Source organism: Streptomyces sp. NPDC044704 (genome assembly GCF_056433525.1).
In genome coordinates, this window is record NZ_JBWKGY010000001.1 from 859,477 (window position 1) to 915,812 (window position 56,336).

52 protein-coding genes and 4 pseudogenes (1 of these 56 running past the window's edge) are annotated in these 56,336 nt (G+C 70.5%); 36 read left to right on the plus strand and 20 right to left on the minus strand.

Translation table 11 applies throughout. The features are described from left to right. Positions 1-654, minus strand: partial view of a sensor histidine kinase gene (locus AC07B0_RS04010; RefSeq protein ID WP_478896714.1) — the 5' end (the start) only. It extends 837 nt beyond the left edge of the window; only the first 654 of its 1,491 coding nucleotides appear in the window; the start codon lies at positions 652-654; the stop codon falls past the left edge of the window. A 162-nt stretch (positions 655-816) separates the two neighbouring features. Here AC07B0_RS04010 and AC07B0_RS04015 point away from each other — a divergent pair, with 162 nt between their 5' ends. Further along, entirely contained in the window at positions 817-2,010 is a 1,194-nt protein-coding gene (locus AC07B0_RS04015) for a HEAT repeat domain-containing protein (RefSeq protein ID WP_478896600.1), read from the plus strand. Positions 2,011-2,208: 198 nt separating this feature from the next. Further along, entirely contained in the window at positions 2,209-3,867 is a 1,659-nt protein-coding gene (locus AC07B0_RS04020; protein WP_478896602.1) for an eCIS core domain-containing protein, read from the plus strand. Between the two features lie 301 nt (positions 3,868-4,168). Here AC07B0_RS04020 and AC07B0_RS04025 read toward each other — a convergent pair whose 3' ends face one another. The 5 genes from AC07B0_RS04025 to AC07B0_RS04045 form a co-directional block, all read right to left on the minus strand. Next, positions 4,169-4,318 carry a hypothetical protein gene (locus tag AC07B0_RS04025; RefSeq protein WP_478896603.1) on the minus strand — a complete coding sequence of 50 codons (150 nt, stop codon included), beginning with the start codon at positions 4,316-4,318 and terminating at the stop codon, positions 4,169-4,171. Between the two features lie 68 nt (positions 4,319-4,386). Further along, positions 4,387-5,259, minus strand: a complete 873-nt coding sequence (locus AC07B0_RS04030; RefSeq protein WP_478896605.1) for a hypothetical protein — start codon at positions 5,257-5,259, stop codon at positions 4,387-4,389. Then, positions 5,256-5,627: a PadR family transcriptional regulator gene (locus AC07B0_RS04035; protein ID WP_467298800.1), complete on the minus strand. Its 372-nt coding sequence runs from the start codon at positions 5,625-5,627 to the stop codon at positions 5,256-5,258. The genes AC07B0_RS04030 and AC07B0_RS04035 overlap by 4 nt, the downstream gene beginning before the upstream one ends. A gap of 67 nt (positions 5,628-5,694) precedes the next feature. Further along, on the minus strand, positions 5,695-6,156 hold the full coding sequence (locus tag AC07B0_RS04040) for a hypothetical protein (protein WP_478896607.1): 462 nt from the start codon (positions 6,154-6,156) through the stop codon (positions 5,695-5,697). A gap of 378 nt (positions 6,157-6,534) precedes the next feature. Next, entirely contained in the window at positions 6,535-7,530 is a 996-nt protein-coding gene (locus tag AC07B0_RS04045) for an NADP-dependent oxidoreductase (RefSeq protein WP_478896715.1), read from the minus strand. A 121-nt stretch (positions 7,531-7,651) separates the two neighbouring features. Here AC07B0_RS04045 and AC07B0_RS04050 point away from each other — a divergent pair, with 121 nt between their 5' ends. The 9 genes from AC07B0_RS04050 (at position 7,652) to AC07B0_RS04090 (ending at position 18,049) form a co-directional block, all read left to right on the plus strand. Further along, the gene (locus AC07B0_RS04050; protein WP_478896609.1) at positions 7,652-8,248 is read left to right on the plus strand and encodes a TetR/AcrR family transcriptional regulator; all 597 of its coding nucleotides are present in this window, start codon (positions 7,652-7,654) and stop codon (positions 8,246-8,248) included. A 395-nt stretch (positions 8,249-8,643) separates the two neighbouring features. After that, on the plus strand, positions 8,644-9,906 hold the full coding sequence (locus AC07B0_RS04055) for an ATP-grasp domain-containing protein (RefSeq protein ID WP_478896611.1): 1,263 nt from the start codon (positions 8,644-8,646) through the stop codon (positions 9,904-9,906). Positions 9,907-9,922: 16 nt separating this feature from the next. Further along, positions 9,923-11,152, plus strand: a complete 1,230-nt coding sequence (locus tag AC07B0_RS04060) for a lysine N(6)-hydroxylase/L-ornithine N(5)-oxygenase family protein (protein WP_478896612.1) — start codon at positions 9,923-9,925, stop codon at positions 11,150-11,152. After that, positions 11,149-11,526, plus strand: coding sequence for a cupin domain-containing protein (locus AC07B0_RS04065; protein WP_478896614.1), 378 nt, complete (start codon positions 11,149-11,151; stop codon positions 11,524-11,526). Before AC07B0_RS04060 ends, AC07B0_RS04065 begins: the two co-directional genes overlap by 4 nt. Then, complete coding sequence (locus AC07B0_RS04070; RefSeq protein ID WP_478896616.1) at positions 11,519-12,616, plus strand: NAD(P)/FAD-dependent oxidoreductase; 1,098 nt, start codon at positions 11,519-11,521, stop codon at positions 12,614-12,616. The genes AC07B0_RS04065 and AC07B0_RS04070 overlap by 8 nt, the downstream gene beginning before the upstream one ends. Further along, on the plus strand, positions 12,613-14,244 hold the full coding sequence (locus tag AC07B0_RS04075; protein WP_478896618.1) for a class I tRNA ligase family protein: 1,632 nt from the start codon (positions 12,613-12,615) through the stop codon (positions 14,242-14,244). Before AC07B0_RS04070 ends, AC07B0_RS04075 begins: the two co-directional genes overlap by 4 nt. Next, entirely contained in the window at positions 14,241-15,506 is a 1,266-nt protein-coding gene (locus tag AC07B0_RS04080; RefSeq protein WP_478896620.1) for an ATP-grasp domain-containing protein, read from the plus strand. The genes AC07B0_RS04075 and AC07B0_RS04080 overlap by 4 nt, the downstream gene beginning before the upstream one ends. Then, entirely contained in the window at positions 15,499-16,779 is a 1,281-nt protein-coding gene (locus AC07B0_RS04085; protein WP_478896622.1) for an MFS transporter, read from the plus strand. Before AC07B0_RS04080 ends, AC07B0_RS04085 begins: the two co-directional genes overlap by 8 nt. A 70-nt stretch (positions 16,780-16,849) precedes the next feature. Beyond that, positions 16,850-18,049: a threonine aldolase family protein gene (locus AC07B0_RS04090; protein ID WP_478896624.1), complete on the plus strand. Its 1,200-nt coding sequence runs from the start codon at positions 16,850-16,852 to the stop codon at positions 18,047-18,049. A 106-nt stretch (positions 18,050-18,155) separates the two neighbouring features. Here the strand turns inward: AC07B0_RS04090 and AC07B0_RS04095 are convergent, their stop codons facing one another. Continuing rightward, positions 18,156-20,417 carry a catalase gene (locus tag AC07B0_RS04095; protein ID WP_478896626.1) on the minus strand — a complete coding sequence of 754 codons (2,262 nt, stop codon included), beginning with the start codon at positions 20,415-20,417 and terminating at the stop codon, positions 18,156-18,158. A 679-nt stretch (positions 20,418-21,096) separates the two neighbouring features. On the opposite strand from AC07B0_RS04095, the gene AC07B0_RS04100 reads away from it, so the two are divergent. The 5 genes from AC07B0_RS04100 (at position 21,097) to AC07B0_RS04120 (ending at position 24,211) form a co-directional block, all read left to right on the plus strand. After that, positions 21,097-21,681 (plus strand): DinB family protein, encoded by a 585-nt coding sequence (locus AC07B0_RS04100; RefSeq protein ID WP_478896628.1) that lies wholly within the window; start codon positions 21,097-21,099, stop codon positions 21,679-21,681. A 176-nt stretch (positions 21,682-21,857) separates the two neighbouring features. Then, positions 21,858-22,019, plus strand: coding sequence for a hydrophobic protein (locus AC07B0_RS04105; protein ID WP_356877514.1), 162 nt, complete (start codon positions 21,858-21,860; stop codon positions 22,017-22,019). Between the two features lie 379 nt (positions 22,020-22,398). Beyond that, complete coding sequence (locus AC07B0_RS04110; RefSeq protein ID WP_478896630.1) at positions 22,399-22,767, plus strand: PRC-barrel domain-containing protein; 369 nt, start codon at positions 22,399-22,401, stop codon at positions 22,765-22,767. Positions 22,768-22,943: 176 nt separating this feature from the next. Continuing rightward, entirely contained in the window at positions 22,944-23,519 is a 576-nt protein-coding gene (locus tag AC07B0_RS04115) for a hypothetical protein (protein ID WP_478896632.1), read from the plus strand. 281 nt (positions 23,520-23,800) lie between these two features. Continuing rightward, positions 23,801-24,211 (plus strand): RidA family protein, encoded by a 411-nt coding sequence (locus tag AC07B0_RS04120; protein WP_356877511.1) that lies wholly within the window; start codon positions 23,801-23,803, stop codon positions 24,209-24,211. 72 nt (positions 24,212-24,283) lie between these two features. Here AC07B0_RS04120 and AC07B0_RS04125 read toward each other — a convergent pair. Further along, positions 24,284-24,661 (minus strand): annotated as a pseudogene (locus AC07B0_RS04125) (transposase); the annotation flags it as partial. Between AC07B0_RS04125 and AC07B0_RS04130 the strand changes: the two are divergent. From AC07B0_RS04130 to AC07B0_RS04150, 5 genes are all read left to right on the plus strand, one after another. Continuing rightward, positions 24,582-25,448 (plus strand): MerR family transcriptional regulator, encoded by an 867-nt coding sequence (locus AC07B0_RS04130; protein ID WP_478896634.1) that lies wholly within the window; start codon positions 24,582-24,584, stop codon positions 25,446-25,448. The pseudogene AC07B0_RS04125 and the gene AC07B0_RS04130 sit on opposite strands and share 80 nt — an antisense overlap. Positions 25,449-25,829: 381 nt before the next feature. Beyond that, positions 25,830-27,284 (plus strand): lipase family protein, encoded by a 1,455-nt coding sequence (locus tag AC07B0_RS04135; RefSeq protein ID WP_469382361.1) that lies wholly within the window; start codon positions 25,830-25,832, stop codon positions 27,282-27,284. Positions 27,285-27,311: 27 nt separating this feature from the next. Beyond that, positions 27,312-28,745: a cytochrome P450 family protein gene (locus AC07B0_RS04140; RefSeq protein WP_478896636.1), complete on the plus strand. Its 1,434-nt coding sequence runs from the start codon at positions 27,312-27,314 to the stop codon at positions 28,743-28,745. Between the two features lie 164 nt (positions 28,746-28,909). Beyond that, positions 28,910-29,692: a lysophospholipid acyltransferase family protein gene (locus AC07B0_RS04145; RefSeq protein ID WP_356877507.1), complete on the plus strand. Its 783-nt coding sequence runs from the start codon at positions 28,910-28,912 to the stop codon at positions 29,690-29,692. A gap of 166 nt (positions 29,693-29,858) precedes the next feature. Further along, positions 29,859-30,047 (plus strand): DUF4236 domain-containing protein, encoded by a 189-nt coding sequence (locus tag AC07B0_RS04150; RefSeq protein ID WP_356877506.1) that lies wholly within the window; start codon positions 29,859-29,861, stop codon positions 30,045-30,047. Between the two features lie 133 nt (positions 30,048-30,180). On the opposite strand, the gene AC07B0_RS04155 is transcribed toward AC07B0_RS04150, so the two are convergent. Beyond that, positions 30,181-30,972 carry a PIG-L deacetylase family protein gene (locus AC07B0_RS04155; protein WP_478866449.1) on the minus strand — a complete coding sequence of 264 codons (792 nt, stop codon included), beginning with the start codon at positions 30,970-30,972 and terminating at the stop codon, positions 30,181-30,183. Positions 30,973-31,300: 328 nt separating this feature from the next. Here AC07B0_RS04155 and AC07B0_RS04160 point away from each other — a divergent pair, with 328 nt between their 5' ends. Next, the gene (locus AC07B0_RS04160; protein ID WP_469382364.1) at positions 31,301-31,882 is read left to right on the plus strand and encodes a GNAT family N-acetyltransferase; all 582 of its coding nucleotides are present in this window, start codon (positions 31,301-31,303) and stop codon (positions 31,880-31,882) included. Here the strand turns inward: AC07B0_RS04160 and AC07B0_RS04165 are convergent. Continuing rightward, positions 31,876-32,577, minus strand: coding sequence for an NAD(P)-dependent oxidoreductase (locus AC07B0_RS04165; RefSeq protein ID WP_478896639.1), 702 nt, complete (start codon positions 32,575-32,577; stop codon positions 31,876-31,878). The two genes, AC07B0_RS04160 and AC07B0_RS04165, sit on opposite strands and share 7 nt — an antisense overlap. Before the next feature lie 92 nt (positions 32,578-32,669). On the opposite strand from AC07B0_RS04165, the gene AC07B0_RS04170 reads away from it, so the two are divergent. Further along, the gene (locus AC07B0_RS04170; RefSeq protein WP_478896641.1) at positions 32,670-33,383 is read left to right on the plus strand and encodes a TetR/AcrR family transcriptional regulator; all 714 of its coding nucleotides are present in this window, start codon (positions 32,670-32,672) and stop codon (positions 33,381-33,383) included. 40 nt (positions 33,384-33,423) lie between these two features. Next, positions 33,424-33,918, plus strand: a complete 495-nt coding sequence (locus tag AC07B0_RS04175) for a hypothetical protein (protein WP_478896643.1) — start codon at positions 33,424-33,426, stop codon at positions 33,916-33,918. Between the two features lie 36 nt (positions 33,919-33,954). On the opposite strand, the gene AC07B0_RS04180 is transcribed toward AC07B0_RS04175, so the two are convergent. Then, positions 33,955-34,617 (minus strand): hypothetical protein, encoded by a 663-nt coding sequence (locus AC07B0_RS04180; protein WP_478896645.1) that lies wholly within the window; start codon positions 34,615-34,617, stop codon positions 33,955-33,957. A 262-nt stretch (positions 34,618-34,879) separates the two neighbouring features. Continuing rightward, positions 34,880-36,427, minus strand: coding sequence for a hypothetical protein (locus AC07B0_RS04185; protein ID WP_469382369.1), 1,548 nt, complete (start codon positions 36,425-36,427; stop codon positions 34,880-34,882). A gap of 111 nt (positions 36,428-36,538) precedes the next feature. Between AC07B0_RS04185 and AC07B0_RS04190 the strand changes: the two genes are divergently transcribed. From AC07B0_RS04190 to AC07B0_RS04210, 5 genes are all read left to right on the plus strand, one after another. Continuing rightward, positions 36,539-37,729, plus strand: a complete 1,191-nt coding sequence (locus AC07B0_RS04190; RefSeq protein WP_478896647.1) for a sensor histidine kinase — start codon at positions 36,539-36,541, stop codon at positions 37,727-37,729. Next, a complete protein-coding gene (locus AC07B0_RS04195; RefSeq protein WP_467295486.1) occupies positions 37,726-38,406 on the plus strand; it encodes a response regulator transcription factor in 681 nt (226 codons plus the stop codon). The genes AC07B0_RS04190 and AC07B0_RS04195 overlap by 4 nt, the downstream gene beginning before the upstream one ends. A gap of 380 nt (positions 38,407-38,786) precedes the next feature. Then, positions 38,787-40,070: an extracellular solute-binding protein gene (locus AC07B0_RS04200; RefSeq protein WP_478896650.1), complete on the plus strand. Its 1,284-nt coding sequence runs from the start codon at positions 38,787-38,789 to the stop codon at positions 40,068-40,070. Between the two features lie 436 nt (positions 40,071-40,506). Next, on the plus strand, positions 40,507-41,121 hold the full coding sequence (locus tag AC07B0_RS04205) for a hypothetical protein (protein WP_356878391.1): 615 nt from the start codon (positions 40,507-40,509) through the stop codon (positions 41,119-41,121). A 187-nt stretch (positions 41,122-41,308) separates the two neighbouring features. Beyond that, positions 41,309-44,083 carry an ATP-binding protein gene (locus AC07B0_RS04210; protein WP_478896652.1) on the plus strand — a complete coding sequence of 925 codons (2,775 nt, stop codon included), beginning with the start codon at positions 41,309-41,311 and terminating at the stop codon, positions 44,081-44,083. 293 nt (positions 44,084-44,376) lie between these two features. Here AC07B0_RS04210 and AC07B0_RS04215 read toward each other — a convergent pair whose 3' ends face one another. The 3 genes from AC07B0_RS04215 to AC07B0_RS04225 all read right to left on the minus strand — a co-directional run bounded on the left by AC07B0_RS04215 (position 44,377) and on the right by AC07B0_RS04225 (position 47,306). Beyond that, on the minus strand, positions 44,377-45,522 hold the full coding sequence (locus AC07B0_RS04215; protein ID WP_478896654.1) for a methyltransferase domain-containing protein: 1,146 nt from the start codon (positions 45,520-45,522) through the stop codon (positions 44,377-44,379). Positions 45,523-45,525: 3 nt separating this feature from the next. Beyond that, positions 45,526-45,663: a hypothetical protein gene (locus AC07B0_RS04220; RefSeq protein ID WP_478896656.1), complete on the minus strand. Its 138-nt coding sequence runs from the start codon at positions 45,661-45,663 to the stop codon at positions 45,526-45,528. Between the two features lie 116 nt (positions 45,664-45,779). Then, positions 45,780-47,306 carry a serine hydrolase gene (locus AC07B0_RS04225; RefSeq protein WP_478896657.1) on the minus strand — a complete coding sequence of 509 codons (1,527 nt, stop codon included), beginning with the start codon at positions 47,304-47,306 and terminating at the stop codon, positions 45,780-45,782. Between the two features lie 266 nt (positions 47,307-47,572). Between AC07B0_RS04225 and AC07B0_RS04230 the strand changes: the two genes are divergently transcribed. The 4 genes from AC07B0_RS04230 to AC07B0_RS04245 all read left to right on the plus strand — a co-directional run bounded on the left by AC07B0_RS04230 (position 47,573) and on the right by AC07B0_RS04245 (position 50,546). After that, positions 47,573-48,565, plus strand: a complete 993-nt coding sequence (locus AC07B0_RS04230) for a DUF4344 domain-containing metallopeptidase (RefSeq protein WP_478896659.1) — start codon at positions 47,573-47,575, stop codon at positions 48,563-48,565. A gap of 130 nt (positions 48,566-48,695) precedes the next feature. Further along, positions 48,696-48,845 carry a hypothetical protein gene (locus AC07B0_RS04235; RefSeq protein ID WP_478896661.1) on the plus strand — a complete coding sequence of 50 codons (150 nt, stop codon included), beginning with the start codon at positions 48,696-48,698 and terminating at the stop codon, positions 48,843-48,845. 94 nt (positions 48,846-48,939) lie between these two features. After that, positions 48,940-49,653 carry an NADPH-dependent F420 reductase gene (locus tag AC07B0_RS04240; RefSeq protein ID WP_478896663.1) on the plus strand — a complete coding sequence of 238 codons (714 nt, stop codon included), beginning with the start codon at positions 48,940-48,942 and terminating at the stop codon, positions 49,651-49,653. A gap of 251 nt (positions 49,654-49,904) precedes the next feature. Beyond that, positions 49,905-50,546 carry a response regulator gene (locus tag AC07B0_RS04245; RefSeq protein WP_478896665.1) on the plus strand — a complete coding sequence of 214 codons (642 nt, stop codon included), beginning with the start codon at positions 49,905-49,907 and terminating at the stop codon, positions 50,544-50,546. Between the two features lie 156 nt (positions 50,547-50,702). Here AC07B0_RS04245 and AC07B0_RS04250 read toward each other — a convergent pair whose 3' ends face one another. Continuing rightward, positions 50,703-51,440 (minus strand): formylglycine-generating enzyme family protein, encoded by a 738-nt coding sequence (locus tag AC07B0_RS04250; protein ID WP_478896667.1) that lies wholly within the window; start codon positions 51,438-51,440, stop codon positions 50,703-50,705. Between the two features lie 289 nt (positions 51,441-51,729). On the opposite strand from AC07B0_RS04250, the pseudogene AC07B0_RS04255 reads away from it, so the two are divergent. After that, positions 51,730-51,914, plus strand: a pseudogene (locus AC07B0_RS04255) (hypothetical protein); the annotation flags it as partial. Between the two features lie 6 nt (positions 51,915-51,920). On the opposite strand, the pseudogene AC07B0_RS04260 reads toward AC07B0_RS04255, so the two are convergent. The 3 genes and pseudogenes from AC07B0_RS04260 to AC07B0_RS04270 all read right to left on the minus strand — a co-directional run. After that, positions 51,921-52,301: pseudogene (locus tag AC07B0_RS04260) on the minus strand (transposase); the annotation flags it as partial. Positions 52,302-52,445: 144 nt separating this feature from the next. Next, positions 52,446-53,246 (minus strand): maleylpyruvate isomerase family mycothiol-dependent enzyme, encoded by an 801-nt coding sequence (locus AC07B0_RS04265; protein WP_478896669.1) that lies wholly within the window; start codon positions 53,244-53,246, stop codon positions 52,446-52,448. 133 nt (positions 53,247-53,379) lie between these two features. Continuing rightward, entirely contained in the window at positions 53,380-53,736 is a 357-nt protein-coding gene (locus AC07B0_RS04270) for a DUF6221 family protein (RefSeq protein ID WP_478896671.1), read from the minus strand. Positions 53,737-53,839: 103 nt separating this feature from the next. On the opposite strand from AC07B0_RS04270, the pseudogene AC07B0_RS04275 reads away from it, so the two are divergent. Then, positions 53,840-54,234: pseudogene (locus AC07B0_RS04275) on the plus strand (transposase); the annotation flags it as partial. A gap of 71 nt (positions 54,235-54,305) precedes the next feature. Here AC07B0_RS04275 and AC07B0_RS04280 read toward each other — a convergent pair. Beyond that, positions 54,306-54,737, minus strand: coding sequence for a VOC family protein (locus tag AC07B0_RS04280; RefSeq protein WP_469382382.1), 432 nt, complete (start codon positions 54,735-54,737; stop codon positions 54,306-54,308). A gap of 628 nt (positions 54,738-55,365) precedes the next feature. Here AC07B0_RS04280 and AC07B0_RS04285 point away from each other — a divergent pair. Next, positions 55,366-55,869: a GNAT family N-acetyltransferase gene (locus AC07B0_RS04285; protein WP_469382383.1), complete on the plus strand. Its 504-nt coding sequence runs from the start codon at positions 55,366-55,368 to the stop codon at positions 55,867-55,869. The last annotated feature ends 467 nt before the right edge of the window (positions 55,870-56,336 follow it).

The following is a 56,336-nucleotide window of genomic DNA, read 5'->3' on the forward strand; positions in this document are numbered from 1 at the left end:
GCGGTCCACCAGGCCACCGAGTTCGGTGAACCCGGCGCCGGGCTCGGACCCCGGAGCCGGATCCGACGGCTCGCGCAGGACACCGATCACCTCGCCGAGCCGGTCCACGGCGGCTCCCGCCCGGGCGCGGATGTCCCCGGCGGTGGCCCGGTGGTCCTCAGACAGACCAGGGGCCAGCTTCAGTGCCCCCGCGGACAGGGCGATGAGGCTCAGGTCGTGGCCGATGAGGTCGTGCATGTCCTGCGCGATCCGGGTCCGCTCGCGCAACCGGGCCTGTTCGGCGACCAGATGCTGCTCCCGCTCCAGCCGTGCGGCCCGCTCCCACCCGGCCCGCACCAGTTCGCGGGACTGGCGCAGGAACCGGCCCGCGAACCACGGCAGCATCCCCGCCACGAGCGACAGCCCCACGAACTGGCTCGCCCAGCCCAGCCACGCCGGCACCAGGAGCACAGCCACCACCGCGGCCGCGAGCACCCCGGCCAAGGCCGCCCCCGTGCTCCGGTTCCGCCCCGGCCGCCAGCCCGCGAGGAAGGCGCAGACCGCCGCCGGCAGGCCCCACCACAAGGTGGCGACACCGCTGCCAACGGCCGCCACCGCCCCGATGAAGAAACCTGCGGACAGTACCGGCGCCGGCACCCGGACCTTGAAGATCATCGCTCTCACGAACGCGACCCTACGGAACTCCGCCGTCCCGCGGCACTGCCGAAAGTCCACTACCGCGGGACACGGTGCCCGCGTGGGCTGAGCTGCGGTGTTCGCCGTTCGTCCCCCTTCCGGGAAAGGGGCGTTGTCGGTGGGCGCTGGCAAGGTGGGTGCATGACGGATGACGAGAGTGCCCGCGTCACGCGGATCCTGAACGGGTTGCCGGCGGCAGCCCGACAACTGCTGGAGGGGACGGACTGGGAGTCGCTCCAGCACGCCTACGGCTCCGGCGAGGACATACCGGTCTCCCTGTGCTCCCTCGTGGACGAAGACCCCGAGGTCCGGTCCGAGGCGTTGGCCGCGTTGGACATGGGAGTGCTGCACCAGGGCTCTCTGTACACCGTTACCGCGCCCGCGGCGCTGTTCGTCGCGGCGATCCTCGACCACCCCATGGGCCTCGCCGAGCACGAGGGGCACTTCCCGTGGGACGACGGGCCGCCGCGCAGCTTGCGGGCCGCCCTGCTCGTCTGGCTGGGGCAGGTTGCCGAGTCGGCCGCCTATGGTGAGGATCCGGTGCGCGCCCGAACCGACTGGCAGTGGACGCCATGGCACGACGAGATGCGACGCGAGCGCGACCCGGCCGAGTTCGCCGCACTGCGCGCGTGCCGGGACATACGTCCCACCTTGTACGACGCCGTCGAGCCGTTCCTCTCCTCGCCGGATCCCCACGTCCGTGAGGCCGCGCTCGGCGCCGCGCTACCCCTGCTCCTCGCCCCAGGGCTCGCCGACCGGGTGCCGGGGGCCGCCACGCGGCTGCGGGCCCGGCTGGGCCCCGGGGACGGGCGACGGGAGCGAGCGGGTGTGGCGCGGGCGCTCAGCCTGTGGGGAACGGACACCTCCGACCTGCTCGCCGACTCCGACCCAGCTGTGCGGGTCTGCGCCGCGCTCGGTCCCGCCCCTGTCGATCGGCCACGCGCTCTCGCCGTCCTCCTCGAGGCGTTGCGGGACCCGCGAACGACGGACGGATGGTTTCCCGAGCCGCTGTCCGGGCTCGACGGGTGGTTCCGGTTCACCGTGCTGTGTTCGGCGCTCGCCCTGGCCGACACCTTCGAGGAGGTGGCACCGGCGGTGGTCGCCATCGTGGCCGCCGGCGGCACGTCGGTCACCGACCACGAACGCGGGCCGATCCTGCTCAGAGCCTTTGCCGGCGGCTACGACCCGACCCGCCCGCTCACCCCCGCTCAACGCGACCTGTTGCGGGCCTTCGCGGACAGCGACGAGGCGACGGGCGGCATCGGCGGGAACGTGCTGTGGTTCCGCGCGGCCGGGCTGCCCGAGAACCGGGAGGGGATCGCCGCTCTGCTGTGACGTGCCCGCCTCGCCCCCGGCCCCCTGCCAGCCCGTCGGGAAGGACCGAACGCCGCCTGCCAGTGCCCTCGGCAGTGCCCTCGCGGACCTGTCCGCCACGTGCGCACTGAGATAGGCATGGTGGATTCAGGTGACCTTGTGCAGCGGAGAGGACAACGCGTGCGGACCTCAGAACGCGGTTACAGTCGGCCGAGCGGCGTGGATGCGACGAAGTCCGCCGGCAGGCCGGCGGCCTCACCGCTGAGCAGCGCCTGGATCCGGCACATTCAGCGCGCGGCCGCACCGTCGGTCCGAGGAGGTGCCGTCGGGCAAGAAGCCGACCATGCCCAGGTACAGCGCTCCGCTCTCGAGCTGGGCGTCACCTCACCGGCCGAGCCGATGGAGCACGGCCTGCGGGCGGAGATGGAGCAGCGTTTCGCGGGAGCCGACTTCAGCGGGGTCCTCGTGCACAAGGGGCCGCAAGCCCGTGAATCCGCTGCCCTTCTGGACGCCAAGGCTTATGCCAGCGGCCCCCACATCGTCGCGGGCGGCGAGATGACCAAAAAGGAATGGGCACATGAGCTGACCCACTATCTGGATCAGCAGTCGGGTGAGGTTCCGGGCACGAACAACGGAGCAGGAGTGAGCATGTCCAGCCCCGGCGACTCGGGGGAGCGGCACGCCGAGCAGAGGGCCAACGAGGTCATGAGCGCGCCGACGAGCGTGCAGCGCGTGACGGGCACGCCTCACCAAGGAAATCCTGCACGCAAGAGCCCCTCCGGACACCCGGGGGGAGGTGGTTGTGCCGCAGGAGACGGCTGCGCCGGCGACGGCCAGGCCGTCCAGCGGCTCCATGTCATCAAGGCGGGCTCTGCGGAATACCCCACGAAGAAACCTGATTCCAAGGACTTCTTCGTCGGTCAGGACACGAACGAACAGGGAAGCTGGTTCGACGCGTACTCACCCGATGAGCCGCCCAAGCCCCACCTCGTGTACCACGGGCAGGTGGATCTCGCGGTGTCGGACGCGTGCGACCTCGCCGTGGAACACGCGGGCCGGGGGCAGGAACCGAAGAACTTCTTCGCCACCGACGAGCAGTTCCGAGCCTCCGCCAAGCAACTTCCCGGCGCGAACAAGGGCGTGGGCATCTCCCTCTCCAAGACCGGCCGGACCCTGACCGTCGACGGAGCCGGCAAAAAGATCACGCTTTACGAGATCGAGCCCAAATTCCGCGAACGCAAGGGCGAAAAGAAGACCAAGGGCCTCGATGTGCGGGTGCCGCAGCGCTGCAACGAGATGATCTGGTTCGTCACCAGAAAGCCCGGCATCGCCAGCGGTGCCGACAAGATCTACTGGGGCGTCGTGGAGCAATTCCTTGTGCGCCTGGACCCGGAGGGCGGCTGGAAGGGCAAGTACCAGGAGGCCGTCAACTTCGGCGTGCGCGGTAGCGAGGGCCAGAAGACCTACGTCGAGATCACGCACGGCATGAGCGGCCGCTTCCAGCAACTGGTCCAGCGAGACGCACAGAGGGCTGAAGCGCTACTCAGGGAACTGGGAGTCAACGAGCACGCCCCCACACCGAATGTGGGCGAGGGAATGACGGTCATCGCGCAGCCCGACGCCAGTCAGGCCGACCGCGCGAAGGGCCACACCCCGTACCACTTCGGGGCTGCCGTCGCCAGGAGCGGAAACGACTACATCACGATGGAAAACTACTACCGCGAACAGCCCGAAGGCGGCATGGACACCACGAGCAACGATGATCCACTGTGGTACTTCCGCATGTACGGCCAGGAGTCGGGCCGTACCTGGCACGAAGGCTGGACGGGCACGGGCGCGTTCCTGGGCGCGACGATCACCATGAGGCTGCGTGGCTGATCACATGGATTCCGCGACCGGATCTCGGACGGCCGTGAACCCACCGGATCCACAGATCGTCGCCCGCCTGCGCCTTCTCCAGCGGACCGCCGGGAACGCAGCCGTCGTACGCATGCTGGAAGGACCGGCCGTGCGCGACGCGGCAGCGGGAGACGAGCCGCAAGCGCGTCGGCGCGCCCGGCCGGGGGCAGTTGGCTGATCTGGGAGAGGCGATCGGGGTCCCGGTGGGCAGGTGTGAGGAGTCGGCGGCCTCCGCACGCCTGACCCCGTACGACGGCGTTCCCGGAGCGGAGGCGAGCCCTCATTCCCGCGGAGTTCTCGGGCGTTCCTTGACGGCGACCGTGAAGGCCACGGTGATGATGATCAGGACTCCGCAGAGCAGCATGGCGCCGGTTCCGTAGGCGAACATCCGGACTGCCGACCAGACCAGCTCTTCCTTCGTGACCGTCACGGAACTCCCATCTGGGCGGCGTGTCGTCCCGCGTCTCAGCGTGCTGTGTGTCCGTCGTCGGGGACGCGTCAGGCCTTGGTGACCGGGTGTCGGCCTCTGCGGCGGCGGATGCTCACCGCGGCCGCTGTGGCGAGGAGGAGGCCGAGCAGGAGGGGCCAGGTGAAGATGGCGTAGCTCGCGTGGGTCATGTCGAGCAGGACGAAGGGCAGGGCTGCGAGGAGGACGGCGGGTGCCGTATCGATCCGCGTGAACACCTGCCGTCCCGCCAGGGCGAGTCCGGCTGCTGCCGGGAGCGCGAACCGGAGCCAGCCGGCTCCGTAGGGCAGGGGGCCCAGCGTGAGAACGCCGGTCAGGAGCGTCGTCCACAGCAGGACGGCACCCAGCCCCGTCGCGGTACGGACGCGCGGCTCGGGTCGCAGGTCCGCCGGGCAGAGCAGGGCCAGGAGTACGACGAGGAACAGGGGAAACCGGAAGAAGAAGGTGAACGCGACGCCGCCGCCCAGCCGGAACACGTCGACCGCGACCGTGGCCGCGAAGCCCGCCACGATGGTCCAGGTGCCCGGGGCCCATCGGCCGCTCAGTGCGATGGCGGCACCCAGCACCATGACGAAGTGGGTGACCGTCAGCAGCATGTAGGGGACGGCCACGACCGGAGGCAGGGTGGGTGCTTCGGCGGCCGGGACCATCACCTTGATCCACCAGAGCGCGTTCGCGCCGACCGCGGCGACGGCGAACGGGGCCAGCGCCGCCAGGAGCCGCCCGGGACGCCGCGCCGAGCCGAGCCCCAGGCGCATGCGCAGCGCGTGCCCGCTGATGTCCAGGGCCTCCCGTACCCGGGCCGCCCGGCCCGCTCCGTGGGTGGCCTCGCGGTACGCCTCGGCGATCTCATCGCCGAACTCCCGCCGGAAGGCAGCCGGGTAGAGCCTCAGGAGCGCCCTCACGCCGTCACCGCCCCGTCGGAGAAACCGAGCAGGCCGGGCACGGCCGCCGCGCCGAGCCCAAGACGCCGGGTGGCCTCCCGGGCGGTGCGGGCGATCCGGTCCGCTTCCGCGGCCAGGACCTCACGCCCGCGCGGCGCCAGCGCGTAGCTGCGCCGCATCCGGCCGTCGACCACCTCCTCCTCGTGGATGGCGATGAGCTGCTGTTCGAGGAGCCGCTCCAGGGCCCCGTACAGCGTTCCGGTACGCATCTTCGTCCGGCCTTCCGAGATCTTCTCGACCTCTTGCGCGATGGCGTATCCGTGCCGTGGGGCGTCGGCAATGGCGGTGAGGATGAGGAGAGTTGGCTCACGCAGAGCTTGATCATTCACGAACGTGAGGATAGCTCGGCTACTTGCATATGTCGATGGCCGAGCTATGTCGCGGGGCCGTATGCCGTCAGGTCCGGCGACGCACGGCCGAAGCGAGCAGACGCGGGGCGACGGGCGCGAGCAGCAGGCCGAGGAGGGCGGTACCGGAGCCGGCCGCGATCGTGGGGTTGACCCAGGCGGCCACCATCTCGGTGACGTGCGCACCCCCAGGAGAGTCCGCGCAGACCACAGACACCGGGAGCACGGACACGGTCGTCAGAACTCGGGCCCGTGCCTGTCCAGGGTCCCCGAAGTCGCTCGGCGGGCTGCACACATCGACCGGGTCCAGCATGTTGCCGAAGCCGGTCAGATGACCCGAGACGAAGGCGGCGAGCGCGAGGCAGAAGCCCATCGCGGCGGCCAGGAGGCACACAACACCCGCCCACTCCCGGCCCTTGTCCCGGCGAAGGTCCTGGAGGAGCGGGCGCAAAACGGCGCACGCCCCGGCGATGGCGAGCAGCAGGACAGCCAGGAGGAGGAAGAAGATCACGCATGGAGTGACAACTGAGAGGCGGCGGCGGTTGCCCGATGTGGCGTACGCCCCTGCCCCCGGGCGGCTCGTGCCGGGCCGTCAGCAGGGAGGGCGGCGGCCGCCCCGCGCCGGCACTGGTCGTCCGGACGAGATGATCGCCGCCTCCGGGCGGGGGACCGGGCTGCCGTGCGGCTGGAGCAGGACCGGCGGTGCCACGACGACCCCCACCTCGGCGGCGGCCATGCCGACGTCGCGCTGCGAAGCGCGGGATGCCGTCGTTCTCGGGATCGGCGGGCTGCCGGCCCGCCCACAGCGCCCAGTCGGCGACGAGGTCGCCCATCGTGCCTTCGCCGGCGGTGTTCCGGGTCCTGGTACCCGCCCGGGGCGGAACGGCTTCTAGGCGACCGTCAGCACGATCTTGCCCTGGATGTGTCCTTGAGATGCGCGTTCGTGCGCGGCCCGGGCGTCGGCGAGGGAGAACGTGCTGTCGATGGCCACGCGGACGGTGCCCGCGTCGAGCAGGCGTCCCAGTTCGGCGAGCTGCGCGGCATTCGAGCGGACCTGGGTGCCCGTGACCGTGACGCCGAGCTTCGCGTTCTCCTCCTCGTCGAATTCGCCGAAGAAGACGGGGAACTGCGAGCCGCCGCGCTTGAGCGTGCGCAGGAACCGCTTGCTGTGGGGGCCGCCGACGGCGTCGACCACGAGGTCGACATCGTGTACGAGTTCCTCGGGGCGGCTCTTGGTGTAGTCGATGAACTCGTCGGCGCCGAGATCGCGCAGGAACGATTCGTGCTTCCCCGAGGCCACGGCGATGACGCGTGCGCCCTTCCACTTCGCCAGCTGGAGCGCGAAGTGCCCCACGCCGCCGGCGGCCCCGTTGATGAGCACCGTCTTGTCGGCGTCGAGCGGCACGGGACGGTGCCGGGCCGCCTGGAAGGGGGAGGGGTGGTCGTGTCCGAGCTCGATCAGGAACTGCCAGGCGGTGAGCCCGGCCATGGGTGCCCCGGCGGCGCGCGCGTGATCGATGCCGGCCGGCTTGAGCGCCAGGTCCGAAGCGGGCGCGGCCACGTACTCGGCATATGTGCTGCCTTCGAAGCCGGGGAAGCGCAGGAGTCCGAAGACTTCATCACCGACGGCGAAAGCGTCCACATCCGGGGCGACCGCCTCGACGACACCCGACAGGTCCGTCCCCGGGATCACGGGCAGGCTGAACTTCGGTCGCACCTCGGGAGGCAGGTTGGGCATTCCGTCCCGCAGGTACCAGTCCGGGGGGTTGAGCCCGACCGCGCGCACGCGAACGAGCACCTCGCCCGGTCCTACCGCGGGGAAGGGTACTTCCTCGTAGTGCAGAACCTCCGGGCCGCCGTGCTCGTGGAGCCGGATCGCCCTCATCGTGTGCGTCATCGTTTCGTCCTGCTCGCGCTGGGGGATAGGCTTAACGGATCAGTGATCCATATAAACGGACCACTGATCCGAATATATGGACCACTGAACCGTTTAGTCAAGGGGACCGATGCGTGCCGACGCCAGGAAGAACCGCGATCACCTGCTGGCCGTAGCGGGAGCCGCCATCACCGAGGAGGGCGTCGACGTCTCCCTGCGTGACATCGCGCGTAGGGCGGACGTCGGGCTCGCCACGCTGCTGCGCCACTTCCCGACGCGCGAGGCACTGCTCGACGCGCTGCTCCGCACGAGCTTCGACGAGCTGACCGCCAAGGCGGGCGCTTTGGAGGCCTCCGACTCGCCCGACGACGCTCTCGTCTCGTGGGTGCGCGACTGCGTCGCGTGGACAACGGAATATCGAGGCGCTGTCGCGCTCATGGCGGCAGCCATGGAGGACACGGAGTCCGCGCTTCACGCCTCGTGCGTCACTCTGCGCGCCGCTGGCGCGCGGCTCCTCACCCGCGCCCAGGACGCGGGCGCGGTGCGGACCGACATCGATGGCGCCGACCTGTTCGCGCTGGTGGCGGCGCTCGCCTGGCTCGGCGATCAGCCTTCGCTCGCGCCCCGCGCCGATCGTCTCTTCGACGTCGTCGCGAGCGCGATCCTGGTCGGCGCGGCCAGTGGTGGTGTCGTGGAGGCCGAAGGCCGCCCTCGCGTCCGTGGTTGAAGGCGGGGCTCGACCAGCACAAGCCGGCGGGCCTGTCGTCACTGGGTGGTCCGGAGCTCCGCCTGGTGGATGGCCCAGGCCGCGTTGACGAGGCCGATGTGGCTGAAGGTCTGGGGAAAGTTGCCCACCCCGGCCGGTTCTGTTCCTGGCGCGCGCCGGAGCCGGCCGAGGGGACCTCTCGCCAGAGAGCCCTCACCACGGCATTCGGTCACTTCCGGGACCCGAACATGCGCTGACTGAGCCCTCGTTCCGGAAAATGTGTGGCTCGGGTTCGCTCCCGCGGATATTTTTGCGGTGATCCATTGACCGGGGCCAAGACGCCCGGATAGAAAGATCACGATCAGGGCCGGGAGCACAAGTCCGGTCCGTACAGCGCTGCTTCGGGGGATTTCGCTTTGCCGCACACAGATGCACTTCGTCCTGCCCGCGTCCTCGTGGTCGAACCCGCCTCCTCCGGGGGCGCCACCCTGATCGGCGTCGCGGCCGAGATGGGACTGCGGGTCGTCGTCGCCACCGCCGACTCCGGTGACCGCCGGCTCTCCGACGCTGTCCGCGCGGCGGCCGACTCGGTGCTGACGGTGGAGACCAACGACCAGGCCGCCCTCGAAGCGGCCGTGCTCGAACTGCACCGCGCAGAACCGTTCGAGGCGGTGCTGCCGGGCTCCGACATCTATGTGACGGCGACCGCGCGCGTCGCCGCGGCACTGCACCTGCCCGGCCTGCCCGTCGCGACCGTCGACCGGGTCCGGGACAAGAGCGTCATGCGGGCCGCGGTCGCGGAGGCCGGGCTGCGCACCCCGCGCTTCGCCCAGGCGACCACCGACACCGAACTGCGCGCCGCGGCCGAACGGGTCGGCTTCCCCTGCGTACTGAAGCCGGTCGCCTGCTCCGGCAGCATCCACGTCAGCCGCGCCGACGACCTCGACCAGCTCACCGCCGCGTTCCAGCGGCTCGTGACCGACCCGGAGCCCGACATGGGCAAGCTGCACGAGCACCGGGTACTCGTCGAAGAGTACGTCCAGGGACCCGAGTTCAGCGCTGACGGCTATGTTCTGGAGAGCGGCGAGGTCACCGTCGTCGCCCTCAGCCGTACGCTGCTCGGCCCCGAGCCCGACTTCGTGGAGCTGGGCCACCTCACCCCCGCCCTCGTCGACGACACCACCCTGAAGAGCGTCGAGGCGTACGTCGGCGACGTCGTCCGCGCCGTCGGCATCACCAGCGGCCCCTTCCACTGCGAACTGCGCCTGGCCGCCGACGGTCCGGTGCTCATCGAGATCGGCGCCCGGCTGCCGGGCGACCGGATCGTGGAGCTGCTGCGGCTCGTGACCGGTGTCAGCCTGCCCAGGGTGGCCGTCGCCACCGCGCTCGGCATCGGCCTGGAGGCGGCCGGCGCCTTCGCGCGGCCGCAGGCCGAGAGCGCGGGCATCCGCTTCTTCTCCGCCGCGGGCCGCTCCTCGTACCAGGAGCTCACCGGATGGTCCGAGCTGGAGGCGCTGCCGGAAGTCACCGAGTCCGCCGTGTACTTCGCGCCCGGTGAGACCATCCCGGGCGTCCAGGACTGCCGCTCGCGCCTCGGCCACGCCCTGTTCACCGCCGACTCGGCGCAGGGCGCCCTCGACCGCTGGCAGGCGCTCGGCGACCTCGTCGTCCCGGCCTGACCCGGCGGATCCCACCATGGACGCACACATACTCGACTACGCGGCTGTCGGCGTCGGCCCCGCGAACATGAGCCTCGCCGCGCTCGCGCATCCGGTCGAAGGGCTGCGCGGCGCCCATCTGGAACGCCGTGAGAGCTTCTCCTGGCACCCCGGACTGCTGCTGCCCGAGGCCACCCTCCAGGTCTCGCTGCTCAAGGACCTGGTGACCCTGGTCGACCCGACCAGTCCCTTCTCGTTCCTGTCGTTCCTCGCCAGTGAGGGCCGGCTCTACCGGTTCCTGGCCGCCGACTTCCCGGCCGTCCTGCGCGCCGAGTTCAACCAGTACCTCCAGTGGGTCGCCGGGCGGCTGCCGAGCCTGACGTTCGGGGCGGACGTACGCAGCGTGGACTTCCACGACGGCGCCTTCCACCTCCGCACCGGAGAACGGGATATGACGGCACGTCATCTCGTGCTCGGTACGGGTCTCACCCCGTCCGTTCCCGAGCCGTTCCGCCCCTTCCTCGGCTCCACCGTCTTCCACTCCGGGGAGTTCCTGCTGCGGGCGCCCGAGGTGACCGGACGGCGTGTCGTCGTGGTCGGCGGCGGCCAGAGCGGCGCGGAGATCGTGCGCCACCTGGCGGTCGGCGCGGCCCCCGAGAGCATCACCTGGGTCAGCCGGCGCTCGTCGTTCCTGCCGATGGACGACTCGCCGTTCGCCAACGACCTCTACACGCCCGACTACGTACGCCGCTTCCACGCGCTGCCCGCCGACCACAAGGCCCGGCTCCTGGAGCGGCAGAAGTACACCAGTGACGGCATCGACCTCCAAGTCCTCCAGGACATCTACCGGTTGAGCTACCGCGACGAGTTCATCGAGAACAACCCCGGCAGGCTGCGCTTCCTGGCGGACAGCGCGGTCACCGCGATCGAGGGCGGCCCCGGCGAATGGAAGCTCGTCGTCGAGTCCTCGGGCCCGGACGCACCCGCCGTGCTCGGCGCCGACATCGTGATCCTGAGCACCGGATACGCCTACGCGCTGCCGGACTTCATGGCTCCGCTGGACGCGCGGCTGCGGCGGGACGGCGGGAAGCTCGTCGTCGGCGAAGACTTCTCGGTCGCATGGGACGGGCCTGCGGAGAACCGGATCTACCTCCAGAACGGTGCCCGGCACTCCTGGGGCGTCGCCGATCCCAATCTCAGCCTGCTCGCCTGGCGCAGCGCGGTCATCCTCAACAGCATGCTCGGCGAGACGAGGTACCCGGTATGACCACTCGTCAGGTCCCGCAGTTCCAGGCCGATGCGGTAGGCGTCCTGGTCCCCTTCGGTCCGACCGAAGTGGAAGCCGACGGAGTGACCGTCGCCGAGGCGGACTTCGCGCGTTCGGTCTTCCCCCACGTGCCGTTCGAGGCGGCCCGCTTCACCGTGCCGCCGGGCGGAACCAGCTCGCCCGACCAGCACGCGGTCCAGGAGATCTGGGTGGTCCACGCCGGATCCGGCACCCTGGAGGTGGACGGAGAACGGTCGCTCGTCGGGCCCGGCTCCCTGGTGGGCTTCCCCTCGCAGGCCCTCCACGAGATCTTCGCCGACCAGGGCGAGGAACTGGTCATCTACTCCTTCTGGTGGTCGGCGCCCGATGAGTGAGCGCACCACCGGTGAGGTGCCCCACTACGACCTCGCCGTCCTCGGCGCGGGCGCGGTCGGCGCCCTCGCCGCCTACTACGCCGTGCGGCGGGACCCGGGCCGCCGCGTCGCCGTGATCACGCACACGGGACGGGGGACGGGCGCGACCCGCCTCTCGGCCGGGTTCGACACGCCCACGGGGCACAACCCGGCCCAGCGCGCCCTGGCCGTCCGCAGCACCGCGCTCTTCGACGAGCTCACCGCCGGACTCGGCGGCGCCGGACGCACGCCCGTCGACGTCCGCTGGCTGGTGGCACGCGAGAACACGGCCGCGCTCGACGCGACCATGGCCGACGGCGGCCGCACCCGCCCGGTCACCGGGGAGCAGCGCGCCCAGCTCGCCCGGACGTTCCCCGGGCTCGCCCACGGCGACCACGAAGTCCTGCTGGCCACCGAGCCCATGACGGCCGGTCAGCCCCAATGGCTCACCGACCGGCTTCTCGACGAGGTCCTCGGCCGCCCGGACAGCACCCTCCTGGAGGGCTTCCGGGTCACCGAAGTACGCCGTACGGGCGGGCGCGTCGAACTGGTCGCCGCCGACGGGAGCCGGATCACCGCCGCCAAGGCGGTCCTCGCGCCCGGCCCCTGGGTCCTCGACGGCCCGGTGGCGGCGGCGGCCCGCGAGCGCGGGGCCCGGGTCAAGAAGGTGGTGGCGTTCCACATCATGACGCCGCCCCCGCCGGGCGCCCCGGCACTCGTCCTGGAGGACGCCGACGCCTTCCTGCTGCCCCACCACCCCGGCGGCCACTGGATCTTCAGCATCACCTCGCCCGACTGGGACCGAGGCCCCGACGAACCGCTCGCCATCGACGCCCGCGACCGGGAACTCGCCCGGGCCCTGCTCGCCCGGCACGTACCGGGATTCCTACCGTACCTGCTCGGCGGCCGCGTCTTCAGCGACTGCTTCACCCCCGGCCATCTGCCGGTCGTGGACACGGTCGGCGGCGACGACGTGGTCATGGCCATCGGCGGCTCCGGCTCCGGCTACCGACTCGCCCCGGCCATGGCCGAGGACGCACTGAACCTGCTCGACGGGAGAACGCGAACATGAGCCTGCTGACCGGGGACACGCACACCCCCCGGCACTACCTCCTGGTGCCGCCCGAGGCCACGCCCAACGGCCCCCTGCACCTCGGCCACATCGGCGGCCCCTTCCTGTGGTCGGACATGATCGCCCGGCATCTGCGGGTCCGGGGCGACCTGCCGTTGGTGATCACCGGCAGCGACGTGTACGAGTCGTACGTGCCGATCAGGGCGCACGCCGAGGACTCCACGCCCGGCGAGGTCGCCGCCCGCTACGGACAGCGCATCCAGGACGACTTGGCCGCGCTGCGCATCGGCATCGACGCCTTCATCGTCCCCGATCAGCAGCCCTGGCGAGAGCAGTTCGAGCAGGAGGTAGCCGCCTCGATCGATCGGCTGACGGGCCGGGGCGCGGTGCTCACACGCACCGAGCGCGTGCCCCACTGCACGGCGTCGGACCGCTGGGTGGTGGGCGGCTGGCTCCAGGGCCGCTGCCCCGAATGCGATGCGGGCATCACCAGTTACTTCTGCGAGGAGTGCAGTGCGCACTTCCAGCCCGAGTCGGTCGTCGAGCCGCGCCCCCTGCTCGACGAGGGGCCGCTGACCTGGCGGGAGATCTCCAGCCTCTTCCTGCGCCTGCCGGACCGCGACCTCCTGGACAGCACGCTCGGGGACCTGGGCGTCGCCGACCGCTACCGGGCGACCGTGGCGCGCTTCCTGGAGCGCGACGGCATGACCGTACGGCTGAGCGCCCCGCAGACGTGGGGACTTCCGCTGCCCGCGCCCGAGCCGGACGTGCCGCACGCCCTGTTCCCGTACGCCGGGATCTTCATGTTCGCGCGCCTCGCCGGCGCCGTCCACGGCCGGCTCTCCGGCACCGGTGTGAACGCCTTCGACCCCGACTCCGGGGTCACCACCATCACCACCCTGGGCATCGACAACGTGATCCCCACCCTGGTCTCGATCGTCGGCACCAGCCTGCTGCACGGCGACATGAAGCCGTACGACCGGTGCTTGATCAACAACTTCTACCGGCTGGCCGGGCGGAAGTTCTCCACCAGCGCCCGGCACGCCATCTGGGCGGCGGACGTCGCCGCATCTCCCGCCATCGGCGTGGACACCGTCCGGTACTACCTCGCCGGGGCCGATCTGGAGTCCGGGGCGGCGAGCTTCGAGACGGCGGACTTCCTCCAGACCGCGAACGCCACGCTCGCCGACGGACTCGGCAAGCAGATCGACGCCGCCTGGAGCCGGCTGCCCGAAGGGCCGCCGCAGGCGCCCGCCCCGGCCGTCGCCGACCTCCTGGAATCCCTGCTCGCCGAGCAGTCCGCGGCGCTCGACGGCACCCGCGTCTCGACCCCGCGCGCGGTCGCGGCGCTCGACCGCTGGTGCGCCGACGACGCGGTCGCCCACGCGGCCGAGGACGGCGCCTACTGGTGGCTCAAGGGCCTGTCCCTGCTGGCGTTCCCGGTGATGCCGGACCTCGCCGAGCTCGTCTGGCAGGGCCTCGGCGGCGCCGGAGAGCCTCGCGCGGCGGCCTTCCTCGCCAGGACCCCGGCCCACCGTGACCGGCCCGCGCCCGGCTTCAGCCGGGTGAGCGCCGCCGATCTCGACGCCTGCCTGCCCGACACCCTGCGACCGGGAGCGTACGCGTGACCGACCGGACCACACCGCTGTACGTCGTCCTCAACCGCTCCGGCGACGAGTTCGGCGAATACCACCGGTTCCTCGACGGCCACCCCTGCCGGATGGTGTACCTCACCACGCCCGGCGGGCTGCCCGCGCTCGACCAGGACGGGGCGACCGAGGTCCATGTGCGCGACAGCCTCGACCACGACGACCTGCTGCCCCTCGTACGGGAGATCGCGGACCGGCACGGCACGCCCGAGGCCGTCTTCGGCCAGTCCGAGTACGACGTCCTGACGGCCGCCCGGCTCTCGGCCGCACTCGGCGCCCCCGGCGGCTACGGCCTCGACCTCGTCCAGCGGTTCAAGGACAAGCTCGCCATGAAGAGCGCGGTAGAAGCGGCCGGACTGCGGATTCCCCGGTTCCGGAGCCTCGACGACGCGCCCTCGGCGGAGGCGGTCGTCGACGCCCTCGGCGGTCTGCCCCTGGTCCTCAAGCCGCGCGCCGCGGCGGGCTCCCAGGGAGTCACGGTCGTCCACGGCGCCGGCGAACTGCGCGACGCGCTCCAGGACGTCGACCCCGAGGCGTACGAGTGCGAGGAGTACGTCGACGGGGACATCTTCCACGTCGACGGCGTCCGCCGCTCCGGCCGCCTCCACTTCGTCACCGCTTCCCAGTACGTCCACACCTGCCTGGACTACGCACACGGCCGCCCGCTGGGCTCGGTCCTGCTCGACCCGGGCGCCGAGCGCGACGAGCTCACCACATTCGCCGACCGCTGTCTGAGGGCGCTCGGGCTGAGCGACGGCGCGTTCCACCTGGAGGCGATCCGCCGGCCGGGGGGCGAGCTGGTGTTCCTGGAGGTCGGGCTGCGGCCGGGCGGCGCGCAGGTGCCGTTCCTGCACGTCGACCTCTACGGCATCGACCTGTTCGCCGAAGCGTTCCGGGCGGCCCTGGGCCTGCCCCCGCTGTGGCAGCCCACCGAACCGGCCGGGCCCCCGGCCGGCGGCTGGCTGATCTACCCCGCCCCGCGCGAGCTGCCCGGACGGGTCGTCGCGCGTACCTCGCCCGCGTCGGCCGTCCCCGAGGTCTACCACGAGGAACTGCCCGCGATCGGCCAGATCATGACCGGGCCCGGCAGCTATGACGAGGGCTGCGGGATCTTCCGGTTCCGAGGGCGGAACGCCGCAGGGGTTCGCGCCGCCGTGCACACCGCCATGGAGGTGTACGGGCTGCGGACCGAGCGGGCCGAGGGAGCCGAGCGGGCCGAGGGAGCCCAGCCGCATGGCTGAGGCACGCCCGTACGGCGCCGTGCTGCACGCCTGGTTCCGGGAGATCCTTCCGGCCGCCGGGAACGCGCGCAGACTCGGCGTCCTCACCCTCATCCAGTCCCTGGGGCTCGGGGTGTTCCTCACCTCCAGCGCCGTGTTCTTCACCCGGACCATCGGCATCCCCGCCCAGCGCGTGGGCCTCGCCCTGTCGGTCGCCGGGCTCTGCGGCCTGCTCTGCACCGTGCCCATCGGCCGACTCGCGGACCGGCTCGGCGCGGCCCGGGTACTCACCGTCAACTTCCTGCTCGCGGCCGCCGCCTTCACCGCGTACTGCCTGGTGGACGGCTTCGCCGCGTTCCTCGCGGTCGCCTGCGTCATCGCGGTCCTGGAGACCTCGGCGGGCGCGCTCCAAGCGTCGCTCACCGACGCGCTCGTGGGCGAGGCGGAACGGGTCAGGGTGAGCGCGCAGATGCGCAGCCTGTTCAACCTGGGCTTCCTCGGCGGCGCAGCGCTGGCCGGAGCCGCCATCGCGGCCGGCACCTCGACCGCCCTCTACGCCACGGTCCTCGCCAACGCCGCCCTCCAGCTGGTCTCCGTCGCCGTACTGGTCGGAATGCGGCTGCCCGCGGGCTCCGCTCCCCGGCCCGCCGCCGCCGAGGCGCCGGGCGGGGTACTGCGCAGCGCCGCGCTGCGGGACGTGCGCTACGTGGCGGTCGCGCTGGTGTGCGGCGCTCTGGAGCTGTACCACCCGTTGCTGACGGTCGGTCTGCCGCTGTGGATCGTCACCGCCACCGACGCGCCCGCGCTGCTGGTGTCGGGGCTGCTGATCCTGGACACCGTCCTCGTGCTGTTGTTCCAGGTCAGGGTCAGCAGGGGCGCGGGTACCCCGGCGGGAGCGGCACGCATGCTGCACTGGGCGGGGTGGGCACTGGGAGCCTCCTGCCTGGTCTTCTCGGTGAGCGGGGGACACGGCGCGCTCCTGGACAGCGCCGCCCTGCTGGGCGGCGCGCTGGTGCTCGTCCTCGGCGAGCTGTACCAGGCGTCGGCGAGCTGGGGCCTGTCCTTCGGGCTCGCCCCGGCGGGCCGGCAGGGGGAGTACCAGGCGGTCTTCTCCCTGGGGCGCGGGCTCCAGCAGTTCGCCGGGCCGTGGCTGATGACCTCCCTGGTCGTCGGCGCGGCCGCGACCGGCTGGCTGGTCCTCGCGGCGCTCTTCGCCCTGCTCGGGCTCGCCGCGCCGCCGTTGGTGCGCGGCCTGGAGAAGGCCCGCGCGCGGACGGAGCCGGCCCCGGCCTGAGCGGACCGTCCGGCGCCAGTCCGGACCACGAATGTCACACCCGTACGACCGAAACAAGTGAGCGAGCACCATGACCCTCCAGCGACGACACGACCCGGCCGAGCGCGGCTTCGCCAGCGACAACTACGCGGGTGCGCACCCCGAGGTCCTTGCGGCGATAGCCCTGGCCAACGGCGGCCACCAGGCCAGCTACGGTGCCGACGTCTACACCGAGCGCCTCCAGGAAGTGGTGCGCGGCCACCTCGGCCCCACCGCGCACACGTACCCGGTCTTCAACGGCACCGGCGCGAACGTGTTCGCGCTCCAGGCCATGCTCGACCGCTGGGACGCCGTGGTCTGCGCCGAGTCGGCCCACATCAACGTCGACGAGGGCGGGGCGCCCGAGAAGGTCGCCGGGATCAAGCTCCTGACGGTGCCCACCTGGGACGGCAAGCTCACCCCTGAGCTGATCGACCGTCAGGCCTGGGGTTTCGAGGACGAGCACCGGGCCCGGCCCAGGGTCGTCTCGATCGCCCAGTCCACCGAACTCGGCACCTGCTACACGCCGGACGAGATCCGTGCGATCTGCGACCACGCGCACGACCTCGGCATGCTCGTCTACCTGGACGGCGCCCGGCTCGCCAACGCCGCCGCCACCCTCGGCGTGCCCCTGCGCGAGATGACCACCGACGCCGGCGTGGACGTCCTCTCGCTCGGCGGCACCAAGAACGGGCTGCTCTTCGGCGAGGCGGTGATCGTGCTCAACGAGAACGCGGTGCGCGGCATGTCCCACCTGCGCAAGACGAGCATGCAGCTCGGCTCCAAGATGCGTTTCATGTCGGTGCAGTTCGAGGCGCTGCTCGGCGGCGACCTCTGGCTGCGGTCGGCGGCCCGCTCCAACGCGATGACCCAGCGGCTGTACGAGGCGGTGCGCGACCTGCCGGGCCTGGAGATCTCCCGCCCGGTGCAGGCCAACCAGATCTTCGCCGTCCTGCCGCCGGCCGTCACCGAGCGTCTTCAGAAGCGTTTCCGCTTCTACACCTGGGACGAGCAGGCCGGCGAGGTCCGCTGGATGACCTCCTTCGACACCACCGAGGGCGACGTGGACGCGTTCGCGGCGGCGATCGCGGAGGAACTGGCGGCGGAGCGAGGCCAAGGGCCGGCGGGCGCGCTGACCCCGGCCGAGCGCGAGGAACTGGTGCAACTGCGCCGCAGGGTCCGCGAGATGGAAGAGACGATCGCAGCGCTGGGCAAGGCCCCCGCCTCCTCCGCGAACCGCACGGCGAAGTAGCCGACGGCCTGCGCCCGGACGGCGCCCCTCGCCATCGCCGCCGGATTCCTGCGGGGCGAACCACGGGGGGCCAGGGCCGGCCCGGCACTGCCGGGCCGGTCCTGGTTCAGAGCGTGCTGGGGAACCTGTCCCAGGCGCGGTGTTCCGCCAACGCCCGGGCGATGCCCTTGAAAGCAGCGGAGGGGCCGCCCGCGAAGGCGGTCCCTGGACCGTCTTCCTCGATGCCGACGGCTTCCCGGATGCCGGAGGTGTCGTTCCAGCCACCGACCGCCTTGCCGTGTCGGTAGGCCTCCTCGACCAGGAGTACGACGCGGGGATCGGGGCCGTCAGGTTCGGGCGCGCCGGCCTTGGCGTCGCGGGCGCCGTGGGCGTCGGCCGCAGCCCCAGGGGTGCCGGCGAGCAGCAGGGCATCGAACTCGACGGAGCGCGTGGCGGCGAACGTCCGCTGGGCCGTGACCGGGTTCTTCCCGCTTCCGAGTGTGCCGCCGGTGGGGGCGATCACCAGGGGCACCATCCCGGCTTTCAGGACGGCGTCCCGCACCGTTCTGACCCCCTTCAAGTCGGACCCGGAGTCGGCGACGATCCCCACGACCCGTCCGTCGAGCGGCCACGTGCCGCCGACCTGGGACAACGCCGGGCTGGGAGCCGGTTTCCCGAGGGGCTGCGCGGGGGCCGGCGCGGGAAGCCCGAGACCGGTGGCGACCTCTTGGCAGAGCTGCGGGTCGATGTTGGCCAGCACCGCCAGGGCGCGTTCCTTGACGGACTGCTCGTAGCACTTGCTCAGTTCGAAGGTGTAGGCGGCGATGATGTGCTCGCGTTCCACCGGCGTCATGCTCAGCCAGAACAGGCGCGGCTGGCTGAAGTGGTCGTCGAACGACGCGGGGGCCTCGCGCACCTTCCGCGCCGCGGCCAGTTCGACGGGGACCTCGATGAACGCGCCCGTCTCCGCTCCGGCGAGGAAGGGGCAGCCGCCGTCGAGGCTGTTGGGCCGGTACGGGGCCGTGCCCGCGTGGACGGCGCTCTGATGCATGCCGTCGCGGAGCATGTCGTTGACGGGGGCATGCGGCCGGTTGACGGGGATCTGCCCGAAGTTCGGTCCGCCGAGCCGGCTGATCTGGGTGTCGAGGTAGGAGAAGAGCCGGCCGGCCAGCAGCGGGTCGTCGGTGACGTCGATGCCCGGAACCAGATGGCCGGGGTGGAAGGCGACCTGTTCCGTCTCGGCGAAGTAGTTCGTCGGGTTGGCGTTCAGCGTCATCAGCCCGATCGGCTCCACCGGCGCGAGTTCCTCCGGGACGATCTTGGTGGGGTCGAGCAGGTCGATCCCCTCGAAGGTCTGCTCCGGAGTGTCGGGGAAGACCTGGATCCCGAGCTCCCACTGGGGGAAGGCACCCGCCTCGATGGCATCGGCCAGGTCGCGGCGGTGGAAGTCCGGGTCCATCCCGTTGGTGATCTGCGCCTCCTCCCAGACCAGCGAGTGCACGCCCAGCTTCGGCTTCCAGTGGAACTTCACCAGGGTCGTGGCACCCTTGGCGTTCACGAGACGGAACGTGTGGACGCCGAAGCCCTCCATCATCCGGAACGACCGGGGAAGCGCCCGGTCGGACATGTTCCAGAGGGTGTGGTGGGTGGCCTCGGTGTGCAGCGACACGAAGTCCCAGAACGTGTCGTGCGCGCTCTGTGCCTGCGGGATCTCCCGGTCTGGGTGCGGCTTGGCGGCGTGGATGATGTCGGGGAACTTGATCGCGTCCTGGATGAAGAAGACCGGGATGTTGTTGCCGACCAGGTCGAAGGTGCCCTCACCGGTGTAGAACTTCGTCGCGAACCCGCGCGTGTCGCGCACCGTGTCCGCGGAACCCCGCGATCCCAGGACGGTGGAGAACCGCACGAACACGGGCGTCTCGACGCCCTTCGCCAGGAACGCCGCCCTGGTGACCTTCGCCGCGCTGCCGTATCCCCGGAAGACCCCGTGGGCGGCCGCGCCGCGCGCGTGCACCACCCGCTCGGGGATCCGCTCGTGGTCGAAGTGGGTGATCTTCTCCCGCAGGTGGTGGTCCTGCAGCAGCACCGGCCCCCGCGCACCCGCCTTCAGCGAATGATCGCTGTCGTACAGGCGCGCCCCCTGCGCGGTCGTCAGGTAGGCGCCGCTTTGCGCCACCGCGGCCTGGGGCGCGCCGGTCGGCCGCCCCGTCGGGCCGAGGGTGTCCGGGCCCCTCTGATCCGGCTTCGGAGGCAGGGGCTCACGCGGCCTGGTCGGCTCGACACCCGCCGCAGGCTCCGGCGCGGGCCGGCCCGGCGTGGCGCCGGAATCGGCCCGCTTCCGCGGAGTGGCCTTCTTGGCCGTGGCCTTGGCCGCCTTCTTCTGCACCATGCGTGACGTCTCCTCTTGCCCAGGCCGTGTGGCCCGCGAGATCCTCTGCAGCTCAACCGGAGTGCGGGGCCATGCCCCAGGCGCAACCCTTCCGCCCGTGCTCGACTCCGGCCTCCCGAGTACGCCCATCTCGGCTAAGACCGCGTCCTATGTGGTGAGGCGGACGAGTCGCTCATAGGAGCCGAGGGCTGCCGCGCGACCGAGACCTCGGCACGCGCCACGGGCCCTGAGCCCTGGCTGCCAAGGATCTGCCTCTGGAAACTTGATCGTCCGGTGAGGCGGGAAAGCTACGCTTGCTCTGAATACGCTAGGTAATCGCCACCGGGCGAGCGCGGTCTCGAACAGGCAGGACACTCCAGTGACGGTCTCCAGTGCCCAACGGCTGCCCGTCCTCGCGTTGTCCCGCGAGTCGGGCCGTGCCCGACAGCTGCTGGCGGCAGGGGAGCCCGCCGCCGAGCTCCTGCAGTTCCGTGTCGAAGTGCAACCGTGCCTCGGAGGAAGGGACACCGAGACTGTGGGGGTCGCCCGCTTTGATCATTACGGCCGACCGTACGGGACGCTGTGGACCGGCTCCACCGAGTACTGAGCCTGTACCTGGCCAGGCGTCGGTTCCGCCAGTCGTTGCGGACCACGTACGGGATCTTGAGACCACGAGCAGCCCATGGCTGGCTCATGCCGCATGATCGATGAGTTCGCGAAAGACAACCTGCACGGGAGACTGCGGCGGGATCGCAAAGCGCTGCTCTGGAAACTCGACGGCTTGTCCGAATACGACGCCCGCCGGCCTTTGACAGCGACCGGGACCAACCTCCTCGGGCTGGTCAAACACGTGGCCACCGTCGAGGCCAGGTACTTCGGCGAGGTCTTCGACCGCCCTTCCCCGGAACCGCTGCCCCGGTGGCAGGACTACAACGGCAGCGATCTGTGGGCGGCCGAGGACGAGACCCGCGATCAGATCATCGGGTTCTACCAGCGCACGTGGGAACACTCGGACGCGACCATCAACGAGCTTCCCCTCGACGCCCCCGGCCACGTGCCGTGGTGGCCGGAGCCTCATCCCAACACGAACCTGTTCGCCATCATGGTCCACGTCCTCGGCGAGTCCAACCGGCATGCCGGACACGCCGACATCCTGCGCGAGGGCCTCGACGGCCGGACCGGGCTGCGCCCCGAACACGAGGAGCAGATCGACGGAGAAGCCCGCGCGGCCTACTTCGCGAAGGTCGAGCGGGCCGCCAGGTCCGCCGCACCAATCAAGGCGTAGAGGCACTGTGGGCCGGAAGCAGGTGGGCGTGCCCTCCGTCGGAGGGCTCCTCTCCCTCGCTCAGAACGGCAAATGCGGGCCGTACGTTTTCCCGTCCGCGCTGATAAGAAACAGGTAAGTTTCCCGTGCATGGGTGGGAGGTGTGGGGGCATTCGCTTGTCTGGAGGTTGATAACTATGGTTCCCCTGCTTCTCGTTCTTCTGCTCGCTCTGCTTCTTTTCGGTGCCGGTTTCGCGGTGAAGATTCTCTGGTGGGTCGCGATCGCGGTCCTGATCCTCTGGCTGATCGGCTTCGTGGCCCGACCGAAGGGCAGTAGCGGCCGCTGGTACCGCTGGTAGCCGACCGGCGGAAGCCCAGGTCAGGCATGTATGGCTGTGGCCTGTCACCCTCTCCGAACGAGGGTGGCAGGCCACAGCCATGTCCGCGCGCGGGCGCAGGGTGTCCGGTACCGGGTGAAATCGTCTATCCGGGGTACCTGGGGGAGTAACCGGGACGGCCGCCGTGACGCAGCAGGGGACCTGCTCACCTCCAATGATCGACGGCCGTCCCGGCCCCCGAACCCGATCCGGGGGAATGAAGTCGCAAGGGCGGGGCATGCGGCTGCCAGGCGGAACGGAGAATGCGCCATCCGCCGCACGAGTTGTACGGAAGGAACGGGAGCCGACGGGGAATTGTTTTCCTTATGGTTCTCGCTTTACCCGGAGGAGTTGTTTTCGCGTGACTGAGCATGTGTGGAGTTACAAGTCGGCTGCGGGTCACCTGGCCGGTACGGACCTGACCGGATACAAGGTCGAGGCGACCGACGGGAGCATCGGCAAGGTCGACAAGCACTCCGACGAGGTCGGTGACGCCTACCTCGTCGTGGACACCGGGGTGTGGATCTTCGGCAAGGAGGTCCTGCTGCCGGCGAGCACGGTGGTGCGGATCGACCCGGACGAGCGGAAGGTCTACGTCGACCGGACGAAGGAACAGATCAAGGACGCTCCCGAGTTCCACCGCGACAAGCACATCGGTGACGACGGCTACCGCGAGGAGCTGGGCACCTACTACGGCACCGGCGCCCCCTTCGGCGGCCCTCCGTCCTGACCGCGCCCTTCACGGCTTGGGCCCCGGCATCCTCAACAGGTTGCCGGGGCCCAAGCCGTTGGCCGTGACCCCCGCTCGCCCGGGACATCACGGGCGCTCCGCCCCACCGCCTGCGCCGGCGCCTTTATCGCGCTGCCATTGCGGAGGTGTGGGGCAGGCCTTGAGACTGCGGTCTCATGGACCTCGTAAACCTGACACCCGTACAGGCGACCCTGATCGCCACGGTTGTGACGACGGTGGTGACGACATCGACCGTTGCCGGTACTCATCTGCTGACCCGTGCCCGCGAGCGCCGTCACCTGATCTGGAACCGTCGCATGGACGCCTACGGGGCGGCGGTCCAGTCCTGCGTCGCCCTCGCGCGGATGCGCCAGGAGATTGCCGCGCGCGTGGACCGTGGGTCCGACAACGACACGGTCCCTGACATGACGGCATTGGGGCTGGTCGGGGCGCAAGTGGAGATGTTCGGCTCGCGGCAGGTCGCGGACCTCTGGAACCAGTTCTTCGATGCTGTCCACTCGTGGACATACGCCCTGGACCTTGTCGAAGGGCGGATACGGGTGGTCGTGGTAGCCACCGACAGTTTCGGATTGACTTCGGCGCCCTTGCCGCCCATCCCGGAACCGAGTGCCGAAGAGAAGCAGGAGGCCAACCTGCGAAGGCTCGACGCGGCAGGGGAGCGCGCGACCGCCGCCGATGCACGGCTCCTCCAGGCGATCAAACGCGAGGCCAGGTTCCAGCGGCCCAGATAGCAGGATGCGGTCAAGGAGCTCGCCGCCTCTGACCTACCCCATAACCGGCTTCCAGGTGTTCGGGCAGTCCTTCGCGACCCCGAGCAGAGCCTCGCATTCGGCGTCGTCGGCGGCCAGGTTCCAGCGGCGGCCCCGACGGGAAGACCAACCCCGCCACTGCGTGGGGAGGCTGACGACAGTGCGCCCATCACGGGAGTCGACGGGCCAGGAAAATGTGTCGAACGCGGAGCCGACCTCTGAGAAGGTCCTGAGTGACCCGGAACTGCTGCGAAAGGAAGCCCGTGCCGCGTGCTGTCACATTGATTCGCTCTGCCTCCCTGTCCGATGTTGCGGAGTACGCCTACGCGGCCACGGCCCCGGCCGAGTCGCGGCTGATCTTCCTGGCCGGAGCATGTCCTCTGAATGAGGATGGCTCCACAGCGGCGATCGGGGACGTCGCGGGGCAGGCGGCCAAGGCTGTGGAGAACATGCGGACCGCTCTGACGGACTCGGGCGCGTCACTGCACGATGTCATCAGCACCCGTGTTCTCGTTGCCTCTCACCGGCGGGAAGACCTGGTGACGGCGTGGGAGGTTGTCCGGGACGCGTTCGGTGACCACGACGTGCCCAGCACCTTGATGGGTGTCACCGTGCTGGGCTATGACGGCCAGCTCGTAGAGATCGAAGCCGTCGCCGCCGTGCTTGATTCCTGAGCCGACGGGCCATTCTGCCGAATCGGCATCGGTATTGGCGGCGCCCGGGATGCGCTGGAGGAGCCTCTCCCAGGTGCGGTCGGCCGACCATGGCAAGTACCGCATGTGGACCATCTTCCACGGGCCGAACCCTTCGGGCAGTTCACGCCACTGCATCCCAGTGCTGAGCCGTGAATGATTCCGTCGTGCTTCCCGGCGTCGGCGGCGATGGGGGCTGTCGACGAGTGACACCCGGACCGTGCGGGGCCCGCCTGGATCAGTTCCGGCGGCAGCCAGGGCCTGGCTCTGGTGGAACCTGGACGGTGTTGTTGCACCTGCCGTAGCGGCATGTGGTGTGGTCGAGGCACCACAGCACGAAAGGCTCCGTCTCATGTACCCCTCCATCACGCCTCCCCGCCAGGTCAAGATTGGTGATGCGGCCGCGTTCGCCGGGACCACCCCCCGTGCCATCCGCCACTACCACGAAATCGGCCTGCTGCCGGAGCCTGCGCGAGGGGGAGACGGCCGCCGCCGCTACGGCTACGACGACATGATCCGCCTGCTGTGGATCCGGAAGGCGGCAGCGGTCGGCATCAGCCTGGACGACATGCGGGCCGCCTTCGACGAAGCCCGCGACATCGAGGAGATCCTGAGCAGGCTGGAGGAGACCCTGGCGGCGCGGGCGGCCGAAATCGAACGTCAGCGCGCCGCTGTCCGCCATCTGCAGGCGGTGGGCAACCCGCTGGGGCTGCTCTCCGAACTGGTCACGGACCGGCTCAGCCACCTGCCCCCGGGCGCACTGCGCCCCTCCGACCTCGACGCCCTGTTGGTCACGGAACGGGTCTTCGGCCCGCTGGGCGCCGCCGTCCAGGCCAGCGTGTTCATCGTGCTGGCCACCCACCCCGAGCTGAGGGCCGAGGACGACCGTCTCGACGCCGCCGAGGCCGCTCTCGACGACGGCGTCGATACCCACGACCCGCGCGTCGAAGAACTCGCCGTACAGCGTTGTGCCCAACAAAAGGCCCTGGATCGGGCCATCGAGGCGGCTGGGCTGGATGCGGCAGAGGAGGAGCTGTTCGAGATCTACGACGCCGACCTGACAGGGGAGGAGGACACACAGATGAGCGCCTTCAAGGCGATTACCAAAATGCCCTACGACTTCTCTCCCGCCCGGATGCGCTGTATCGAACTCACGGCACAACTCCTCGCCGACGCCGACGCCGACGCCGACGCCGACACCCACTCCGCAGACCAATGATCGCCCGTGCCCGGCACCGATGCGGCCCGGCAGCCGGTCGCGCCCGGCACGGCGCCTCTCCGCGGTGTCGGACCACGGCCACCGGGCTCCCGTGCGCATGACCGGGGTGAGGGGTGGCACCCGTCAACGCGGCGACCTCCCTCTCATCCTTCGAGTTGCACAGAGATGCGCGGCGGGCCCGGCCCGGCCGTGCCCGTCCCGTACCCGGTGGGGCCGGGGGCCCGCCGCCGCAGGGCGGGCGCCGACGGCCGGCGGGTAGGCGCACCGCCGTCGCCCGCCGGCCTCTCGGGTGCGCGCGGCGGATCGGCGCCGGTGCCACGATGCCTGGCGGAAAGCCGGGCAGTGCGGTGAAGCGCCCGCACAGCGACGAGAGGGAAGACCGTGACGCCTCATCAGGTGGTCGTCGAAGCAGCTCAGCCGATTCCGGGGCAGTCCGGGCCGCCCGTGGACACCCTGGACGCCGTGCCCGGCCGGGCTCCTTCCACGACGGGGCAGCCCGACGCGGAGCTCCTGATCGCCGCCTCCGTGCTGCTGGCGGACGCGGCGCTCACCGCGAAGCGGGCCGGCGCGGATCTGACGGGCGCGTTGAGCAGCTGGCGGTTCGGCCTGGCCTGCCTGCGCCGCCCCGGGTGGGCGTTCGGTACGGCGGTGTCGTGCGCCAAGGCGCTGACCAGCCCTTCGGGGCTCGGGTTCGGTCCGAACGGTGGAGTCGTCGGCGAGCTGGCCCGGATGGCGGGGAGCGTGACCTACCGCCGCCCGGCCGCGGTGGCCATGGCCGTGGACGCCTTCGCGCTGAGGATCGAGGCGGCGGTGGCCGAGCACCCGAACCTCGACTCCGTACTGGCGAGGCGCCTCACCGACGCCATGGTGAAGGGCAACCGGTGGGAGGCACTGCGGGCCCTGCACGCGCTGGTCGAGCGGCTCGGCGTGACCCGTGCCCTGACGACCGTAAGCCCCGTCATCATGGAGCTCCTGGGGCTGCTGGGACTGCTCGACGAGAACCCGGTCAACGACGACTTCTCGTGGGTGACCCTCGCCGGCAGCGTACCGACCACGGATCCCTTCTTCGGACTGCCCAGTTCGGTGCTCGGGTTCCTCAATCCCGGTCCCGGGCGCGCGGAGCGGATCGAACCCGACTCCATCCTGGCGAAGGCCCTGCGCACGTCCTGCAACGACATCGTCAGCTACATCAACGACATCGGCACGCTCGGCAATCACGGCCTGGTGCTGCTGCGGCGCGTCGCATGCACCGACGGCCACGTCAGGTACGTGCTCCTGCTGCCCGGTACCAGCTTCGGGCTGCCGAGCAACAGCACTCCCCAGGACCTGATCGGCGCCTTCGACGGGTGCCTGCGCTCCGACACGACCTACACGCGCGCCGCGCGGAAGCTGCTGCGCCGGGCGGGGGTGCCGGCCGGGTCCGAGGTGATGTTCGTCGGACACAGCCTGGGCGGGCTGACGGCGATGAACCTGGCGATGGACGTGGACCTGGCGTCGACCTACCGGATCACTCACGTGGTCACGCTGGGCTCACCCATCGACAACAAGCGCCCGGCCGACCACACCACGCAGGTGATCAGCCTGGTCAACAAGCACGACGTGATTCCCATGCTCGACGGACGCGGCCCTGCCTCTCCCCACGACCTCCCCGCCGGCTGGGTCGAACTGTCCTGGCTGGACGAGTCGTACGACTACCCGCTGTCGCACGCCCCGCAGGCGTACTCCGGCACCCTGCGCGGGGAGATGGCACACCACCGGGACCGGGTGAACGAACTGATCGCGGCCTACGACGGCGAAGTCGTCGGGAACCAGCCGTACATGCTCCGCGACAAGTGACCGCGTGACCACGAGGGAGACCAACCGATGACCACCCCGTACGACGCCCCGGCCACCACCGCCCCGCGACCCGAGACGGCCCGGCCTCTGGAGAACGTCCTGTTCAGCGCCGCCTTGGTGGCCCGCTGTCTGCCGTGGGCGGACCTGCCCGCGCGGACGCTGGGTCTGGACGCGCTCACCCGCGCCGGCCTCGAGCGCCGGCTGGTGACACACCTGCAAGACCGTCGGGACGGGCGACCGGTGCGGCTCAGTACGCCCATCGGCACCTTCCTCGCGCCGCTGGCCCGTGCGGACGCGGAGGGCCTGCTGGCCCGTGCCGACCGAGCCGGTGCGCTGGGAACCGCGTCCGCTCTCGCCACCGACGGGCGCCGCCGCGGCCTCTCGCCGCACGTGGTCCCGGCGGGCGCGTGGGATGTGCTGACGCAGGAGGAACTCGCCGGGCTGACCACCCGGGTGGGCCGGCACCTGCATGCGGTGCTCGATGCCCGGAGTGAGGACGGAGCCCTGGACGGGGACCACTGGCACACCGGAATGCTGCGGCTGAGCCGACACGTCGTACTGGGGGCCGGCGCGGCCGCGGACACCCTGCTGAGCGAGATGGTCAGGGCTGCGACGGGCGCCGTGGGCAGCCGTGCGTACGAGGAGCGGGCGGCGGCCCTGCGGCGCCGGCTCGCCCCGTACCTCGCCGACCCCGAGCCGGGCTCCCTGGCCGGCCGGCTGTCAGCCCGGTCCCAGGGCGCGCCGGAAAGGGACCTGGCCGTCGCGCACGCCCTTGCCCTGGTGTCGACGGTCACCAGCGTGTCGGCGCTCCAGGCGCTGGCCCTGCTCGCCGCGGGCGCGGCCACGGGCGCCGTGACCTCTCCGGACGCCGCCGTGGACCTCGCCCTGGAGCACTACCCTCCGCTGCCCGCCCTGGTGTACCCGGTCCGTGCGCCGCTCGACACGGACGGACCGGCGATCGCCCCGGGAGACGAAATCCTCTACGACCGCGCCATGTTGGGGCGGCGCACACCGGGGGAGCCCGCCGATCCGGCGTGGGCCCTGTGCGGCAGCCCGTCCGGCTGCGCCACCGCGCGCTTCGCCGCGCTCGTGGGCCGGGAAGTCGTCCGCGGCGCCACCGCGGGGGCGCGCCCCGTCCTCCTCGCGCCGCGGTTCGCCCTGGACCGCCTCCCGGGCCGCCTCGATCCAGAGTCCGTTGCCGTCGCCCTCGTCGAGACCGACGGTCCCCCCGTGACAGCGGAAGCGTACGGAGACCGGCTACCGGCGTACGGGGCGCGGGGACGGGTCGACGCGGACCGGCTGGACCACCACGCGGAGCGGCTCTCCGCCTGCGCCGCCGATACCGGCTGGAACGGGAGCGAAACCGGCGAACGGTTCCGGGCGGCCCTCCTCGCGCACGCCGACCGGTGCGCGAACGCGGCCGCCGACGTCCGGCAGGCCGCGAGGTGGTTCTCGGGCTGAACCCACCCGGGCGGGCGCCGCTCGTCCGACCGCTCTCGAACGCACGACTTCATCCGCGCCGTCGCGATCACCCGTGATCAACAGCGCCCACGCACGTTGAACCGGCAGAACCCGTCCCGTCGACATCCCGTCGGTGACGCGCGATGCGAGAGTGAGGTCCCACCATGAGGGACAGTGTGGCCGAGATGATCAAGGCGGCCGGGGCGGAAATCGACTCCGCCAAGCGGCTGCTCGGCGAAGCCGGCGAGGTGGCGTGGGACCGCCTCCTCGACTGGCTGGTCGACGACTACTTCCGAGTGGTCGCGCTCGGCCTGGAGAACATCCCGGCCGAGGGCCCCGCCGTGATCGCCGTCAACCACTCCGGTGCCTGGGGCCTGGACGCGTTCGTACTGGACAAGGTCCTGGGCAGGGCCCTGGACCGGCGCGTGCGCTTCCTCGCGGCCCCCTTCGTCTTCCGCACACCCATCCTGGGGCGGCACGCGCGCCGCAACGGCGCGCTCCCGATCGGCCCGACGGCCGGCGTCGACCACCTCAACGCGGGACGGCTCGTCGGGATGTACCCGGAAGGCGTCGCCGGCCTGGAGAAACCGTTCACCGAGCGGTACCGACTGCGGCCCTTCCACCCCGGCTTCGCCGTCGCCGCCATCCGCTCGGGAGCTCCCGTGGTACCGGTCGGGATCGTCGGAGCGGAGGAGGCGACCCCCAAGCTCGGCGAGGTGCCGACCCTCGCCCGGCTCCTCGGCGTGCCGTACTTCCCGCTCACCACCCCGTTCCCGCTGCCGTCCAACTGGACCATCACCGTCGGGGAGCCGATCCCGGCGCCGGCGCGGCCCGAGGGTCTGGCCGCCCGCCGGGAAGCCGCCCGACTGCTCGGCGAGACCACGCGCAGAGCGGTCCAAGAGCTGATCGACCGCGAACTGGCCGATCGGGAGAACCTGTTCGACTGACCTCGCCACAGGCGCCGGACGTCAGCCCCCCCGCCCGCCCGGTGCTCAACGGAGCCAGGACGCATGGAACGGGGAGCGCCGGACATACGGGAGGTACGTCAACCGGCCTGAACGCAGGCACGGTTCGGCCGCCCGTCCCGTACCCGCACCGAGGAAGTGAGACGACATGCCGCTGACGTTCCGCAAGAGTTTCAGGATCCTGCCCGGTGTCCGGCTCAATATCAACCGCAAGTCGTGGTCGGTCACCACCGGCGGCAAGCACGGCCCCCGCCGTACCCACAGCAGCACCGGACGCCGCACCACCTCGATGGACTTGCCCGGCCCCTTCGGTTGGCGCAAGACCCGCCGCGGCTGATCCGCGAGGGGCTCACCGACCCCACGCCCCCGGGCCGGACAGGCCGGGGGCGTGGCGCATGAGGCACGGCGCGTCTACGAACGGGACGGCCTTCCGCGCCCACACCCGGCGCGGGCCGCGTGGGGCGTGGGGCCTACCGGTCCCAGGGCGGCGTCCCCTCGAACGTGAGGTGGTGTACGTCGAAGAGGACCGCCGCCTCGACACCGAGTGCGGGGCCGCCCAGCCGCGCCGCCCAGGTCAGGAACGGGCGGGGTTCGAAGCCCCGCTCTCCCAGCCCGCTGGTGTATTCGGCGTGGGCGGACAGGGAGGCGATGCCGCGTTCCAGGGGTTCGCCGGTGACGTCCACGGCGTGGGTGGGGCGTTCCGGGCCGGCCACGCACACCAGCCGGACGCCACCCCAGGGTTCGAGGCCCTCGTCGGCCAGTTCCGGGAAGATCCAGCGGTTGCCCGCGTCCCTCGCGGCGTCCAGGGCCGCGAGGCCGACCGCGCGGTGATCGGCCTGGTTGGTGACACCCGCGACCATCCGCACGGTGAACGCGCCCGTCACCACCACCTCGGGCCGGTGCCGACGGATCGCGCGGACGATGTCGCGGCGCAGGCCGGGGCCGTACTCCACCACGCCGTCGCGATGGTCGAGGAACTCCACCGTGTCCACACCGACCTCACGGGCTCCGGCCCGCTCCTCGGCCTCGCGCAGCGGTCCGGCCTCGGCGGGGTGCAGGGCGTCGATGCCCGCTTCACCACGGGTGGCGAGCAGGTACGTCACCCGCTTGCCCTGAGCGGTCCAGCGGGCTACGGCCGAGGCGGCGCCGTACTCGATGTCGTCCGGATGCGCCGCCACGGCCAGACACCGCTCCCAGTCCTCCGGAAGCGGCGGCAACGGGCCCTGCGGGCGGAACGCGCCCGTTTCATCTCGCGTCGTCATGGACCGATAGTGGCGGTCTGTCCTCCCCGATCCGCAGAGGCGCGCGTCTTCGCCGGTCCTCCCGCGCCCCCGGGCCCGCTGGAGCGCAAGCCCTGGCACTTCGGGCCTGACTCGGGGGCCATGTAACGGGGCCATAGGTCATGAACCATGCGCGGTTTCGGCAACACGTTCAGTCGAGGCCATGTCCCTGTCGTCTCGCCGCCTGGTGCGCGGCGGCCCGATCTGGGGTGTTTCGACGAGCGTTGACCAGCCCGGGGTGTTGTGACGGGCGGTGACCGGCCGGGATATTCGCTGGTCGCCGCTCGTTGATGGTGGTCATACTGCCGCGATGGATCCAGTGACTCTCGAGACCGACCGCCTGCTGCTGCGGGCCTTCACGCCTGTCGACGTGGATGCGGTGTACGAAGCCTGCCAGGACGAAGACATCCAGTTCTACACCCCGGTGCCGGTGCCGTACCGGCGTGCTGACGCGGAGGAACTCGTCGGCGAGAAGCTGCCCGCCCAGTGGGCCGAGGACAAGGACTACACCCTCGGCGCGTTCCGCAAGGACACCGGCGCCCTGGTTGGTTCGTACTGCCTGACCCTGATCAGCCGCGGCGTCTGGGAGCTCGGTTACTGGGCGGTCAAGGAGCAGCGCGGACGCGGGTACTCGGTAGAGGCCGCTCGGGCCCTGTGCGACTGGGGCTGGGCCACGCTCGACGTGCACCGCATCGAGTGGTGGGCCATGGCCGGGAATGCCGGCTCGCGTGCCGTCGCCGAGAAACTCGGCTTCACCGTCGAAGGGACACTGCGCCATCGCAGCATCGCCAACGACGGCAAGCCGCACGATTGGTGGGTGGGCGGACTGTTCAGGCCGGTCAGGCCAGTCAGGGCCGAGTCTGCGGGCGCCTCGCCCGGGGCTCGTCAGTAGCCGATCGTGAAACGGCGCTGGACGAAACGGGGGAGTTCGGATTCGTCCAGCAGGGCCACCGCCGCGTCCTCCGCCGAGACGTGGCTGCGCCCGTCGGCGTCCAGGACGGGCTGGTCGCCTCCGATGCGGAAGCGCGCCGTGCGCTCGCCCGGGGTGATGGACTCGGCCGGGCTGAAGTACGTCCACAGGCGGTTCGAGGTCTGCAGGACGCTGAGGGCTTCGCGGTGGCCTCGGACCGCGGCCGCGTACGCGCGGGGGAGTCCGACTTGGTCGAGAGTGGGGTGGAGGAGGGCGTCGGAGTCGGCGCGGACCACCCCGGGGGCGACCTCCAGGCTGCCGGCGCCACCGATGACGATGAGGCGGGTGCGGGGGTGGGTCTCCAGGGCCTTGAGGAGGGAGCGTGCCGCCGTGGCGTACGCGGACGGGTCCGCGATCGAGCGTTCGATCGTGTCGGCCAGGTCGCGGGTGGCATTGCCCGGCTGGAAGGCGCTGATCAGGACGTCGAGGCCGGGGAGTACCGCTGCGATGGCGTCCGGGTCGAGTACGTCGACCGTGGACCAGGTGATGTTCGGACGCTCCTCTTCCACGTGCGAGGCGTCGCGTGTGAAGGCGCGGATGTGGTGGCCCCGGGCGAGGGCCTCCGTGACGACGCGGCTGCCGATGGTGCCCGTGGCTCCTATGACTCCGATGAACATGGCTGTCCCCTTGCTCCGTTGACTTCCCATCGATCTTTACGCCGTGTGGGAACTATACGGTGTGAAGTTCCTGTGCGGGGTACAGTTGCCGGGTGGTGAGAACAGACCGGCGGGAACGGTTGCGGGCCGAGACGACCGCGGAAATCAAGAGCGTGGCGCTGGCGTTGATGGCCTCGGGCGGGCCGGACGCCATCACCCTGCGGGCCATCGCGCGCGAGATGGGGATGACCGCGAACGCCATCTACGGCTACTTCGCGACGCGCGACGACCTCGTCACCAGCCTCATCGATGATGTCTACACCGGGCTCGCCGACACCGTGGACGGTTCCTGGCAGGCGACCGACGGGCACGGCGCGGCCGTACGGATCCAGGCGTGGGCCGATGCCTTCCGGGGGTGGGCTCTGGCGAACCCCGAAGGTTTCCGACTGATCTACGGGGACCCCGTGCCGGGTTACCAGGCTCCGGAGGGGGGCGCGGCGCCCGAGGCCGCACGGCGGGTGTGCGTCGGACTGGCCGGCCTCGCGGCCGCCGCCTGGCCGGACGCCGAGGGGCTGTACGAGGGCAGCGCTTTCGAGTGGAGCGACTTCGACGCCGGACTGCTGGACAAGGTGCGGCCCCGTTTCGCCGAGCTGCCCCCGGCGGGTGTGGCGCTCGCCCTGCGCATCTGGGGGCACCTGCACGGCATGGTGTCGCTGGAGGTCTACGGGCATCTGAGCCGACAGGCCGTCAACCCGGACAAGCTCTTCCGGGAGGAGACGCGTCAACTCGTCACGGCGCTCGGGCTCGTGCCGGCCGAAGCCGGCTGAAGGCCGGCCGAGCGGGACCGCGGATCGGATGGATACAGCCATGGGGGGTGAGGTCATGTGGAGCGCTGGACCCGTCGGCGAAGCTGAGGGGCGTGACGCCCTCCTGCGATTCGTGAGGGGGTCGGTTCGAGACGATCGGGCCGAGGCCATGATGCTCGTGTGCACCACGTGCGGCTCGGAGGAGTTCGAACTCAACGGAGAGTGCTGGTGCTTCGGCTGCTGCCTGCCGCTGGGTCTACCGGATGGCTGGGAGGCCGGGTTCCCCGGACAGTACGCGTGGAGGCTTGAGCCTTCAGACACCCCGCTCCCCTCAGCACTCTCCGGTGCGGGAAACCAACCCGTCATCCGGTGTCCGGCAGGGCATCGCGTGTTCGAGACCGCCATCGCGGTCGCTCTCACCGCCGACCGCAGGATCTGTGGCCTCACCGTGGCCTTGAGATGTCCGGATGACGGGTTGCTGCACCTGTACCTCAGCAACGCGCGCGTGGTGCCGACGGGGAGCGACACGGATACGTTCCCGCTGCCAGAGCTCTGACCGTGGCGAGGTGCCGGACAGGCCCGGAGGTGGGCGTCACCGGTCGATCGGCAGCAACCTGTTGATGGCCGCGACGGCGGCCCGCGGTTCGTCAGCGTGGCAGCGGACGGTGTGGACCTCCCTGGGGGTCCCCCAGAAACTCAGCGTGATCACTGGTCGGACCAGGTCGACAGTGATCGAGGTCTGCGAGGCGATGGCCACCTCCAGCACGCCGTCCTGGGGCTTGTTCGCGTCCGGGATCCGGAGATCGTAGCGAGCGGACGCGATCCGTTCGAGGGGTATCCACAGGTCGAGCGCCGCACCGCGCCGCACTCGCAGCCCGCCCGGCCCCACGACGTGTGGGCGTGTGACGGCGGCGGCGTGCAGCCCCACCACCAGACACACCGTGTAGAGGTCGAGAAGCAGCATGAGCAGATGGGCGACCGGATACTCGGCGAGCATGAACGACACCCCGACCGTCTCCACCACGAACACGAAGATCAGCCCGTACGCCGTCGGCGCCTGAGCACGCGCATACCCGACGGCGACGTCGGCGCCCCCGACCCCGTCCGTGCGCCGTGCCAGCCACAGCCCGAGGCTCGTCATCCACCGCCGCTCGTAAGCTGCCAACCGTCGCATGCGCGCGCCTAATCCGGAGATCCCCCTGCGCCTCAGCGCATCAGAAGCGTTCAATTCGCGGATGGAACGCTTGGTGGACATCGAGTTCCCCCTTGATTCGCCGAGTAGCGCCCATGGCCGCCGTGCAGTCACAGTTGATCGTCGCGCAACGGTAGTTGAGCATACGGGCTGGTCGTGATCAACCCGTTCGCCGGAGGGGGTGCCCCTCCGGCGTTGGTCCAGGGAAGCGCGAGTGCGGTGGCGGGACCGGTGCCGCGAGGGCCCCGTACCCCGGCCGCATCCGGCCCTGCCGGGGTCCTGGGGCGAATGAGCCACCCGCGTGCGGGGGTCCCGCACCGTCACCTCACCTCCAGTCGACCGGGACCCCGCCCCCCAGCACCGCCGGGTCAGCCGTACGTGCCGGCGACGACGGCGGCAGGCGCCGTGCGGCGAGCCACAGCAGCAGCGCCACGTAGGCGCACAGCACGCCCATTCCGGCCCACCACGGCAGCGGGAAGTAGCCGGCTGAGGGTGCGTAGTGGGCGAGGACCTGCGCATGTTCCACGAGGGTCTGCTGCGCGGCGAAGCCGGCGGCCGGAGTGAGGCGCAGCAGCCACTGTGCCGGGCCGTCGGCGATCAGCGGGAAGGACGTCACGGCGTAGGGGACCGCGACCGCCAGGAGCGCGACGGGTACCGCGAACCGGGCACGTCGCAGCAGCGTGCCGAGGGCGAACGCCAACACCGCGGCGAGGGCCAGGGCGGCGGCCGTACCGACCACGACCCGCGCTCCGGTGAACGCCGACACCCCTATGACGGTGATCCCGTTGCCCTTGAGGACCGATGCGCCGACCGGGATCACGATCCCCAGCGCGAGGACCCCGGTGGCGAAGGTGACGGCCCCCAGGACGGCAGCGCGCGCCGCGAGCTCCCGGCGGGTGCCCGAAGCGTCGGGACCCACGGAGGTGGCGAACCGCACCGCGACGACGAGCACGACGATCAGGGCGACCGGCAAGCCGCCGAGGGTGCTCTCCACCGGGCGGGCGCCGTCCTCACTGCCGGCCGGGCCGATGTCGCCGACGCCGGTGACGGTGATCGTGCCGTCCTTCTCCACTGCCCCGGACGGCTGGTGGTACTTCTCCCAGTCGGTCCGGTTCATGTCGCCGAGGGTGTCCGTCCTCCAGCCTCCGGTGGTGGCCGCGCCCTGGAGGGCGACCTTGTCGAAGACGCCGGAGGCCTGAGTGAAACGTACGTGTTCCTTGACGCCGCCGCCGAAGCCGACGGGCTGCAGGGTCAAGTCGCCGGGCGAGGCCGCGAACAGGCCGACCTGCGCGGTCTTGGGCAGCCCGGGCAGCCGCGCCGTGCCGACCCTCGTCCAGCGCTCGCCGTCGGGGGACTCGTAGCCCGTGACGGTGTCGCCCGACCGGGTCAGTCGCAGCCAGCGCGGCGACTCGACCGAGACCCCGCCGGCGCGGCCGGCGACGTCGTGGCGGTAGTCGTACTGCATGCGGACCCCATGGGCGCCCGTGAGCATCAGCGCCGCGTACGAGGACCCCGGGCGGACACCGTCCTTGACGATGATCCCGGCCTTCGCCCAGGGCACCAGGCCCGGGAGGATCTGGTCGTGGTTCGGCGGCGGGTAGGTGATCGTGCCGGTCATGGACGTCATCCGGACCGTGATGCTGCCGCTTTCGCCGAGGTCGCGGTGGGCGAAGACGAACTGGTCGTTGACGAGGGAGCCGTCGGGACCGGTCGGGTCGACCGGGCACGGGCCGTCGCAGGAGGCGTGGTTGCCGAGGGCATAGATCAGGCCGACGGCGACGACGGCCAAGGCCGCGGCCACCATCGCGAACAGTCGGCCCGGTCGCCGGAATCGGGTCCACTCCCGCCGGAGCGGTTCGGTTGTCGTTGGCATGGAACGGTTCTACGGTCCGGCCCCTCACGCCGCCCGAACCGTCCCCGTTATGCCGCTGTTAGGAACGGCCGGGCATCCTGGGACCGGCCGAGCGCGGGGGACGGGGAGAAGATGGGCATGCTGCGGGGCGGGACGGTACGCCGGCGATTCACGATCCTCTACGCGGCCGGCTTCCTCGGGTCCGGAGCCGTACTGCTCGCCCTCACCTACCTGATGTCCGGCACCCGGGTGACCAGCAGGGCTCCCGGACAGCCCCCGGACAGTGCGTCCGGTGGGTCCCTCGTCGCCGCCGAGCAGCGGATCCAGGACCTCCAGGGGCAGCTCGCCGAACTCCACGAGCAGCAGAGCCACCGGCTGCTGGTCGGCTCGTTGATCGCGCTGCTGGTGATGGCAGGGGTTTCGCTCCTGGTCGGCCGGCTCCTCGCCGGGCGGGTGCTGCGCCCGCTACGCCTGATCACTGCGGCGACCCGGCGGGTTTCCGCGGACAACCTTCACGAGCGGCTGGCGGTCGCCGGACCCGTCGACGAGGTCAAGGAGCTCGCCGACACCGTCGACGGCCTGCTGGAACGGCTGGAGGCCTCGTTCGTCGCGCAGCGCCGATTCGTCGGCAACGCCTCGCACGAACTGCGTACGCCACTGGCGACGATGCGTGCTTCGCTGGACGTGGCGGTCGCCAAACCGGAACCCGCGGCGCAGACCCTCGCGCTCGCCGGACGGCTACGGACCGAACTCGACCGGGTGGACCACCTGCTGGACGGGTTCCTCGTTCTCGCCCGGGCCCAGCACGGCACCCTCGCCGACCGGACCCCCGTGCCCCTGGACGAACTGGTCGCGGAGGCACTGGCCGCCCGGGCCGCCGGCATCGCCGCGAAGGCGCTGACCGTCGAAGGCGGGGCCGAGGGCGCGGGCCTGGCGCCGGCCTGGACGCGGGGCAGTGCGGCGCTGCTGTCGCGGCTGGTGGAGAACCTGGTCGACAACGCGGTCGTGCACAACGAGGAGGGCGGCTGGATCCGGATTTCGACCGGCCTGGACGACGGCGAGGCACGCCTCGCCGTCGAGACCGGCGGCCGCGTCCTCGACCAGGGGCAGGCGGACCGGCTGACGCGGCCGTTCGAGCGGCTCGGCGCGGACCGGACGGGCTCGGAGACCGGGTCCGGGCTCGGACTGTCCGTCGTCGCGGCGATCGTTGCGGCGCACGGTGGCCGACTCGTCGTGCTGGCCCGCCCGGAAGGAGGCCTGAGCGTCACGGTGGCGCTTCGCGCGGCCGCCGGACAGGAAGGAACCGGAGGGCTGACGGCGTGAGGATACTGGTCGTGGAGGACGCGCGGGCCCTCGCCGAGGTCGTCGCCGAGGGACTGCGGGACCAAGGCATGGCCGTCGACATCGCACACGACGGCCTGGCCGCCGCCGCGCGGATCGACGTGCACACGTACGACGTGGTGGTCCTGGACCGCGACCTACCCGGCATCCACGGCGACGCGCTCTGCCAGATGATCACCGAGCGGGACGATCGGGCGATGGTGTTGATGCTGACCGCCGCGGGCGAGCCCGGCGACCGGGTCAGCGGGCTCACCCTCGGAGCTGACGACTACCTCGCCAAACCGTTCCACTTTCCCGAACTCGTCCTGCGCATCAGGTCCCTGGCCCGTCGAAGGCCGACCGCCCGGGCCCGCGTGCTGAGGGCTGTCGGCCTCGAACTCGACCCGGTAAGGCGGACCGTGCTGCGCGAAGGCCGGCCGCTGGACCTGTCCGTCAAGGAGTTCGGCGTCCTGGAGGCGTTGCTGCGCGCCAGCCCCGGATTCCTGAGCGCCGAACAGCTCCTGGAGCAGGTCTGGGACGAGAACACCGACCCCTTCACCAACACGGTCACCGTCACGATCGGCCGCCTGCGCCGCAAACTCGGCGATCCCCCGGTCATCACGACCACGACCGGGGTCGGCTACCGCATCGCCGACACCTCGGATGGGACCCGAACCTGATCCGAGCGGCGACCAAGGCGGCCGCCAAGGCCCGGCAGCCCGTGCCGCTCCCGGGGCCGGGTGAACCAGCCCTGCCGCGAGCCGAGTTCGTTGCTCCCTCCATCCTCCTTCGCAAATCCCGCACAGCGTGCCAAAGTCCGCTCCCTTACCGGAACGGAGTGTTTCGGTTGTTCTACGCGCGTCCGAACCGGCGTCTCCCTGTAGGAACTCACAACCGGGAATTCCGTGATTTGGGTTATCTCCCACACCTGTTCGTTCGGTGACGCCAAACGAGCCAACGTGTGGAGAGAATCCCGGCCAACGGGCAGCGACGGGGCACCCCTCGGCCCGAAACGACGTGAGCCGTAACGGAATCCAGAGAAATTCAGGGGAACACACCCGTGCGACGAAGGATTTTCGGGCAGGCCGCCACAGCGGTCGTCCTCGGTCTGCTGGTACCACTGTCCGGATGCGGGACTTCCGCAGGCAGCGCGGCCGACGGCGGAACCCTGTTCCTGGTGGCCGCCGAGTACGGCGACACCCCTGCCACGAGCTCCGCGGCCTTCTGGTCCAAGGTGAGCACTGACTTCACCGCCGCGAACCCGGGCATCAAGATCGAGGTCAAGCTCCTCCCATGGGCCGACATCGACCGCGAGGTCACCAAGATGGTGAAGGCCGGCAAAGCGCCGGACATGGCCCTCATGGGTTCCTACTCGGACTTCGCCGCTCAGAACAGGCTCTACTCCGCCGACGAACTCCTCTCGGTCGCCGCCGAGGCGAACTTCCTGCCGCCGCTCGCCGAAGCCGGCTCCGTCGGCAGCACCCTCTACGGGCTGCCCTTCGTGGCGAGCAGCCGCCTCCTCTTCTACAACGAGGCACTCTTCGACAAGGCCGGCGTCAAGGCCCCCAAGACCTGGAACGAACTCAAGGCCGCCGCCAAGGCACTCAAGGCCAAGGGCGTGGCGTACCCGTACGCGCTGCCCCTGGGCCCTGAGGAGGCCCACGCCGAGGCGATGATCTGGGAACTCAGCAACGGCGGCGGCTACGCAGACAGCAGCGGCAACTACAGCCTCGCCTCCCCCCAGAACATCAAGACGTGGAACTGGGTGAAGGAGGAACTGGTCACTCCCGGCCTGACCGGACCCGTCCCACCGTCCCGGCTCAACCGCGCCGACGCCTTCGCCGCCTTCCTGCGCGGCGAGGTCGGCATGCTCAACGGCTACCCCTCCCTCCACCACGAGGCCCGCGCCAGGGGCATCAGCGTCGGCACGGTTCCGATGCCGCTCTCGGACGATCTCGGAACCGGGCAGGTGCCGCCGGCGGTGGGCGTCGCGGACTGGATGATGGCGTTCAAGCAGAACGGCAAGCGGGAGCAGATTGGCAGATTCCTGCGGTTCGTGTACGAGGACGAGAACCTGTCGGACTTCGCCGGCCGTTACCACCTGCTGCCCGCCACGGTCTCCGCCTCACGGGCCCTGGACGGGAGCGAGGGCATGGACAAGACCGACACCGAGTTCCTGACCGCGCTGCGCAGCGCCCAGCTCTACCCGGTCAACGACCCGTCGTGGATGGTGGTCAGCGACACCATCAAGCGCAACATCGGGCGTGCGGTGGAACCGGGCGGAGACCCGAAAGCGGTCCTCGAGGACATGGCCGCGAAGGCGAAGCAAGCCGGCGGGCACTGAGGCCGGTGCGCAAGGGCCTCTCGGCGGCTCGCCCTCCGGGAGCCTCCAGGCCGTTCCATGAAGGCGGCCGCCGGTGCGGCGGGCGTGTGAACGTGGAGCGTGTCGGCCGCGGGCCTTGATCACCCCGGTCTACGGTGAATCCGAGGTCCAGCGCCGCGTCCTCACGAGCGAGCGTCCAGGCGTGGTCGAGGTCGTGGGGGCAGCCGCCTCGTACGCCTTCATCTGCGAGGAGCGGGCACATGAACCCGACATCGAGGACGACCGGCACCGTCCGCAGCGTCGGCACCGTACGAGATGGGCGGGACATGCGATCTGACCTGCCACCGGGCCCAGGGGGCAAGCGGCTGTGACCGGGCATAACCCCTCCGAGACGGACCGTCTGGGCCCGCCCGCGCCCGGGCCGAGATCTGCCGTCCGTACCGAGAGCCGCTGGCCGATGGCCGCAGCGGTCGTCGCTTCCGCGGTCCTCACCCTGCTCCTGCCCGACGACCTGCGTCTCGGACCCCGGTGGGCACTGCCCCTCGCCGAAGGTCTTCTGCTGGTGGCGCTGATCTCGGGAGACCCCGGCCGGATCAGCCGTCGCTCCACTGTCTTGCGCTCGGTGGCGATCGCTCTGGTCGTCGTACTCGTGGGAAGCGCCATCTGGTCGACCGTCCAGCTGATCGACGATCTCATCCACGGTGGGACCGAGACCAACTCGGCCAATGCCCTTCTGCTGGCCGGTGGCAGCGTCTGGGCCTCCACCGTTCTCGCCTTCTCCCTGCTGTACTTCGAACTCGACAGCGGTGGCCCGGCCGCCCGGGCCCACCACATGCCCCCTACTCCGGCACTCGCCTTTCCACAGCAGCTCAGCCCCGAACTGAACGCCCCGCACTGGCGCCCCCACTACATCGACTACTTCTACCTCGGGTTCACCAATTCCACCGCGCTGAGCCCCACCGATGTCATGCCACTCGCCCCCTGGGCCAAGAGCGTCATGACTCTCCAGTCCATCCTTTCCCTCATGATCCTCGGGCTCGTGGTCGCCAGGGCCGTGAACGTCCTCGCCTGAGCGCGGTGTCCGAGCCCTTCCGTGTGCATCGACGTGGTGAACACGAGCAGGTGGTGGAGCCACCGTTTGCTCAGAAGCTTCGATGCCGGGCCGTACCGACGGCGGCTCAGTGCGCACGCCGCGCTCCTACCCCTCGCCAGGTGACGAAGGACGACCGCGGCTCGTGATCACCTAGGCTCTGGTGTTTATGACAGCGATACGGATCGGGCCCTGGCAGCAACTCCACTCCATGGACACCTGCTTGATCGAGGAGATCCCCAGGACGGCGATCCCCCATCCCACGGCTTCCGGGCTCTTTGACGACCTGCGCGGGCAGAGACTCGCCGCGCTCGTTTCCGCCTACCACTCAGCCGGGCCGGACACCGGTGCCATCGTGCTCGGCTGGTCCCGCCCCGCGGCGGACCGGCCTCTCGACGTGTTCGTCGGCGGCTCCGCCCTGGTCGGCGATCCGGCCGAGTCCGGGACGGACACGGCGCTCCTGAGCCTCCCGGCCGGGGCGCGGGCGAGGCTGCAGGACAGGGGTGCCGTCGCGGGTGCGCTGGACGCGTTCCCGTACTGGACCGCGATATCCGGGATCACTGACGGGCTGCTGATGGACGACCAGCCCCGGGATCAGGTGTCCTCCCTGATCCGGCCGACCCTGGAGGACTGCCTGCTGAGCGTGTGGCAGGGGCCTTTCGCATGGCTGGTGTTCGCGGAACCCGTAGCCGCCGGCGTGATCGGCGAACTGATCAATGACGCCGCGGACCGCCAACACAGCGCAGAGGTCACGTCGATCATCGCCCCCGAATACGCTGTGGAAGTCACCAGGTTGAAGCGCCACCAGCGCGAGCTGGCCAAGGCATCATCGAGGGGGCTGTGGCGCATCCGACTGCTCGCCGGAGGCCACACCCCGCATGCGGCGTCCCGGGTGGCGTCCCTGGTGTGTTCGTCGGCCGACCTGGAGGGCTTGCCGTACGTCCTCAAGCCACACGGCGAAACGGCCGGACTGAGCTCGGTCATGGACCACAACGTCGGATTCGACGCCTCGTCCGACCTGCTGGCCGCACTCGCCCGGCCCCCGATCCGGGAAGTCCCGGGAGTGCGGTTCGCCCTCCGGCCCGAATTCGACGTCACCCCCGAGAACCGCCCAGGCGCCGCGAAGCCCGGTCAGAGCCCGGTCCGCCTCGGCTCGGTCCTCGACCGCAACCTCAACCCCGTCGGCGACTTCTCCCTCCCCCGCTCCAGCCTCAACCGGCACACCTTCGTCTGCGGCGCGACCGGCGGCGGCAAATCCCAGACCGTACGCGGCCTGCTCGAAGCCGCATCCCGGGAACGCTTGCCGTGGCTGGTCGTCGAACCGGCCAAGGCCGAGTACCGGTTCATGTCGGCGCGCCTGGGCGACGAAAGCGAGGTCATCGTCATCAAGCCAGGCGAGCTGGACGCCCTCCCCGCCGGGCTGAACCCGCTGGAACCCTCTGTCTACGGCGACGGCGAACGCTTCCCGCTCCAGACCCACCTGGACATGGTCCGGGCGCTGTTCCTCGCCTCCTTCGACCCCCAGGAGCCCTTCCCCCAGGTGCTCAGCGCCGCGCTGACCCGCGTGTACGAGGATCTGGGCTGGGACCTGACGCTGGGCGAGCCGCGCTTCCCCGGCACCGCACCCCGTTACCCCACCCTGGAGGATCTGGAGGACACCGCCGTGAAGGTGGTCTCCGAAATCGGCTACGGCAAGGAGATCACCAGCAACGTCCGTGGCTTCATCAAGATCCGCCTCACCAGCCTGCGGCTCGGCACCACAGGCCGGTTCTTCGAGGGCGGGCACCCCATCGACTTCGGGGAACTGTTGCGCCGCAACGTCGTGTTCGAGATCGAGGACGTCGGCGACGACAAGGACAAGGCGTTCCTGATGGGCACCGTCCTCATCAGGCTCGTGGAGTACCTGCGCATGGAGCAACGAACGACACGTCGGCTGGCCTTCCCCCTGCGGCACCTGACCGTCTTCGAGGAAGCCCACCGACTGCTGCGCCGCTCGCACAGCAGTGGGGCGAGCGCGCACGCCGTGGAAATGTTCGCCGGCCTGCTGGCGGAGATCCGTGCCTACGGTGAGGGGCTTGTCATCGCCGAACAGATCCCCAGCAAGCTGGTCCCCGACGTCATCAAGAACACCGCCGCCAAAATCGTCCACCGGCTTCCGGCCAGGGACGACCGCGAGGCAGTCGGCGCCACCATGAACATCACGCAATCCCAGTCCGACTACCTCGTCACCCTCAAACCGGGCGAGGCCGCCGTCTTCACCGACGGCATGGATTATCCCCTGCTGGTCCGCATGGAAGACGGCACCGAAAGGGAGGACGGCGCCGCGGTTTGGCCCGCCTCACCGGCTCCGCTCGTCACCCCGCGCAGCCGCGCCTGCGGCAAGGAGTGCGGCACCGTGCCCTGTACGCTCCGGCAGCTCCGCACCGCACAGCACCTCACCGAACAGCAGGAGCTGCGGATCGCGCTCTGGGCGGAGATGTCCGTTGCGGCCCACATGCTCGGCTGGACCACGCCGCTCCCCGGCGACGTGATGCGTCGCTCCCTGCAACCGTTGTGGACCGGCGACCGCCGTCTCGTCGAGTGCGCGATCGGCCAGGCCGTGGACCGTGCTGTCGCCGACCGGGGCAGCGCCATCGGCGAACCGGCCCCATTCGCGGGACACATCGCCGAAATGATGCGTGCCCAGCTCGACGGCGACGACCCCTGCCCAGTCGGCGAGCCCCGCTGGAAAGCCCGTAAAGGCACCAAGACCCGGCAGTACTACCACGGGCGCTACACTCCGTCCAACCTCGAAAAGATCACCGGCTGCCAGGACCCCTCCGAAGAGTGGTCGCAGCGCTTCGCAGCTGCGCTCAAGGCGTTCTCCCGCCCGATCCGCAAGCCGCGCCCGAATCCAGACACTGAGGTAACTGGAACGAGCGAGCCGCAGCAGGAAGCAGGCTGACGGAACAGCGCATACTCGCGGAATCGCCAAGTTCTGCCGGGTGATCAACAGGCTCGGCGGCTACCGTGTTCGAGAGCCCCGCTGGTGTGTATGAGACCTTCGTGATCAACGGGGCGCCAGCGGTCGCGTCCGGCTGTCCGGACCGCCCAGCCTTGCTCGCGTAGGCGCCCTGGCCCTGGTCTCGTGCCTGGCGTCGCCCACGCGCATGTGCCCGGGGAACGCTCCGGCGTACCTGGCACGCCCTCACCAGCGACCGCTTGCGCCACCCGCTGCTCGGGTCCAGCGCCGAGGGGCTATGAGAATGCGGGGGAGGGCGGGGGGACGGCGATGGCGTTGGCCTGGTCGTCGAGCCACAGGCGCTGGCCCGTGTGATCGACCGTGATGCCTGCCCGGTCCCGGGCGGGGCGCTGGAGCCTGGTCCACCACTGGTAGGCGCTCTCGGCTTCGTCCCACAGTCTGCGGGGGCCGAACTGGTCGACTTCGTAACTGGTGGCACCGGGCCGGTATTCGATCGCCGCCCAGGAACTGCGGTCGTCGGCGAGGATCCACAAGGTGGCTTCCCCGCTGTTGTCCTGGGCTTCGGCCAGGAGGTACCAGGCGTCCGGCAGGGCCAGCCCGATGAAGAACAGGGCGTCGGCCTCGGAGACAAGAGCGCGGGGGGAGAGACCGGTCCGGCTGGGGGTTCCGGTGTCCTCGCGGTGGTAGAAGTCGGCGAGGTATCCGCGGTGCGGGCGGTTGACGCGGGTGCGCATGAAGGCCGGCCAGCCGGTGAAGCGGCCTGTCGCGCGTCCGTCGGCAACGTCCAGGACGGCGTAGGAGTGCGAGAAGAAACTTCCGCCCCACGGGGCCACGATGCGTCCCGCCGGTGTCTGCTCGACCCAGGCGTAGGGGATCTCAGGCACGGTGTAGGTGGCGATCAGACGGTCGTAGGGCGCCCGGGCCAGCCAGCCCAGGCCCGCGTCACCCACGGCCAGGTGAGGTGTGTAGCCGGCGGCGGCCAGGTTTTTCGCGGCCTGGGCGACGAGCGAGGCGTCGATGTCCACCGACGTGACGTGCTCCGCCCCCAGACGGTGGGAAAGCCAGGCCGCGTTGTAGCCGGTTCCGGTACCGGCTTCCAGGACGTGCTGTCCGGGCCTGGCGTCGAGCAGGGCGAGCATCTCCAGCATGACGGTGGGCATCGAGCTGGAAGAGGTCGGCAGCCGGTAGGCGCCCTCCGTCACGGGATTCCCGTCGTTGACCTGCGTGGTGACCGGCACGTCGTCGTAGACGGTGGCAGCCCATCCGGCGGGATCCGCGGACCGGGAGACCTTGACGTCGCCCACCTCGATCAGGTCGGGCACGAACAGCTCGCGCGCCACCTCCCGCACCGTCTGCGCCCACTCCTCGGGGAGAGAGCCCTTGGCCTCCAGGATGCGGGCGAGCCCGTCAGGCGAGGCCACCGGTCACTTCTTCTTCGGCGGGTCGGACACCGGTTTCGTCCACTGGCCGTCCGATTCCTTCGGAGACTGCTGCTTGTCTCCCTCGGTGCCTTCCTTGCCGTCACCATGCTTGCCCACGGCGGCCCCCTCCTCCAGCATCATCGGTGCGTAGTCTGCCGGATACGATCAGTGAGAGGAAGGCGGCAACCGGCCGATGCGCCGTGGGCCCCGTGGGTGAAGTTCTTGGGTGAGACGATGCGGCACAGTCCTCGACGGCACTAGCTGCTCTTCTCGAAGGTGCCGAGGCCGTTGGCGTCCAGGTACTCCACCCGCATCCTGCCGTCGGTGAAGGTCACTTCGGTGCGGCCGATGGCGTTCTCGCCGACGGTCTCGAAGCTGAAGGTGTCCCCGTCGTAGTGGCTGAGGGGGAAAGCCATCGGCTTCGGTCCCAGGTGCAGCACCAGCCCGCCGCCCGGGCCGGCTGTGACGGTGGCCTTCCCGTAGAACGGGTTGGTGTACGTACCCGTGTACGCGCTGTCCGAGCGGGCCGGCTTCGGGTCCGCCGGCGGCTTGGCGAAGTCCGTCTTCGAGCGGCCCTCGCCGAGCTGCTGCTTGTAGGCCTCGCCCACCACGGGCAGCCAGTCCCGGCTGGGCTTGCCGAACTCGGCGGTGTCGAAGAAATTGAGGGCGACGGAGTCGGGGAGACCCGTGGGGGCGCCGTTGGTGAGCACCACGATGGCGAGCTTCTCGGCGGGGACCAAGGTGACGTTGGTGTTGGCGCCGAGTGCGAAGGCGCCGGAGTGGCTCAGGCGTAGGCGGCCGTGGTCGTCGTAGCGCACGTTCCAGCCCAGGCCGTAGAACCCGGGCTGGGCGTTCGGTCCGGCGGGCGGCTGGCTGATGCTGTGCGGGAGGTGGGTCTCGGCCAGGCCGGCGCCGTTGACGACCTGCTTGCCGTCGATCTTTCCGCCGCCCAGCTGGAGGCGTAGCCAGCGCGCCATGTCCCGGGCGTTGGAGCTGACGCCGCCGGCCGCGGTCTGCGCGTCGGCGTCGCGTACGTAGCGCGGCTTCCAGGTGCCGTCGTCGGCCTTGACGTGGGTGAGGGCGCGGTCGGCGGCCTTCTCGTAATCGCTGAAGCGGGAGCTGGTGTGCGTCATCCCGGCGGGCTTGTACAGCAGGTCTTCGGAGAGCTTGTCCCAAGCCACGCCCTTGGCCTTGGCGACGGCTTCGGCGGCCGCGGTGAAGCCGAAGTTGGTGTACGCGTAGCTGGTGCGGAACGGGCTGAGGGGCTCGTAGCGCAGGTGCGACAGGATGTACGCCTGGTCGTAGCCCAGGTCCTCCAGGAGGTCACCCGAGTGGTCCGGCAGGCCCGAACGGTGCGAGAGCAGGTCGGCCGCGGTGACGTGCGAGCTGACCCAGGGGTCCTTGAGGGTGATGCCCTTGAGCGGGGCGTCGAAGCCGTCGGCGCCGACGGCCTGGGCCAGCACGGTGGAGGCCACCGGCTTGGAGACCGAGGCGAGCTGGAAGACGGTGTCCGGGCCGACCGTGTCGCCCGGTGCATCGGTGCTGCGGACACCGAAGCCTTTGAGGTAGACGACCTTGTCGTCGTGAACCACGGCCAGGGAGACGCCGGGCACCCCGGTGCGCCGCATGCCGTCCTGTACCTGCGCGTCCAGCGTGTCCAGGGCCCGCGCCACGTCGAAGCCACCGGGGGTAGGGGTGGGCGACGGTGCGGCGGCGACGGCCCCGGCCGCCAGGGCGAGCCCGCCGACCACGGTCAGCCCCCTCCGCTTGCTGATACGTCGCATACGTCCATTTAACGCCGGTCCCGCGTCGAGCGCCCGGAGAGAGCCGGGGCACGGAAAGCGGCTGCGGGGCCGCGCTCGCGGCCCCGCCGGCGCGGTGGACCGTGGCCCGACGGAGTGGAAGCCGTCCGGGCGGCCGGCCTGCATGTTCGGATCCTCGTCTTCGCCGACACCGTGCGGGACGGTCCCCGTACGGGCGGCTCGACGGGCGCCCGCCGCCGGACGGGCGGAGGATCAGTGCGGGAACACGCGACAGGAGCCGACCAAGGATGCCGAACACCGCCGGTCGCCCGAAACGGGCGCGCATCGTTCTGTCAGGCGTGCTGGTCCTCGCCGGGGTCGTCTCGGCCGGGTGCGGCGGCGAGGCCCGCGACGCCGGGCGGGGGCCCGGAGCGGGGCCTCGCCCCGAGGCGGCGCGTTCCGGCAGGGTCACCGTCGTCTACGAGGCCCAAACGGTCAAACCGGAGGACCGGCAGGCCGTGGAGCTGATCCGGCAGTCCCGTGTGCTGGAGCGTACGGCCGACTGGGTGAACAGATCGCTCGCCCTCCCGCACGACATGGTCGTGAAGGTCACCGCCGACGTGCCGCCCGGCGTCACCGACGCCGTCACCCAGCCCGACGGCAGGACGATCTTCGTCCCGCCACCGTTCCTGACCGAAATCGAGAAGGCCCTCGCCGATGTCGTGAAGACCGTCGAACGGCCCGCCCCGTTCCCCGCGTCCGAGTACAACACCGACGACCTGACCGTGCTGTCGACCGAATTCATCTTCGGCCACGAGATGGGCCACGCCCTGCAACGCCAGCTCCTCCTGGCCAACCTCGGTCTCGAAGAGGACGCGGCGGACGGCTTCGCGTCCTTCTACACCGTCAACGAGGTCGGGCCGGGCCCGTCGCTGGCCGCCGCGATCCTCTTCGACGAGATCGCACGCAAGGAAGGCACGCCGACCCTGGAGGGCATGTCGAGCGACCACCCCGTCACCCAGCAGCGCGCCTTCAACTTCCTGTGCTACCTGGAGGGCAGCGACCCGAAGAAGTACCAGAAGTCCCTGGTCGACAGCGGCTACCTCCCCAAAACCCGCGCCCCCCTCTGCCCACAGGCGTGGGCGATGCTGGACTACGGCTGGTGGACCCAGCTTCAACCCCACTTCAGCGTGGCGTTCAAGGCCCAGGGCGATGAGGAGCAGAAGAAGGCGCAAGCGCGGCTGATCGCGGAGACGCAAGCCCTGGCGCGGCGCATCGACGAGGTCCGCACCGGTCAATGAGCCCGTGCGCCGTCTCCGCCATGGCGAGCGGTCGGCCACAACCTGCCGGAACACGGTCTCCAGCACCTCCTCCCCGCCCCAGTCGGGAGCTCCCTTGAGGAGCCGACGACGGATCTCGACAGGGGCCTGGATGCCGTCGCGCGGGCTCGCCGCGATGTCGATGCCGAAGGTGGTCAGGTGCCTGGACGCAGACGAAGCCGTCCGGGAGGAGCAGCGCACCGCCGCCCGCCGCACCCGGGACGCCGCCGGTCAGAGTCCGGGGGAGTGGGCGCTCCTTTGAGGACACTCTGTGTCCTCAAAGGGTCCTAATGTCGCTATTGCGGCCATCGGGCCGTCTGTCGTCAAGCAGGATCCCCCACCTCAGGAGCAGCACTGTGAAGATCGCGATTCTTGGTACCGGCGCCGGCGCCCGTCAGCACGCGGCGCGCCTGTCCAGTCTCGGCCACCAGGTCGTCATCGGTACCCGCGACCCCGAGGCCACCCTGGCCCGGACCGAGCCCGACATGATGGGCACCGCACCCTTCGCCGCCTTCCATGCCACTCACCCCGGACTGACCCTGGCCAGCTTCGCCGAGGCCGCCGAGGCGGGTGAGCTGGTCATCAACGGCATCGACGGCGTGAACGCGGTCGCCGCCCTGGCCGCCCTGCCCGCCACCGCGCTGGCGGGCAAGGTCCTGATCGACTACGCGGTCCCGTACGTCTACCAGCAGCCCGGCGACGCCCCGTACCCGTGGCCCACCCCCTGGGGCGAAATGCCGCGCCTGGACCCCGTCGACACCGATAGCCTGGCCGAACAGATCCAGCGCGCCCTGCCCGACACCAAGGTCGTCAAGACCTTCGTCACCCAGGAGCAGGAAACCGTCGTCAACCCCGCCGAGTTCGGCGGCGGAGACCACACCATGTTCCTCGCCGGAGACCATGACGAGGCCAAGGCGGCCGCCCGCGAACTCCTCAACGCCTATGGCTGGACCGACATCATCGACCTCGGACCGCTGGCGGCGGCCCGCGGCCTGGAGATGTACGCCCACTTCCACACCGCTCTCGGACTGGCCCTCGGCGGACGCTTCGGCGTCAAGATCGTCCGCTGACCGGTGGTCCCCGGCGCGGGCCGTCGGTGACGGCCCGCACTGTTGTGACCGGTCCTCCGGGAATCTGCTGTGCACAGGGGGCCGGATCGGGCAGCTGTGCCTTTACGCCATTGCCTGTCGCTGGGCTGAGCGAGTCGGTTGGGCCGTGGGTGTGCAGTCCGTCCAGGCCGGGTACGCCGGGTGCCGCGGGGGGTACTGGTCACGGCGCCAGCTCGCAGCGGCGTCGCAGCGCCGGGACGGAAGGAAAGCGTGTGAGTCGCGTCTTGATCGTCGAAAGCCATGACCGGTCCAGCCTGCATCCGGTACTGGAGGCCAGCGGTGACATGGTGGTCGTGGGTGAAGCGGCTGATGCTGTGCAGGCCGTCAAGGCAGCCAAGGAGTATCGGCCCGATGTCGTGATCATGAATCTGTCCCTTCCCGGCCAGGGTGCTGTCGAGGCCACCCGCCAACTGTTGGGGCTTGGCTTCCCGCCTAGGGTCCTTGCGGTGACCTCCTCCAGCCCGGACGGGAGGGTCCTCGACGTGCTCCGCGCCGGAGCCTCGGGCTTCGTCGTGCATGACTGCAGACCTGACGAACTGGCTCACGCGGTGCGGATCGTGGCGGCCGGCGGCAACGTCCTCGACCCGAAGATCATGCGCACGCTGACTCGGGGCTGTCCGTCCGCGGGCTCTCCTGACGTGCTGCAGATGATCGGCAACCTCACGGACACGGAGCGGCAGATGCTGGCCCTCATCGGTGGCGGGCACACCAACCAGCGGATCACCGATGAGTGCCACCTGTCCATCACCACGGTGAAGGCACACGTCTCGCGCCTGCTCCGACGACTCGGGCTGGAGTATCGGATCCAGGCCGCGGTCCTCGCCTGGGAAGCCGGCATCGTCGCCGAGGCCTGATCGGCCGGACGGTCCCCTACGATGCCCCCAGACACCCGGCAGCCCCTCGGCGGTCCGGCCTCCCGTGGGGGCCGGGAGACGGGGCGGGCTGGGCTGGGCGTACGGTTTCAGGAGCTGCCGCACGTCATGCGGTGCTCGCGTGTACGGCGTGCCGTTCTACTCGGTCGGTGCCGCCAGGCGAAAGCCCACACCTATCGCCGCCAGGTCTTGCTCGTACGCACCATGGCGACGGGCACACCGGGCCAAGTCCCGGTCGTGGCGGAACGCCCCGCCTCGAGTGACGTGCGGATCGAATGCCCAGTCCTCGGTGTCCGGCACCTCGGTGGGAGCACCCGGGTAGGGGGCGTAGAGGGTGGAGGTCCACTCGTCGGCGTTGCCGGCCATGTCCAATACCCCGAAAGGGCTGGCGCCTTCGGGGAATGAGCCGACCGGCACCGTGGTGCCGATGCCCAGGTCCACCAGATTGGCCAGGCCGGTGCGGTACTGCGCACCCCACGGGAACTCCCGGCCGTCGTCGCCACGGGCAGCGCGCTCCCACTCGTCCTCCGTGGGCAGCCGCACCTCAAGGCCGCCGAGCTGTTCCCCGAGCCACTGGCAGTAGGCCGTCGCGGCGTCCCAGGTGACCCCGATGACCGGATGGTCCGCAGGCGCCTGCGGGATCGGCCTGCCGGTGGCTGCCGCGAAGAGTGCCCACTGGCCGACCGTGACCTGGGTACGGGCGATCCGAAATGCCGGGAGGTGGACCTCTGCGCGCGGGGCTTCCTTTTGGTACCACTCCACCGGCACCCCGGTGTCGGCATAGCGGCGGGCCACCTCCGCCACCTCGTCAATCGGCGTACCCCGACGCAGCCACCCGGCGGGGACTTCAACCCAGTCCACCTGCTCCACCTGCATGATTTTCTCCTCAGCTCGATCGGACAGCCCTCATGATCACATCGGTGGGCGGGGCGGACATCGGCTGATGGGCCTACCTCGACAGCGACTTTGGAACCAGGACCTCGTGGCCGTCGGTCCGGTCGTGCTTCGACATGGCGGAGCTGTTCACGTTCGCACGTACCGTGCTGATCATTTTCATGTAACCGCCGACAAGGGTGGGCCAGCCCAGCGCGTAGCTCCGCTCACAGACGGCGCTTGACCGGTCGGCACGGCCCGAACCGGCGGAGGCGGCGAAGCCGACAACAGTGGTCAAGGAGCGCTGACGTGCCAGGAGATGGCCGCCTGCTTCGGCCTGGAACCCGTACCGGGAAAGGTGGAGGCACTGCTATCGAAGGCCAAGCGGCTGACGGCGCGCGCGGCTGCCTGATCGAGCCGGCACCTGGCCGCTGCACGCTCGCGAAGTACGCAGCCGGGCAACGCGGTGGGTCATGAGCACAGTCATCGACCAGTAGACCATCGCCTCCGCGCCAGCGATGGAACGCTCGAAGTCGCGCACGAGACGGCGACTTCGCAGCAGTTGGGCGAAAAACCGCTCGACGATCGACCGCTCGGGCAGACGACGAAGCCGCGCATTTCGTCGCTGCGTTTGACGATGGGGAGGAGCAGGGCGAGGGCCGCGAGGCAGTACTCGACGAGGCTGCCGGTGGATCCGCCGTCGGCCCAGACCAGGGCCAGCAAGTGGCGCGCGGCAGTGACCTGGGTGAGCAGGACCTGGGCCGCGGCGCGGTCGCCCACATCCGCTGCGGTGACCATCACCGCCAGCAGCAGGTCAAGGGTGTCGACCAAGACGTGCCGCTTGCGGCCGTTGATCAGCTTGCCGCCGTCGAAGCCGCAGCTGCCAGAGCCGACGACCGCGTCCGCGTGACCGACTGCGAGTCGATCACGCCCTCGCCCGGCTCCGAGAGTCGTGTCTTACCGGCTCCGGCTCCGGCTCCAGGCGCGGCCGACCGCCCCCGCTACGTCCTACTTCTCCTCCGGCTCCCAGGCGCGGAGCAGGTCGAGCAGCCCTGCGTCTCCGTCAACGTGCATTGAATCGGCCTGGATCCGGTCGTACAGGTAGAGGACCAACTCACTGGCCGTGCCATGGACGGAGGCGCCGGCTGAGTCCGAGTACTCGCCGGTCGCGGCAGTAGGCGCGGGGATGCGGGTGGTGCGTGCGCCGTCGCCGTCGACGGTGAGGCGCCAGGAGCGGCCCTCGAAGGAGTGGAAGTCGAAGGCCGTGGGCTGGTGCGGCCAGGCACTCGGCGTGGCGCAGACGGTGAACAGGAACTCCTCCACACCGTCGAGTGCCAGCTCGATCGGCAGCGGCTGAGGGGCGCCTGCGGCGAGCTGGGCGTCGTAGGTGTGCACCGCGGTCTCCTGGACCCGGTGCCGGGCGACACCGCCGGCGGTCTGCGGTGACTGCGACGCGGGCCACCACGTCCAGCAACCGCTCTCCGGTCCCGCCGCGCGCAGGGCGCCCACCAGAAGCTGCGTCGATGCGTCCAGCCAGGCCAGCAGGGCCTCACGCTCCTGCGGCACTTCCAGCGCGGCACGCGCGGCGACGGCCTCGGCCGGGGGAGCGTCGGCAGACCCCGCGCCGACGATGGCGGCCCAGAAACGGTCTCCCCCACCCAGGTGCTTCACCAGATCGAACAGCGTCCACCCGGGGCAGGTCGGCACCTGCGCATCGAGACCGGGCGCGGCGGCGACCACGGCGCGGAAGGCGGTCGACCGTTCATCGATCAGTCGCAACAGGTCAGGGAACTCAAGATTCTTTTCCACGCCGGATGTCTATCACCGTGCTCCGGTGATCGAACAGCGATTTTCGCAGTCGCCGTCGGTCGGCCGTTGCGGACGTCCTCGCCTCCCACCACCCTGGTGCCAAGCTGCGCATCTTGAGGAAGCGGGGCTCGGTTCAGGCGAGTCGGGTGCTCTGCCTGTCAGCTGCGCTCCTCAACGCCCGGGCGGGGAAGTCAGGGTGGTCCATGTAGGGCGAAGCAAGGTCACGCAAGTCGTGGTACGGCCAGGGATCACGGGCGTGACGTGCCAGGATGCGCCGCTTGGCCTCGACCTCGCGCAGGACGCGGGCCGGGGCGTGCAGAGCCACATGCAGCGCAATCGTGGGATGGAACCCGGGGAGGTCAACCTGGCAGAAGTCGACAGTGTGTCTCTGGGCGGACCACTCCCCGCAACCGTCACCGTCGCAGCGCCGGGCCAAGTCGGCCTCCTCATCCAGCCGCGCCTCAAGGAACCTCACCAGTTCGTCAGTCATATGCGCGTTCTCGGAAGTTGGTGCCCGCGTTTCGCCGCGAGGGAGTCAACTCTCTGGCCAGGCGCGGCCGTGGGGCCTGCCGCTGGAGGACCGGTGCTGCTGGAACTATCGGTACTCCACCAACCACCAGGTCGTCATTGACGCGGATACCCGCCTGGTCGTTGTGGCCGGTGAGCCCTTGCCCGGCAATCGCGACGACTGCCGGGCACGGGAGGAGTCTGGCGCGAAGGCCGCCTTGGGCAGGACCCTCACGATGGCCGACGGCGGCTATCCCGGCACCGCCCTCCTCATGCACCACCGCCGCAGCCCAGGCGAAGAGTTGCCGGGCTGGAAGCGCGAGCACAAACGCCCGCACAAACAGGTACGGGCCCCCGCGTCGAGCACGTCTTCGCCCGCATGAAGATCTGGAAGATCCTCCGCGACTGCCGTCTCAAGGGCGACGGGGTCCGACACGCCAAGCTGGGCATCGCCCGACTGCACAACCTCGCTCTCACGGGATGGCTTCCGCCGCAAACGAGACCTGAGAGGTCCCCGGGAGACGGTTCCCCCCTCGCAGTCTCGGAGGAGAATCAGTCGAGGCAGAACTCGTTGCCCTCGATGTCCTGCATCGTGATGCACGACTCGTTGACGCCATCGGCGCGCTGCGTCAGCACGTGTTTCGCGCCGAGCGCCATCAGCCGTGCGCATTCGGCCTCGAGTGTGGCCAGCCGCTCGTCACCCACGAGCCCTGTGCCGACCCGCACATCAAGATGCACCCGGTTCTTGACGACCTTGCCTTCGGGAACTCGCTGGAAGAGCACGCGTGGGCCCACACCCGAGGGATCAGCGCACGCGAAGTAGACCTCGTCCTCAGGCGGCAGCGACTGGTGGTACTCCTCCCACGTGGCAAAGCCCTCCGGGACTGTCGGTACGACGTACCCCAGCACCTCGCACCAGAAGGCGGCGAGGCGCGCAGGCTCCGCGCAGTCGAAGGTCACTTGGAACTGCTTGATCATTGACATCGGCGCACGATAACAGGGGCCCTGCTCATCTCTCCAGGCGGGTGAAACCACACGTTGCCGGGATGACGAAACCTGCCATCCGCTGCTGTGTCGTGTGCTCACAGGGCTGAACCGAGGTCGGCGCCTTCCAAAGGGTGGGACCCAGGATCCGATCTCAGCCGACCACTCCCGTGCCAAGGCTCAGTTACGGGACAGCCCTTCGGTGGCGGGGTTCGGTTCGTCGTTCCCAGGCCGTCGGAGGTCTTCCGTGAGGGGCAGGGTGAGCCAGAGTTGGGTATGTGCGGGATGAACTGGTTCGTCTATCCGGCACCACGCCCATAGACGTGGCAGAACAGCCTGTAGTCGCTGGTGGGAGGTCAGGGCGGAGCCAGTTGCTCACGTCCACGCCCAGTACGATCCGCCCGTCGCCCGTCGCCCGTCGCCCGTCGCCCGTCGCCCGTCGCCCGTCGCCCGTCGCCCGTCGGCGTCGAGGTTTGAGGCCGTTTCGATACCGATCACGGAGTCTGTCGATCGAAGGGGAGTCACGATCGGGTGATCGCGGGCATTGCCCGGCATGAGGGCAGGGCCTGGCGGTATACGAGGAAAATCCAGGGGAGCGGACGGCCGCGCGCTGCTACGGTCGGGCGCCATGAGCTGGCTCCCCGCACACTTCGTCCATCCCGTCCTGATACCGCTGCCGGGCAGTGATCATCACCTGCGGCCGATCCGGGAGACGGACACCCCGCTCGACTACCCGGCCGTGATGGGTTCGCGTGAGCGGCTGTGGACCATCTACGGCCCAGCCTGGGGCTGGCCCGCGGCCACCATGACCTACGAGGCCGACCAGGCCGACCTGTTGCGGCATGAGAAGGAGATCGCCGCACACCAGTCTTTCAACTACGCGCTGTTCGACGCTGAGGAGACAGCTCTGCTCGGCTGCGTCTACATCGACCCACCGGAGAGGGCCGGCGCGGACGCCGAGATCTCCTGGTGGGTGGTGGACGAGCTGGTGGGCAGCGAGGTCGAGCAGGCCCTCGACGGGCTGGTGCCGCAGTGGATCGCCGCCGACTGGCCGTTCGAGCAGCCGCGCTTCCTCGGCCGAGAGGTCTCCTGGTCGGACTGGCTCGCCCTGCCAGAGCACCCCGACGCGTAAGTAGCTCTCGTCGTAGCATCGGGAGCCGTCTTCGCCCGGTGCTGTTCGCGACAGTAGGGCCCGAAAGCCGCCCAACTCCCAGCGGTGAAGGCCCCGCTCGCAGTCCTCGTCAATTCCGACGTCGACCACCAGGGCAAAACTCGGTCCTCCACTATCGCCAACAGTGTCACTTCCGGCCGGCCCCCGTGCCCGTCGAGCCGAAGTAGCCCGACCGGCCTATCGAACTACGCCAAGGCCCTGCAGCCGCTCTGCCAATGGCGCCGCTCTCATGGACGCACGAGTCGCTCAGGCCCTTGGCTGGGTGACTACCGTGTCCTCTCGCGCGCGATGTGGCTGAGCTGTCTGACGGGCTTCGGGGAACCTGGCGAGTCGCGGCGACGACGGACTGAGAACGAAGGGCTGTGCGCTCGGTGCTCATCGAGGTCAGCGTGCGCTCCGGGGTCTGTTGTCGCTGTCGGGCCCTGCCT

Coding starts and splice junctions, on each gene's coding strand:
- AC07B0_RS04015 (WP_478896600.1), top strand. CDS start 817: ATGACGGATGACGAGAGTGCCCGCGTCACGCGGATCCTGAACGGGTTG.
- AC07B0_RS04045 (WP_478896715.1), bottom strand. CDS start 7,530: ATGAGGGCGATCCGGCTCCACGAGCACGGCGGCCCGGAGGTTCTGCAC.
- AC07B0_RS04050 (WP_478896609.1), top strand. CDS start 7,652: ATGCGTGCCGACGCCAGGAAGAACCGCGATCACCTGCTGGCCGTAGCG.
- AC07B0_RS04060 (WP_478896612.1), top strand. CDS start 9,923: ATGGACGCACACATACTCGACTACGCGGCTGTCGGCGTCGGCCCCGCG.
- AC07B0_RS04065 (WP_478896614.1), top strand. CDS start 11,149: ATGACCACTCGTCAGGTCCCGCAGTTCCAGGCCGATGCGGTAGGCGTC.
- AC07B0_RS04070 (WP_478896616.1), top strand. CDS start 11,519: ATGAGTGAGCGCACCACCGGTGAGGTGCCCCACTACGACCTCGCCGTC.
- AC07B0_RS04075 (WP_478896618.1), top strand. CDS start 12,613: ATGAGCCTGCTGACCGGGGACACGCACACCCCCCGGCACTACCTCCTG.
- AC07B0_RS04085 (WP_478896622.1), top strand. CDS start 15,499: ATGGCTGAGGCACGCCCGTACGGCGCCGTGCTGCACGCCTGGTTCCGG.
- AC07B0_RS04090 (WP_478896624.1), top strand. CDS start 16,850: ATGACCCTCCAGCGACGACACGACCCGGCCGAGCGCGGCTTCGCCAGC.
- AC07B0_RS04095 (WP_478896626.1), bottom strand. CDS start 20,417: ATGGTGCAGAAGAAGGCGGCCAAGGCCACGGCCAAGAAGGCCACTCCG.
- AC07B0_RS04100 (WP_478896628.1), top strand. CDS start 21,097: ATGATCGATGAGTTCGCGAAAGACAACCTGCACGGGAGACTGCGGCGG.
- AC07B0_RS04105 (WP_356877514.1), top strand. CDS start 21,858: ATGGTTCCCCTGCTTCTCGTTCTTCTGCTCGCTCTGCTTCTTTTCGGT.
- AC07B0_RS04115 (WP_478896632.1), top strand. CDS start 22,944: ATGGACCTCGTAAACCTGACACCCGTACAGGCGACCCTGATCGCCACG.
- AC07B0_RS04130 (WP_478896634.1), top strand. CDS start 24,582: ATGTACCCCTCCATCACGCCTCCCCGCCAGGTCAAGATTGGTGATGCG.
- AC07B0_RS04140 (WP_478896636.1), top strand. CDS start 27,312: ATGACCACCCCGTACGACGCCCCGGCCACCACCGCCCCGCGACCCGAG.
- AC07B0_RS04145 (WP_356877507.1), top strand. CDS start 28,910: ATGAGGGACAGTGTGGCCGAGATGATCAAGGCGGCCGGGGCGGAAATC.
- AC07B0_RS04150 (WP_356877506.1), top strand. CDS start 29,859: ATGCCGCTGACGTTCCGCAAGAGTTTCAGGATCCTGCCCGGTGTCCGG.
- AC07B0_RS04155 (WP_478866449.1), bottom strand. CDS start 30,972: ATGACGACGCGAGATGAAACGGGCGCGTTCCGCCCGCAGGGCCCGTTG.
- AC07B0_RS04160 (WP_469382364.1), top strand. CDS start 31,301: ATGGATCCAGTGACTCTCGAGACCGACCGCCTGCTGCTGCGGGCCTTC.
- AC07B0_RS04165 (WP_478896639.1), bottom strand. CDS start 32,577: ATGTTCATCGGAGTCATAGGAGCCACGGGCACCATCGGCAGCCGCGTC.
- AC07B0_RS04175 (WP_478896643.1), top strand. CDS start 33,424: ATGGGGGGTGAGGTCATGTGGAGCGCTGGACCCGTCGGCGAAGCTGAG.
- AC07B0_RS04180 (WP_478896645.1), bottom strand. CDS start 34,617: ATGTCCACCAAGCGTTCCATCCGCGAATTGAACGCTTCTGATGCGCTG.
- AC07B0_RS04185 (WP_469382369.1), bottom strand. CDS start 36,427: ATGCCAACGACAACCGAACCGCTCCGGCGGGAGTGGACCCGATTCCGG.
- AC07B0_RS04190 (WP_478896647.1), top strand. CDS start 36,539: ATGGGCATGCTGCGGGGCGGGACGGTACGCCGGCGATTCACGATCCTC.
- AC07B0_RS04205 (WP_356878391.1), top strand. CDS start 40,507: ATGGCCGCAGCGGTCGTCGCTTCCGCGGTCCTCACCCTGCTCCTGCCC.
- AC07B0_RS04210 (WP_478896652.1), top strand. CDS start 41,309: ATGACAGCGATACGGATCGGGCCCTGGCAGCAACTCCACTCCATGGAC.
- AC07B0_RS04220 (WP_478896656.1), bottom strand. CDS start 45,663: ATGATGCTGGAGGAGGGGGCCGCCGTGGGCAAGCATGGTGACGGCAAG.
- AC07B0_RS04225 (WP_478896657.1), bottom strand. CDS start 47,306: ATGCGACGTATCAGCAAGCGGAGGGGGCTGACCGTGGTCGGCGGGCTC.
- AC07B0_RS04230 (WP_478896659.1), top strand. CDS start 47,573: ATGCCGAACACCGCCGGTCGCCCGAAACGGGCGCGCATCGTTCTGTCA.
- AC07B0_RS04235 (WP_478896661.1), top strand. CDS start 48,696: ATGCCGTCGCGCGGGCTCGCCGCGATGTCGATGCCGAAGGTGGTCAGG.
- AC07B0_RS04250 (WP_478896667.1), bottom strand. CDS start 51,440: ATGCAGGTGGAGCAGGTGGACTGGGTTGAAGTCCCCGCCGGGTGGCTG.
- AC07B0_RS04270 (WP_478896671.1), bottom strand. CDS start 53,736: ATGACTGACGAACTGGTGAGGTTCCTTGAGGCGCGGCTGGATGAGGAG.
- AC07B0_RS04280 (WP_469382382.1), bottom strand. CDS start 54,737: ATGTCAATGATCAAGCAGTTCCAAGTGACCTTCGACTGCGCGGAGCCT.
- AC07B0_RS04285 (WP_469382383.1), top strand. CDS start 55,366: ATGAGCTGGCTCCCCGCACACTTCGTCCATCCCGTCCTGATACCGCTG.